The sequence below is a fragment of the Caloranaerobacter longqiensis genome (genome assembly GCF_050286925.1).
Classification (GTDB): Bacteria; Bacillota; Clostridia; order Tissierellales; family Thermohalobacteraceae; genus Caloranaerobacter.
In genome coordinates, this window is sequence record NZ_JBFWFX010000001.1 from 288185 (window position 1) to 345855 (window position 57671).

General features: G+C 30.4%; 62 protein-coding genes, 1 tRNA gene and 1 riboswitch (2 of these 64 running past the window's edge). Of the genes, 32 read left to right on the forward strand and 31 right to left on the reverse strand.

Features of this window, described 5'->3' with window-relative positions; all coding sequences use genetic code 11:
- On the forward strand, positions 1-371 hold the 3' portion of the coding sequence (locus AB4Y15_RS01485; RefSeq protein WP_427337991.1) for a hypothetical protein. The gene continues 82 nt to the left of window position 1, outside the view; the window shows 371 of its 453 coding nt (coding positions 83-453); the start codon falls outside the window, past its left edge; its stop codon occupies positions 369-371.
- Between the two features lie 274 nt (positions 372-645).
- Here AB4Y15_RS01485 and AB4Y15_RS01490 read toward each other — a convergent pair whose 3' ends face one another.
- The 3 genes from AB4Y15_RS01490 to AB4Y15_RS01500 are packed head-to-tail and all read right to left on the reverse strand — an operon-like array spanning position 646 to position 4410.
- On the reverse strand, positions 646-1971 hold the full coding sequence (locus AB4Y15_RS01490; RefSeq protein ID WP_427337992.1) for an ABC transporter permease: 1326 nt from the start codon (positions 1969-1971) through the stop codon (positions 646-648).
- 20 nt (positions 1972-1991) lie between these two features.
- A complete protein-coding gene (locus tag AB4Y15_RS01495; RefSeq protein WP_427337993.1) occupies positions 1992-3674 on the reverse strand; it encodes an efflux RND transporter periplasmic adaptor subunit in 1683 nt (560 codons plus the stop codon).
- Between the two features lie 28 nt (positions 3675-3702).
- Positions 3703-4410: an ABC transporter ATP-binding protein gene (locus AB4Y15_RS01500; RefSeq protein ID WP_427337994.1), complete on the reverse strand. Its 708-nt coding sequence runs from the start codon at positions 4408-4410 to the stop codon at positions 3703-3705.
- Positions 4411-4890: 480 nt separating this feature from the next.
- Here AB4Y15_RS01500 and fabZ point away from each other — a divergent pair, with 480 nt between their 5' ends.
- Both fabZ and AB4Y15_RS01510 read left to right on the forward strand, forming a co-directional pair.
- Entirely contained in the window at positions 4891-5322 is a 432-nt protein-coding gene (gene fabZ, locus AB4Y15_RS01505; protein WP_427337995.1) for a 3-hydroxyacyl-ACP dehydratase FabZ, read from the forward strand.
- A gap of 34 nt (positions 5323-5356) precedes the next feature.
- Positions 5357-6334 (forward strand): type I phosphomannose isomerase catalytic subunit, encoded by a 978-nt coding sequence (locus AB4Y15_RS01510; protein ID WP_427337996.1) that lies wholly within the window; start codon positions 5357-5359, stop codon positions 6332-6334.
- A gap of 61 nt (positions 6335-6395) precedes the next feature.
- Here AB4Y15_RS01510 and megL read toward each other — a convergent pair whose 3' ends face one another.
- Complete coding sequence (gene megL / locus AB4Y15_RS01515; protein WP_427337997.1) at positions 6396-7568, reverse strand: methionine gamma-lyase; 1173 nt, start codon at positions 7566-7568, stop codon at positions 6396-6398.
- 456 nt (positions 7569-8024) lie between these two features.
- On the opposite strand from megL, the gene AB4Y15_RS01520 reads away from it, so the two are divergent.
- The 4 genes from AB4Y15_RS01520 (at position 8025) to AB4Y15_RS01535 (ending at position 16998) form a co-directional block, all read left to right on the forward strand.
- A complete protein-coding gene (locus tag AB4Y15_RS01520) occupies positions 8025-8438 on the forward strand; it encodes a DUF86 domain-containing protein (RefSeq protein WP_427337998.1) in 414 nt (137 codons plus the stop codon).
- Positions 8439-8557: 119 nt separating this feature from the next.
- The gene (locus AB4Y15_RS01525) at positions 8558-14227 is read left to right on the forward strand and encodes an S-layer homology domain-containing protein (protein ID WP_427337999.1); all 5670 of its coding nucleotides are present in this window, start codon (positions 8558-8560) and stop codon (positions 14225-14227) included.
- A gap of 157 nt (positions 14228-14384) precedes the next feature.
- The gene (locus AB4Y15_RS01530; protein WP_427338000.1) at positions 14385-15236 is read left to right on the forward strand and encodes a sugar phosphate isomerase/epimerase family protein; all 852 of its coding nucleotides are present in this window, start codon (positions 14385-14387) and stop codon (positions 15234-15236) included.
- Positions 15237-15270: 34 nt separating this feature from the next.
- Positions 15271-16998, forward strand: a complete 1728-nt coding sequence (locus AB4Y15_RS01535) for a phospho-sugar mutase (RefSeq protein WP_427338001.1) — start codon at positions 15271-15273, stop codon at positions 16996-16998.
- Positions 16999-17035: 37 nt separating this feature from the next.
- Here the strand turns inward: AB4Y15_RS01535 and AB4Y15_RS01540 are convergent, their stop codons facing one another.
- Entirely contained in the window at positions 17036-17419 is a 384-nt protein-coding gene (locus AB4Y15_RS01540; protein ID WP_427338002.1) for a helix-turn-helix domain-containing protein, read from the reverse strand.
- Between the two features lie 121 nt (positions 17420-17540).
- Here AB4Y15_RS01540 and AB4Y15_RS01545 point away from each other — a divergent pair, with 121 nt between their 5' ends.
- The 3 genes from AB4Y15_RS01545 (at position 17541) to AB4Y15_RS01555 (ending at position 19878) form a co-directional block, all read left to right on the forward strand.
- Complete coding sequence (locus AB4Y15_RS01545) at positions 17541-17762, forward strand: hypothetical protein (protein ID WP_427338003.1); 222 nt, start codon at positions 17541-17543, stop codon at positions 17760-17762.
- 307 nt (positions 17763-18069) lie between these two features.
- Entirely contained in the window at positions 18070-19497 is a 1428-nt protein-coding gene (locus AB4Y15_RS01550) for an S-layer homology domain-containing protein (protein WP_427338004.1), read from the forward strand.
- 123 nt (positions 19498-19620) lie between these two features.
- On the forward strand, positions 19621-19878 hold the full coding sequence (locus tag AB4Y15_RS01555; RefSeq protein ID WP_427338005.1) for a hypothetical protein: 258 nt from the start codon (positions 19621-19623) through the stop codon (positions 19876-19878).
- Positions 19879-19897: 19 nt separating this feature from the next.
- On the opposite strand, the gene AB4Y15_RS01560 is transcribed toward AB4Y15_RS01555, so the two are convergent.
- The 3 genes from AB4Y15_RS01560 to AB4Y15_RS01570 all read right to left on the reverse strand — a co-directional run bounded on the left by AB4Y15_RS01560 (position 19898) and on the right by AB4Y15_RS01570 (position 23686).
- On the reverse strand, positions 19898-22717 hold the full coding sequence (locus AB4Y15_RS01560) for a phosphodiester glycosidase family protein (protein ID WP_427338006.1): 2820 nt from the start codon (positions 22715-22717) through the stop codon (positions 19898-19900).
- 32 nt (positions 22718-22749) lie between these two features.
- On the reverse strand, positions 22750-23460 hold the full coding sequence (locus tag AB4Y15_RS01565; protein ID WP_427338007.1) for a tRNA 2-thiocytidine biosynthesis TtcA family protein: 711 nt from the start codon (positions 23458-23460) through the stop codon (positions 22750-22752).
- 149 nt (positions 23461-23609) lie between these two features.
- Positions 23610-23686 (reverse strand) — tRNA-Pro (locus tag AB4Y15_RS01570).
- A 355-nt stretch (positions 23687-24041) separates the two neighbouring features.
- On the opposite strand from AB4Y15_RS01570, the gene AB4Y15_RS01575 reads away from it, so the two are divergent.
- The 11 genes from AB4Y15_RS01575 to AB4Y15_RS01625 all read left to right on the forward strand — a co-directional run bounded on the left by AB4Y15_RS01575 (position 24042) and on the right by AB4Y15_RS01625 (position 33387).
- Entirely contained in the window at positions 24042-24515 is a 474-nt protein-coding gene (locus AB4Y15_RS01575) for a COG2426 family protein (protein WP_427338008.1), read from the forward strand.
- Between the two features lie 89 nt (positions 24516-24604).
- Positions 24605-24711: riboswitch (SAM riboswitch) on the forward strand.
- Between the two features lie 254 nt (positions 24712-24965).
- On the forward strand, positions 24966-26153 hold the full coding sequence (metK, locus tag AB4Y15_RS01580; protein ID WP_427338009.1) for a methionine adenosyltransferase: 1188 nt from the start codon (positions 24966-24968) through the stop codon (positions 26151-26153).
- 244 nt (positions 26154-26397) lie between these two features.
- On the forward strand, positions 26398-27321 hold the full coding sequence (gene pyrB, locus AB4Y15_RS01585) for an aspartate carbamoyltransferase (protein WP_427338010.1): 924 nt from the start codon (positions 26398-26400) through the stop codon (positions 27319-27321).
- On the forward strand, positions 27314-27736 hold the full coding sequence (locus tag AB4Y15_RS01590) for an aspartate carbamoyltransferase regulatory subunit (protein WP_427338011.1): 423 nt from the start codon (positions 27314-27316) through the stop codon (positions 27734-27736). Before pyrB ends, AB4Y15_RS01590 begins: the two co-directional genes overlap by 8 nt.
- A 9-nt stretch (positions 27737-27745) precedes the next feature.
- Positions 27746-28909, forward strand: a complete 1164-nt coding sequence (locus AB4Y15_RS01595; RefSeq protein ID WP_427338012.1) for a dihydroorotase — start codon at positions 27746-27748, stop codon at positions 28907-28909.
- Complete coding sequence (gene pyrF, locus AB4Y15_RS01600; protein WP_427338013.1) at positions 28896-29753, forward strand: orotidine-5'-phosphate decarboxylase; 858 nt, start codon at positions 28896-28898, stop codon at positions 29751-29753. The genes AB4Y15_RS01595 and pyrF overlap by 14 nt, the downstream gene beginning before the upstream one ends.
- Complete coding sequence (locus AB4Y15_RS01605; RefSeq protein ID WP_427338014.1) at positions 29741-30448, forward strand: dihydroorotate dehydrogenase electron transfer subunit; 708 nt, start codon at positions 29741-29743, stop codon at positions 30446-30448. The genes pyrF and AB4Y15_RS01605 overlap by 13 nt, the downstream gene beginning before the upstream one ends.
- On the forward strand, positions 30441-31343 hold the full coding sequence (locus AB4Y15_RS01610; RefSeq protein WP_427338146.1) for a dihydroorotate dehydrogenase: 903 nt from the start codon (positions 30441-30443) through the stop codon (positions 31341-31343). The genes AB4Y15_RS01605 and AB4Y15_RS01610 overlap by 8 nt, the downstream gene beginning before the upstream one ends.
- A gap of 84 nt (positions 31344-31427) precedes the next feature.
- On the forward strand, positions 31428-32009 hold the full coding sequence (pyrE, locus tag AB4Y15_RS01615; protein WP_427338015.1) for an orotate phosphoribosyltransferase: 582 nt from the start codon (positions 31428-31430) through the stop codon (positions 32007-32009).
- A gap of 50 nt (positions 32010-32059) precedes the next feature.
- Positions 32060-32386: a hypothetical protein gene (locus AB4Y15_RS01620; protein ID WP_427338016.1), complete on the forward strand. Its 327-nt coding sequence runs from the start codon at positions 32060-32062 to the stop codon at positions 32384-32386.
- A gap of 434 nt (positions 32387-32820) precedes the next feature.
- Entirely contained in the window at positions 32821-33387 is a 567-nt protein-coding gene (locus AB4Y15_RS01625; protein WP_427338017.1) for an RNA polymerase sigma factor, read from the forward strand.
- 40 nt (positions 33388-33427) lie between these two features.
- Here AB4Y15_RS01625 and AB4Y15_RS01630 read toward each other — a convergent pair whose 3' ends face one another.
- Complete coding sequence (locus AB4Y15_RS01630) at positions 33428-33595, reverse strand: hypothetical protein (RefSeq protein ID WP_427338018.1); 168 nt, start codon at positions 33593-33595, stop codon at positions 33428-33430.
- Between the two features lie 125 nt (positions 33596-33720).
- Between AB4Y15_RS01630 and AB4Y15_RS01635 the strand changes: the two genes are divergently transcribed.
- The 4 genes from AB4Y15_RS01635 to AB4Y15_RS01650 all read left to right on the forward strand — a co-directional run bounded on the left by AB4Y15_RS01635 (position 33721) and on the right by AB4Y15_RS01650 (position 34662).
- Complete coding sequence (locus AB4Y15_RS01635) at positions 33721-33948, forward strand: DUF1659 domain-containing protein (protein WP_427338019.1); 228 nt, start codon at positions 33721-33723, stop codon at positions 33946-33948.
- A 37-nt stretch (positions 33949-33985) separates the two neighbouring features.
- Positions 33986-34207: a DUF2922 domain-containing protein gene (locus AB4Y15_RS01640; RefSeq protein ID WP_427338020.1), complete on the forward strand. Its 222-nt coding sequence runs from the start codon at positions 33986-33988 to the stop codon at positions 34205-34207.
- Positions 34208-34321: 114 nt separating this feature from the next.
- On the forward strand, positions 34322-34465 hold the full coding sequence (locus tag AB4Y15_RS01645; protein ID WP_427338021.1) for a YvrJ family protein: 144 nt from the start codon (positions 34322-34324) through the stop codon (positions 34463-34465).
- 134 nt (positions 34466-34599) lie between these two features.
- On the forward strand, positions 34600-34662 hold the full coding sequence (locus AB4Y15_RS01650; RefSeq protein WP_427338148.1) for an IS1/IS1595 family N-terminal zinc-binding domain-containing protein: 63 nt from the start codon (positions 34600-34602) through the stop codon (positions 34660-34662).
- A gap of 472 nt (positions 34663-35134) precedes the next feature.
- Here AB4Y15_RS01650 and AB4Y15_RS01655 read toward each other — a convergent pair whose 3' ends face one another.
- The 3 genes from AB4Y15_RS01655 to AB4Y15_RS01665 are packed head-to-tail and all read right to left on the reverse strand — an operon-like array spanning position 35135 to position 35904.
- Positions 35135-35539: a hypothetical protein gene (locus tag AB4Y15_RS01655; RefSeq protein ID WP_427338022.1), complete on the reverse strand. Its 405-nt coding sequence runs from the start codon at positions 35537-35539 to the stop codon at positions 35135-35137.
- Positions 35508-35780 (reverse strand): hypothetical protein, encoded by a 273-nt coding sequence (locus AB4Y15_RS01660; protein WP_427338023.1) that lies wholly within the window; start codon positions 35778-35780, stop codon positions 35508-35510. The genes AB4Y15_RS01655 and AB4Y15_RS01660 overlap by 32 nt, the downstream gene beginning before the upstream one ends.
- Entirely contained in the window at positions 35767-35904 is a 138-nt protein-coding gene (locus tag AB4Y15_RS01665; RefSeq protein ID WP_427338024.1) for a hypothetical protein, read from the reverse strand. Before AB4Y15_RS01665 ends, AB4Y15_RS01660 begins: the two co-directional genes overlap by 14 nt.
- Before the next feature lie 774 nt (positions 35905-36678).
- On the opposite strand from AB4Y15_RS01665, the gene AB4Y15_RS01670 reads away from it, so the two are divergent.
- Genes AB4Y15_RS01670 through AB4Y15_RS01685 form a run of 4 tightly spaced genes read left to right on the forward strand, consistent with a single transcriptional unit; the run spans position 36679 to position 37988 of the window.
- Entirely contained in the window at positions 36679-36846 is a 168-nt protein-coding gene (locus AB4Y15_RS01670; RefSeq protein WP_427338025.1) for a hypothetical protein, read from the forward strand.
- 41 nt (positions 36847-36887) lie between these two features.
- Positions 36888-37469 carry a transposase gene (locus tag AB4Y15_RS01675; RefSeq protein ID WP_427338150.1) on the forward strand — a complete coding sequence of 194 codons (582 nt, stop codon included), beginning with the start codon at positions 36888-36890 and terminating at the stop codon, positions 37467-37469.
- Positions 37470-37509: 40 nt separating this feature from the next.
- Positions 37510-37713 carry a hypothetical protein gene (locus AB4Y15_RS01680; RefSeq protein ID WP_427338026.1) on the forward strand — a complete coding sequence of 68 codons (204 nt, stop codon included), beginning with the start codon at positions 37510-37512 and terminating at the stop codon, positions 37711-37713.
- Positions 37713-37988, forward strand: coding sequence for a transposase (locus tag AB4Y15_RS01685; RefSeq protein WP_427338152.1), 276 nt, complete (start codon positions 37713-37715; stop codon positions 37986-37988). The genes AB4Y15_RS01680 and AB4Y15_RS01685 overlap by 1 nt, the downstream gene beginning before the upstream one ends.
- A gap of 299 nt (positions 37989-38287) precedes the next feature.
- Here AB4Y15_RS01685 and AB4Y15_RS01690 read toward each other — a convergent pair whose 3' ends face one another.
- From AB4Y15_RS01690 to AB4Y15_RS01700, 3 genes are all read right to left on the reverse strand, one after another.
- Positions 38288-38614 carry a hypothetical protein gene (locus AB4Y15_RS01690; protein WP_427338027.1) on the reverse strand — a complete coding sequence of 109 codons (327 nt, stop codon included), beginning with the start codon at positions 38612-38614 and terminating at the stop codon, positions 38288-38290.
- 43 nt (positions 38615-38657) lie between these two features.
- Entirely contained in the window at positions 38658-39230 is a 573-nt protein-coding gene (locus AB4Y15_RS01695) for a hypothetical protein (protein ID WP_427338028.1), read from the reverse strand.
- Positions 39231-39736: 506 nt separating this feature from the next.
- Complete coding sequence (locus tag AB4Y15_RS01700; protein WP_427338030.1) at positions 39737-39925, reverse strand: hypothetical protein; 189 nt, start codon at positions 39923-39925, stop codon at positions 39737-39739.
- Between the two features lie 213 nt (positions 39926-40138).
- Here AB4Y15_RS01700 and AB4Y15_RS01705 point away from each other — a divergent pair, with 213 nt between their 5' ends.
- The 3 genes from AB4Y15_RS01705 (at position 40139) to AB4Y15_RS01715 (ending at position 43906) form a co-directional block, all read left to right on the forward strand.
- Positions 40139-40756, forward strand: a complete 618-nt coding sequence (locus AB4Y15_RS01705) for a hypothetical protein (protein ID WP_427338032.1) — start codon at positions 40139-40141, stop codon at positions 40754-40756.
- 192 nt (positions 40757-40948) lie between these two features.
- Positions 40949-43177 carry an SF1B family DNA helicase RecD2 gene (gene recD2 / locus AB4Y15_RS01710; RefSeq protein ID WP_427338033.1) on the forward strand — a complete coding sequence of 743 codons (2229 nt, stop codon included), beginning with the start codon at positions 40949-40951 and terminating at the stop codon, positions 43175-43177.
- A 30-nt stretch (positions 43178-43207) separates the two neighbouring features.
- Positions 43208-43906, forward strand: a complete 699-nt coding sequence (locus AB4Y15_RS01715; protein WP_427338034.1) for a ComF family protein — start codon at positions 43208-43210, stop codon at positions 43904-43906.
- On the opposite strand, the gene groL is transcribed toward AB4Y15_RS01715, so the two are convergent.
- The 16 genes from groL to AB4Y15_RS01795 all read right to left on the reverse strand — a co-directional run.
- Entirely contained in the window at positions 43843-45414 is a 1572-nt protein-coding gene (gene groL / locus AB4Y15_RS01720; protein WP_427338035.1) for a chaperonin GroEL, read from the reverse strand. The two genes, AB4Y15_RS01715 and groL, sit on opposite strands and share 64 nt — an antisense overlap.
- Positions 45415-45507: 93 nt before the next feature.
- Positions 45508-45789: a co-chaperone GroES gene (gene groES / locus AB4Y15_RS01725; RefSeq protein ID WP_427338036.1), complete on the reverse strand. Its 282-nt coding sequence runs from the start codon at positions 45787-45789 to the stop codon at positions 45508-45510.
- 340 nt (positions 45790-46129) lie between these two features.
- Positions 46130-47008, reverse strand: a complete 879-nt coding sequence (locus AB4Y15_RS01730) for a DNA-3-methyladenine glycosylase family protein (protein WP_427338037.1) — start codon at positions 47006-47008, stop codon at positions 46130-46132.
- Between the two features lie 68 nt (positions 47009-47076).
- Complete coding sequence (locus AB4Y15_RS01735) at positions 47077-48330, reverse strand: Glu/Leu/Phe/Val family dehydrogenase (protein WP_427338038.1); 1254 nt, start codon at positions 48328-48330, stop codon at positions 47077-47079.
- Between the two features lie 176 nt (positions 48331-48506).
- Positions 48507-49319, reverse strand: coding sequence for an Asp23/Gls24 family envelope stress response protein (locus AB4Y15_RS01740; RefSeq protein ID WP_427338040.1), 813 nt, complete (start codon positions 49317-49319; stop codon positions 48507-48509).
- A 100-nt stretch (positions 49320-49419) separates the two neighbouring features.
- On the reverse strand, positions 49420-49746 hold the full coding sequence (locus AB4Y15_RS01745; protein ID WP_427338041.1) for a nucleotidyltransferase domain-containing protein: 327 nt from the start codon (positions 49744-49746) through the stop codon (positions 49420-49422).
- Entirely contained in the window at positions 49743-50138 is a 396-nt protein-coding gene (locus AB4Y15_RS01750; RefSeq protein WP_427338042.1) for a nucleotidyltransferase substrate binding protein, read from the reverse strand. The genes AB4Y15_RS01745 and AB4Y15_RS01750 overlap by 4 nt, the downstream gene beginning before the upstream one ends.
- Positions 50139-50264: 126 nt before the next feature.
- A complete protein-coding gene (locus AB4Y15_RS01755) occupies positions 50265-51356 on the reverse strand; it encodes a GerAB/ArcD/ProY family transporter (protein WP_427338043.1) in 1092 nt (363 codons plus the stop codon).
- The gene (locus tag AB4Y15_RS01760) at positions 51353-51583 is read right to left on the reverse strand and encodes a hypothetical protein (protein ID WP_427338044.1); all 231 of its coding nucleotides are present in this window, start codon (positions 51581-51583) and stop codon (positions 51353-51355) included. The genes AB4Y15_RS01755 and AB4Y15_RS01760 overlap by 4 nt, the downstream gene beginning before the upstream one ends.
- On the reverse strand, positions 51580-52752 hold the full coding sequence (locus tag AB4Y15_RS01765) for a Ger(x)C family spore germination protein (protein WP_427338046.1): 1173 nt from the start codon (positions 52750-52752) through the stop codon (positions 51580-51582). Before AB4Y15_RS01765 ends, AB4Y15_RS01760 begins: the two co-directional genes overlap by 4 nt.
- A gap of 1 nt (position 52753) precedes the next feature.
- Entirely contained in the window at positions 52754-54172 is a 1419-nt protein-coding gene (locus AB4Y15_RS01770) for a spore germination protein (RefSeq protein WP_427338047.1), read from the reverse strand.
- 9 nt (positions 54173-54181) lie between these two features.
- A complete protein-coding gene (locus tag AB4Y15_RS01775; protein WP_427338048.1) occupies positions 54182-54352 on the reverse strand; it encodes a DUF1508 domain-containing protein in 171 nt (56 codons plus the stop codon).
- Positions 54353-54471: 119 nt separating this feature from the next.
- Positions 54472-55176 (reverse strand): hypothetical protein, encoded by a 705-nt coding sequence (locus tag AB4Y15_RS01780; protein WP_427338049.1) that lies wholly within the window; start codon positions 55174-55176, stop codon positions 54472-54474.
- A complete protein-coding gene (locus AB4Y15_RS01785) occupies positions 55173-56117 on the reverse strand; it encodes an ABC transporter ATP-binding protein (RefSeq protein WP_427338050.1) in 945 nt (314 codons plus the stop codon). Before AB4Y15_RS01785 ends, AB4Y15_RS01780 begins: the two co-directional genes overlap by 4 nt.
- 152 nt (positions 56118-56269) lie before the next feature.
- Positions 56270-57328, reverse strand: a complete 1059-nt coding sequence (locus tag AB4Y15_RS01790) for a hypothetical protein (protein WP_427338051.1) — start codon at positions 57326-57328, stop codon at positions 56270-56272.
- A gap of 6 nt (positions 57329-57334) precedes the next feature.
- Positions 57335-57671, reverse strand: partial view of a SagB/ThcOx family dehydrogenase gene (locus tag AB4Y15_RS01795; protein ID WP_427338052.1) — the end only. It continues 479 nt past the right edge of the window; only the last 337 of its 816 coding nucleotides appear in the window; its start codon lies off the right edge, out of view; its stop codon occupies positions 57335-57337.

The following is a 57671-nucleotide window of genomic DNA, read 5'->3' on the forward strand; positions in this document are numbered from 1 at the left end:
AAAGTCAGATTAATGGTATGCAGAATCAAATGAATAGTATGCAGAGCCAGATTGATGGTATGCAAAGTGAAATGAAGGGTATGCAAGGCGAGATAAAAGGTATAAGAGACGAAGTAAAAGACGTAAAAGTTGAAATGGCTGGTATGAAAAGTAAAATAGATGAAACTTATGAAATTGTTAAAGCTCTAGAACATTCAGCACAGGTGAATAAAGCAGAATATGATCAAATGCAAAATGATATAGCACATATAAAAGGGGATATACAAACAATAAAAAGAGAGATTTATAGAATTGAAGAAGCTGCAGCAAATAATTGGGCAGATATTGCGAGATTAAAACAAGCAAACATAGAAAAAATGTATAGTGTATAGCTTCCATAAATACAAATGGGTAAAAAGATTTCTAATTCTGCTTCAAGCATTTCTTGGAGTGTAGCTTTAAAAAGGTCTTTAAAAGAAGAAATAAGCTAAGGAAAATTTTCCTTAGCTTTTACCTACTCTATTTTATTAATATCTGTTATTTTAGTTTTTAGTTATGATATAATTATACGATTTCGGATGTATTTTAGGCTATTATTTTTATAATGGTCTACGTCTTAAAGTTCTAATTGATATTTCGTGTTCACCTAATATTTCAATGATAGATTTATTGTCTTCTCAATGCTTCTACAGGTGGAACTGATGAAGCTGATACAGCAGGATATACTCCAAATAACAGACCAGATACTAGTGCAACTACGGTTGATACTTTTATGGCCTGTAAACTTATGGCTGTTTCAAATCCATATTTTTCGAATATGTTCATACCCCATATTCCTGCTACAATTCCAGCAATAGAACCTATTATACTTACATATAATGCTTCTAGAATAAATTGAAATAGTAAATCTCCTTGTTTTGCTCCTAATGCTCTTCTTACTCCTATTTCTTCTGTTCTTTCAGTTACTGCAACTAGCATTATATTCATTATACCAAGTCCGCCTACTAATAAAGATACGGCAGCTATTCCACCTAATAATAGTGTCATTACACGATTGGCTTTATCAGCTTCTTTTACAAGTTTGTTCAAACTAGTTATAGTTATTAAATCTTCACCTTTAGTTGGCATAAATGTATTGTTATTTCTTGGAGGTCTATCTTCGTCAAATTCTCCTCCATCTGAATCTGAATTTTTTTCGCCATTCGGATTGTTTTGAGCTCTAAGTGCGGCTGTTGGTGCTTTTTGATCTATTCCTAATTTTCTTTTAAATATTCTTCCTAGTTGCACAACTACTAAGTCTGCGTCTCTTTTTGAAGCGGCTTTTCCCCAAATTTCTTCAACAGTTCTTTTTTCGGCTATTTTTTGTGCTGCAGTATATGGAATTAAAATTTTATTATCTATATCGTCTGCATTGCCTGCACCTTTAGGTGCAAGAACTCCGATGATTCTGTAATTTTCACCATTTAGTTTTATAGTACGTCCAACAGGACTTCGCCCTCCTAGTAAACCTCTTCCTATGTTATATCCTAAAACGGCAACTGGAGCACGTTGTTTTACATGAAGTTTGGTAAAGAAATGTCCAGAAATAACTTTATGATCTCGGATTTGAGGAAATTGTTCATTTACACCTATTATATCCACATTTCCTCTGGTTCTTTTCCATCTTATTAATGTGTTGGTTTTAATAACGGGGCTGGCCATTTCTAAACCTTCTACCCTTTCGACTAATTCTTGTGCTTCTTCAGCATCAAATTCTACGAAAGGTTTATGAGCTTTAATTATAATTACATTAGAACCGAAACTTTCAAATTGTTCGATAACAGCTTTCCTAGCCCCTTCACCTATACCCATCAAACTTATAACAGAAGCGACTCCTATTGCAATTCCCAATATTGTTAAAGCAGACCTTAAAGGTTTAGACAATATCCCATGAGCAGCCATTTTTGCAGCAAACCAACATCTTATAAAGAAGGAAAGTATCTTATTAGTCATTTACTTATTCCTCCTTATTTTTATTTTTTTGTGTTTGTATTTTGCTGCTCTTTGGGATTATCGTTCTTTTTATCTGGCAGCAATGTATCATTAGATTTTATATGTTCGCTTGGAAGTATGTCTGCACTACTTCCTGTTATTACAAGGTCGCCTTCTTTTACTCCACTTTTCACTTCTGCATAGCGGTCATTCATAAGTCCTAGTTTGACAGGTACTGCTTTTACAGTTCCATCGGGTTCTAAGATTTCTACCATAAATTTCCCATCTTCTTCGAATATAGCTTCGATAGGTACTAATAGTACATTTTCAGCACTTCCAGCATCGATATATACATTTGCTTGCATACCAGGTTTTAATTGAGAATCACCTTTAACTTGAATGATTACATCATATTTTGTTATTCCATTATTATTTTCGCCTCTTGTTGAAACATCAATAACTTTACCTTCAAATACTTTACCAGGAATGGCATCTACTGTTACTTTAACAGGTGCATCTTGTTTTACATTGACTATGTCTATATCATCAACTTGTGCCCATACTTCCATTTCATTTGTATTAAATACAGAGCCAATCCATCTACCAGGTGTAACAGTTTCTCCTTCTTGAACACCAATATATGCAATTATACCATCTAGTTTTGATCTTATTTCTAAATTGTCTAAACTGCTTGTTAATTTACTTATTTCTAGTTCAAGCAATTTGATTTCTTCTAGTTTGTCTTGTATCATTTTTTGAGTGTCAGCTCCAGCCATTGATAAGATAGGTTCACCTTTTTTTATAACTTCCATGTCATGGACAAAAACTTCTGTTACTATACCCTCTGCTCTGTTGATAACTCTTTTTTCTTCTATAAAGCTATCTACTTTAGCCTTATTAACAAAGAAGTTTGTGAAAGAAGGATTGTTATCATCTGATAAACCTACATAAACATCCATATCAGGTTGAACTAATCCAGGATTTTTAGCTACTACAGTTATCCAGTATACAAAACCTTTAGGATTTCCGTTTTCATCTTTATCTGGTGCTGGGTCTTGACTAACTTCGGTTATTGTACCCTCATATAAATTATCAAAGTTAGGGAAACGTAAAACAACTTTTTGTCCTTCTTTTACTCTCTTTATTTCTACAGGTGTCAATTTTGCTCTTACTTTGAATTTTGAATCATCTACAATTCTGCATACTAAATATCCAAGTTCTAATTTGTCGCCTTCTTCTACTTTTAAATTTATAATCCTTCCGCTGATAGGAGCTTTTATGGTAATCCCCTTTGCAGGATTTATACTATCTATCTTTTCTAAAGGAGTACCTGTCATTTCAGCTAACTGTTCTTTTTTCATTTTCAAACTTTCTTTTTTGCTATCAATTTCCTTTTCGATATCAGATGATTTTAATTTTGCTATTAATTGACCTTTTTTAACTTGATCTCCTTCTTCTACTAAGATTTTCTCTATTACATAGTTTATTGAAGGCCCGTCGAAGTCCATATTTCCAGGGACTCTGATTCCGCCACCATGTGTAGCATCAAGTCTACCACTAGTTTCAACTCCTACAGAAATATTGCCTCTGATTACTTTTTTTGTCGCATAAACAGGACCTGTTACTTCTTCTACTTCTGCTGGCATTAATTGTTTGTAGGCATAAAGTCCACCGCCTAACACTATTAATAATATAAGTATTATCATCATTACACGCTGTAACATATTATCCCCCTTCTAAATTTTAATTTTTTTAGACGCTCTTTGCTGTTGATTTATCCAATATTTCAACATTTTCTATTTTTCCATCTAAAAGATGATATATTTTATGTCCATATAGAGCTATTTTTCTTTCATGAGTTACCTGTACTATAGTAATTTTCAATTCTTTATTTAATTTTTGGAAAATGTTCATTATGGTTTCGCTTGTACGTGAATCTAATGCACCTGTTGGTTCATCTGCAAGTATTACTGAGGGCTTACTCGCTATAGCTCTAGCTATTGCTACTCTCTGTTGCTCTCCACCAGAAAGCTGTGATGGTAAATGGTTCATTCTATCCCCTAAACCTACAGCTTCCAATGCTTCTTTAGCAATTTTCTTTCGTTTTTTACCTAAAATACCTTTATAAATAAGTGGCAGTTCGACATTTTCTAATGCACTCAAGTTAGGTAAAAGATGAAAACGCTGAAATACAAAGCCAATAAATTGATTTCTGATATCGGCTAACTGTCCATCTCTTAATTTTTCTACATGTTTATCTCTAATCATATATGTACCTGATGTTGGTAAATCAAGACATCCTATTATGTTCAACAGTGTTGATTTTCCTGAACCAGACGGTCCCATAATGGAAACGAAATCTCCATCTTCAATTTTCAAATCAATTCCATTTAATGCATTTACTTGAATTTGACCATTTTTATAACTTCGGGTTATACCTTTTAATTCAAGTAGAGACAAAAAATACCCCCTCCTTTAGAAAAAAATATCAGTAATACTTACAGACATTTTAATACTAGTGTTCAAAATTCAGATTATATTACCATTGATTTATTAATCTATTAATGCTGATATAATTATATTTATACATTAGCTGGTAACTTTCTGCTTATTTGGCTTAATTGTATTAAAGCAGATGTTACCAGCTGTTTTTATATCTAAATTTATCAGAATATCTATTTTTTGTCATTCATGATTTGTTAATAGTTTTTGTATTTATTTATTGAACACTAGTAATATTTTGACAAAAATCCATCATATTCTATTATATCATTAAGCTACCTTATGTCAATAAAAAAGCTATGGAACGCAAAACCCGACAAACTCAATAGTGTATATTAAATGTAACCATTATTTGATAATATATGATAGATTTTTATGATAAAATATAGAGTATAATATTATATTAACTTTTTTAAATTTTTGTTGAGGGGGAATATTATGCTTACAAACGTTGATATTCAAAAAATTATTCCACATAGATATCCTTTTCTTTTAGTTGACAAGATTATCGAAATAGAAGAAGGTAAAAAGGCAGTAGGCATAAAAAATGTAACTATAAATGAGCCTTTTTTTCAGGGACATTTTCCAGGTAATCCTATAATGCCAGGAGTACTTATTGTGGAAGCTATGGCTCAGGTTGGAGCAGTAGCAGTATTAAGTCTTGAGGAAAACAAAGGGAAACTAGCAGTATTTACAGGAATAGATAAGGTTAGGTTTAAAAAACAGGTAAAACCAGGAGATACATTGAGAATGGAAGTTGAGCTTATTTCGTTAAGAAGAGGTATAGGCAAAGCAGAAGCAATTGCCTATGTAGGTGATGAAGTAGCTTGTAAAGGAACATTGATGTTTGCTTTAGTTGATAATGAATAAAAATTGTATTAGTATAGATGGGAGGATTTAAGACATGTATCCGTTGAAGTTCGAAAATATTTATTTTGAGAAAATATGGGGAGGAAGAGATTTAAAAAATTTTAGAGACAATTTACCAGATGGCAATATAGGTGAAAGCTGGGATGTAGCTTGTCATAAAAATGGTACAAGTGTAGTTTCAAATGGTGAGTTTAAAGGTATGAAACTTGATGAATTAATAAAACTTAAAGGTTCTGAGCTCATTGGCACTAAAATATCTCAAGAATGGTTTCCATTATTAATAAAGTTTATAAATGCTAGAGACAAGCTTTCTGTTCAAGTTCATCCAGATGATGAGTATGGTATGAAAGTTGAAGGCGAAATGGGCAAGACAGAAGTATGGTATGTTGTTGAAGCTTTTGAAGGAACAAATTTAATATTAGGAACAAAGGATTGCACTAAGGAACAATTTAGAAAAGCTATTGAAACTGGTGAACTTGATAAATATTTAAATAGAGTACCTGTAAAAAAAGGTGATGTATATTTTGTAAAAAGTGGACTAATACATGCAATTGGTGAAGGTGTAATAATTGCAGAAATCCAGCAAAATAGTGATACGACTTATAGGGTGTATGACTACAACAGAGGTAGAGAACTACATATCGATAAGGCATTAGATGTAGTAGATTTAAGTTTAGAAGGTAGAAAAAGTAAAGGGATTAAAATAGAAAGAGAAGGATATACCAAAACATATTACTGTTTATGTAAAGATTTTTCACTTGAATTATATGACGTTTTTGATTCGTTTGAAGAATGTAGTGATGAAGAGAGATTTTTTATATTTACATGTGTAGAAGGAGAAGGAGAAATTATATACAAAGATGGTACAGAAAAGATTAAAAAAGGCGATAGTTTACTTATACCAGCAAGTTTAGGCGAATATAAATTTAGTGGCAGAATGAAGGTTTTAAAAAGCTATGTTCCAGATGTAAAAAAGGTAGAAAAAGAAATACTGGAAGTAGTGAATAATTAAATTTTTAGTATTAAAATAGAGAAAACCCCACTTGTAGCTAAAAAAGTGGGGTTTTATAATCTTATTTTATTTTAGCCAAAGCTTGGTCTAAATCTGCTATAATATCTTCTACATTTTCTATTCCTACTGAAAGTCTAACTAAACCGTCAGTGATGCCAGCTTTCAATCTTTCTTCTCTTGGAACAGGAGAATGAGTCATACTTGCAGGATGTTGTATTAATGAATCAACACAGCCTAAACTTACTGCTAAAGATATCATCTTAACACTATTCATTAATGTTCTTCCTGCTTCAATACCACCTTTTAACTCAAATGCTATCATTGCACCGAAATCTTTTGCTTGTTTTTTAGCTAGTTCATGTTGAGGGTGGGATTTAAGTCCAGGGTAGTGAACATTGCTTACAGCCGGATGATTTACTAGGTATTCAGCTACTTTTTTTGCATTTTTACAATGAATATCCATTCTTGGACCTAATGTTTTAAGACCACGAACTAGAAGCCAAGCGTCGAAAGGACTAATGATTCCACCTAAATCTTTAAAGTAAGGGAATTTCATGTTTGCGATAATGTCATTTGAGCTGACAATAATACCTGCAACAACATCACCATGACCACCAATATATTTTGTTGCACTATGTACAACGATGTCTGCTCCTAAGTCTAGAGGTTTTTGTAAGTATGGAGTCATAAAAGTGTTGTCAACAATTAAGTAGGCATTATGTTTGTGGGCTATTTCAGAAACAGCTTTAATATCTACTATCTGTAGGGTAGGATTAGCAGGGGTTTCTATGTAGATAATTTTTGTATTATTGCGAATAGCTTGTTCAATTTCATCTAAGTTGGATGTATCTACAAACGTTGTCTCGATATTGAAACGTGGAAGCACATGAGACATTAGACTATGAGTACATCCATAAAGTGCTTTTCCAGCAACTATATGATCACCTGCTTTTAATAAAGAGAGAAAAACAGTAGATATGGCAGCCATTCCAGAACCAGTTGCGATAGCAGCTTCGCCATTTTCTAATGCAGCCATTTTTTCTTCTAGTTCAGATATATTTGGATTTCCTAAACGAGTATAAATATAACCTTCTTCAACGCCTTCAAACCTACGTGCTCCTTGTTCAGCACTATCAAAGATGAAAGTAGATGTTTGAAAAATAGGTGTAACGTGTGCACCAGCTGACTTATCATGCTTATGTCCTGCATGAATCGCTTTTGTGTGAAATTTCATTTTCATACTCCCCCTATCAAATTATTAATTTAAAAAATTTCCATATTTTTATTATAATATTTTTGGATTAATTTTACTAAATTTATATACAAAAAAAGTAAGCAAATTAACGAATGATTATGAAGTTAGCTTTATTACAAAAATTTATGATAATAATGCTGTGATATATTTTCTCAAATATCAAAAAAATTCCGAGTAGATTTATAGATAATATGGCTTTGTTTTTGAAATTCATATTTAATAAAAAGAGTAACGAAAGGTAAAATAGAACCAATGTTAATAGAACAAAATCTTCGATTTAAATAAATTAAGGAAGATTTTGCCCTAATCCATTACGGAAATTATATTTAAAATTATCCACAAATTAATACAGTTTATAATTTCCTATGGATTATAAGAAATACTGGTAAAAGTTATTAAAAGGCGATAACATACTACTAGATGGGAGGTAGAGAAATGATTAAAATGATAAAGAAGGAATTAGATGTATTGGAGAAATATACAGAGATATTATCTGTAGCTTATACATATGATGAGGAAACATTCATACATGAGCCTTTTATATATGGAGGGACAGAAAGATTTATTATATTAGGTCTTAAAAATATTGTTGATGTGTGCAGAATGGTTATCGATTACTGTAACTTTAAAAAGACAGATGATTACAGAGAGATGATAAGGATACTAGGATATAACAAGGTGTATCCTTCATGGCTTTCAGAAAGTTTGGTGAAAAAGATAAAGTATGTATTTACTTTGAAGTATGACTATTTAAAATATATGAATAAGAAGGAGTTATATGTTTTACTAGAAGAAATTATAAGAGATTTTAGGCATTTTAAGAAATATGTATTGGAATATATAATTTAGCTATTAATAAAGATTAATTAAAATAATAATGAATAATAGAAAAATAAACCAGATTATGCTATAATCTATATGATTTTTTTTTAATAGAAAAAAATTAAATTGAGAAGGGGGAGATTTTTTTGTGTAATAAGTTTTCAAAATGGTTAAGTTTCTTGCTTATTTTTGCACTAATTTTAGCAAATTTAATTAATTTTACTACTCCAAATTTAGCTAAGGCTGAAGGTGGAATTATTACAATAGCAGAAGCAAGAGTACTGCCTAAAGACACTTATGCTACCATTGAAGGTATTGTTACAGCAGATTTAGGGGATAACATTTATATTCAAGATGATACAGCAGGAATCATAGTAAGATTAAAAGATTTAGATTTAAATCCTGGGGACAAAGTTAGAGTTTATGGTAAGATTGGACAATATTATGATATGGCACAAATATATCCTGATACTGCAGAGGATATAACAATAGTAGGAGTGGGAGTAGGAGTACCAGAACCGCAATTGATAACTTCATCAGATTTAAATTCAGAAAATGGAGAAAGTTTTGAAGGTGAATTAGTTAAAATACAAAATGTAACAGTTATAGAAGTAGATAATTACAAAAATTTCAAAGTATCAGACAAAGAAGGAATTGCTATTGTAAAACCAGATGATACTAGCTGGTTAGAAGTAGGAAAGACTTATTCAAGTGTAACAGGAGTTGTTACATATAATTATGGTGAGTACAAGATATATCCAAGGACAATAGAAGATATAGGAGAAGAAGAGTTAAGTAAGGTAGCTCCAGTAGTTGCTACGCCACCTTCAGGAGAAGTAGAAGCAGGTACAAAAGTTATATTAACTACGGCTACAGAAGGTGCGACTATATATTATGCCGTATATGATGAAGTATATAATTTTGTTGAATACACAATGCCAATTATCATAAATGAACCAATGACCATATTGGCTAAAGCCTCTAAGGATGGCATGGAGGATAGTGAAATTTCAAAATTTTCTTATACCATCAAAGAAGAACAGGACGTTATTACAATAGCTGAAGCAAGAAGTGAAGATGAAGGAACAGAGGTAACAGTACAGGGTATTGTAACTTATGCAGAAAAAAATACGCTTATATATATTCAAGATGAAACAGCAGGTATAAAAATTGATACTTATGGGACAGGCGTTGATTTAAGTAATTTTAAAGAAGGAGATATAGTATTAGTAACAGGATTAATCGACAGTTATAAAGGCGAGCTGGAAATAAGTGTAGAGTCAGAAGAAAATATTGTATTAGTGAGTAGCGGGAATGATTTGCCTGAGCCAAAGGTTATAACTTTAGATCAAGTTGTTGACTACCAGGGACAACTTATAAAGGTAAAGATGGCTAAGCTTACAGATGTAACAAGTGATTCATACAGTTTTTATATAATTGACAGTACAGGAACAGAATTAAAGCTATATTATAGTAAAGCAAAAAACTTTAATAATGAAAACTATAAGGTTGGAGAGTATTACGACATAATAGGTATTGCAGCAATGTATTCCAATCCTCAGATAAAATTGCGTGATGGCAGCGATATGATAAAACAAGAACCACCGGAAGATCCAAATGCTAAGTTGCCACTTGTATATAACCTAAAACCGGCAAATATGGTATCAACATTTGAGAGAACTCCAGAAATATCTGCTAAATTGGAAAAAGTCGAAGCAGATATAGATTTTGACAGTATCAAGATGTATTTAGATGGTGTAGAAGTTACACCAATGGTTGATGGAATGACTGTAATTTATGTTCCAGAAGAAGAGTTGGGATATGGAGAACATGATGTAAGATTGGAAGTGTCAGATGTAGCTGGCAGAACAAAAAATGTGGAATGGTATTTTGTAGTAGACAATGAAGATGCAGAGTATAATTTCTACTATGGTGTGCCACATTCTCATACATCATATTCAGATGGTAAGGGGACGCCTACTGATGCTTATGAACATGCAAGGCAAAATGGTTTAGACTTTCTTATAATCTCAGACCACTCTAACTGGTTGGACGGCGTTACTGATGATAACTATGAATACAATCCTGATACAAATCAATATGAAGAGGTTGAAGGGTCAGAGTGGTACAAGACAGGAATAGAAGCAAAAGCAATCAATGAAAAGTATGATGATTTTCTAGCATTAAGAGGATTTGAAATGACCTCAGGAGACTGGGGACATATAAATGTAACTAACAGTGTTTATTATGTTGAAGCAAAAAAACAGATGACAGGACTTCTTGAATTTTATGAGTGGTTGGCTAAACAAGAAAATACAGTAGCAGCTTTTAACCATCCAAACTGGCCAGATGATTCATTTAATGATTTAGCTTATATACCTGAATTGGATAGAATGATTAACCTTATTGAGGTAGGAAATGGTGCGCCTCCATATAGCTATACAAGGGCAGAGGAACACTATTTCAAGGCATTAGACAATGGTTGGCATGCGGGTGCAATAAACGGACAGGATAACCACAGTTGGAACTGGGGAGATCCAGATAATTTAACAGTTGTAGTTGCAGAAAGTTTAGATAAAGATGCATTTTTAAATGCAATGAGAAATAGAAGAACATATTCAACTGAAACAAGAACTCTTAAATTAACAGTAAAAGCTAATGGACACTGGATGGGAAGTGTATTAGATGTTGAAGAGGGAGACCAAATTAATTTCGAAATAATAGCAGAAGATAAAGAAGTTCCTATAACAGAAGTTCAGCTTATTACAAACGGAGGAAATATTATTGACAGAAAAAAAGTTGGCTCAAGTAACAGAGTTGAATGGTATCCTTCAGTAACTGCAGGTGGTGGAGCAGAATGGTATGTTGTTAAGGTTATCCATGAAGATGGAAGTTGGGGAACTGCGTCTGCTATATATACTCCAGCATCAGAAAATGACGTTAAGTTAAGTAAGTTAGAGGTTAATCCGGATACTACTATGCCAGGTTATGAAACTACTATAGAAGCAACAGTTTCAAATATGGGTATAAGAGATGCAGTAAATATTGAAGTTAAGTTTTATGAAGAAAGTATAAGTGAAGAAAATCTAATAGGGACAGATAATGTAGAACTTTTAAAGGCAGGAGAAAGTGCTGTATTATCTACAACATGGATTCCAAGCAAATCTGGTCCTGTTAAGATAATAGCTAAATTAACTGAAATAGAAGGAGTAACTACAGTTACAGAGATGACTACTACTATTAAGGTAGTTGCTTCAAATGGAAAGACAGTATTAATCGATTGTGCCCATGATAATGTTGATGTAACAGGAGCTATGTTAAATTTAATGGAATTACTTAGAAGATATGGGTACACAGTTAAGTTAAATACTGAGCCTATTACAGTTGAAACCCTTGAAGATGTAGATGTACTTATTATAAATACACCTAAAACTACTGAAGCTGATTTCACACCAGAAGAAGAGGCTGTAATAGGAGAGTGGATAAGAAATGGCGGTGCAGCAATGATTGCATCTAAGTCAAATTACAATTACGATAGTACTATGATGAATAGTTTGATGGAAGCTATTGGAACAAACATAAGATTTAATGATGACAATATATATGAACCAGAGGATTCTGATAAATACAGCGGTGGTATGGTATGGTCTGTATATGCATATAACTTGCCTAAAACTGAAAGTGGACTAAATGAAAATATGGAAGCTATTAGGATATTTAGTGGATGTTCACTTGTTAATGCAGAAAATAGTGCATTAGTTAACAATCCTAAAACAGGACTTGAAATATTACTTGGAGGTAATGCGACATCATATAATGCTAATCCTGGGGAAAATGCTTATGTTTATAATGTAGAAGGAGAATTGAACGGAGAATCTATACCAATAATAGCTAAGGAATATGTAGGAGAAGGTAAGATAGTTGCAGCAGGTAGACATTTCTATTCAGATTATGAAATAGTTAACGATGTAAGTAATACTGCATTAACATTAAGACTTATAGATTGGTTAGCTGGATATGATAGGATCAAAACTATTAAAGAGGTAAGAGAAAATGCTAAAGAAGGAGATATTGTAACAGTTAAAGGAATAGTTACAGTTCCTACAGGTAATTTCTTTGATGTAGTATATATCCAAGATGGAACATCAGGAATATGTTTATATGGTAGTCAAGGTAAGGATTTACCAATAGGAACTGAAGTTATTGCAACAGGTGTAGTTCATTACTTTGAAGGAGAGCTTGAATTAGCATTCGATAACTTTAATTATGAAGTTCTTTATGTAGGACCTGCTGAAAAAATAGAACCGATTGTGCTTTCTACTAAAGAAGCTATGTTGCCACAATATACTGGTATGTTAGTTAGGACAAAAGGTAGAGTAACTGAACATAGTGAAGAAGATAGTTACTTTAAAATAAATGACGGCAGTGGTGATGCCTACATTCATGTAGATGGATATATAGGTGCAGATATGGGAAGATTTAAAGTAGGAGACTGGGTAGAAGTTACAGGTATTGCTTCTATAGGTGCTTCAGGGCCTAGAATAAGGGTTAGATTCTATGATGACATGATAGAAACGAATGCAGTAATAATAAACAATGATAATGATGATGAAGATGATGATAAAGATGAAGAACAGGGAGACGTACAGAAAACAGAGTATGGTAAAGTGACAATAACTAAAGATAAAGAAGGCAATGTAATAGCTACAGTAGAAATAGATAATAATAAAGTTAAAGAACAATTAGAAAAAGAAAATAGTGATAAAGTAGAGATAGATGCAGCAGTAGATGGAGATGTAGGAGAGGTAGTAGTAAATATGGATGCAGAATTAGTTTCTAAAGCTTCAGAAAAAGGTAAAAAATTGGCGATAAATACTGGTGATGTGATAATTGAAATAGGAGTAGGCTCTATAAAAGTAGAGGAAGGAGCGAAGATAGTCTTTAAGACAAAGAAAATAAAGGGAGAAGAAGCAGAAAAGATACTTTCTTCGAATTTATCAGGCGAATTTAATCCAGCTTCACTGGTATATGACTTTGATTTAAGTTTACAGAAGGAAGCTGAAGTGTCAAAAGTTCAATTTAATAAACCAATTAATGTGGTTATTAAGTATGATTCTGATAAAGTATCAAATCCGAAGAAAGTTGGAGTTTATTATTACAATGAAGAAACTAATAAGTTGGAGTTTGTTGGCGGCAAAGTTATAGGAGATGGAACAATAGTATTTACAGCAGAACACTTCAGTAAATATGTAGTTATGGAATACAATAAAGTATTTGAAGATGTAGATATGCCGTGGGCTAAGGAAGCAATAGAGATATTAGCAGCAAGACATGTTATAGATGGAGTAGACGATAAAAATTTTGCACCAAATGATAATGTAACAAGGGCTCAATTTGCTAAACTATTAGTAAATGCACTAAACTTAAAATATGGTGAAAATAAGGTAAACTTTAAAGATGTATTAGACGGAACATGGTATGAGAAACCTGTAAAAATAGCTGCAAGTTTGGGAATAGTAGAAGGATATAATGGAATATTTGATCCTAATGGAGAAATAACAAGAGAAGCAATGGCTGTAATGATAGGAAGGGCATTGAAACTCATTGACCCTGAAGGAGATTATACTGTAAACGGTGTAGTATTTAAAGATGAAAATGATATCTCAGATTGGGCAAAAGAAGCGGTAAGAATAGCAGCAAGCAAGGGGCTAGTAAATGGAGTAGGTGAAAATAGGTTTGCTCCGAAAGAAACGGCAACGAGGGTTCAGGCAGCTGTAATAATTTATAGATTACTTGATGTATTAGGAAGAATATAAAGGGCAGGGGCAAACCCCTGTCCTGTTCTTAAATTTAACAAGGCATATAATTTTTTGTGAATTATAAAAAATTATTTAATATAATGAACTTTTTGTCCCTTAATCAACTATAAATGTAGTACAATAGAATATGTAGAAATTTGTGAGGAGGAAATCCATGAATCCGCAAATAGGAATTTCTATTCATAATGTAGGTGTAGATTATATTGCTAAACATAACTTTAAGAGGGTCCAATTGTGTCATAAATTTTCAGGAGCTAAAGAGATAACTGCACTTTTGAAGTTTTCTAGAAAGTTTCCTTTAAAGGTAACTTATCATGCTCCTGTATTTCATCAGTCAGACCCTACTACCACTTACTATGTAAGTGATAATAAAAGATTAAGGGACGCTACCTTTGAGATACTAAAGACAAATTTATCTATGGCAAAAAGTCTTCCAACGAGCGAAATTGTAATCCATTTTGTAACTAGTAATGTTGGAAGTCCAGATAGTATAAAAAGATTAGCACAGGAAAGTGCTTTAAGACTTAGTGAATTAAGCAGAGAATATGATTTTCCAATCTTTTTAGAATATGTAGGTTATAATGATTTATTTTATAAGATAGAAGATTGGGTAGATATTATAAAAGACTATGATAACTTAGGAATATGTTTAGATGTCGGTCATTTATATCTATCTTGTCAAATAAATAATATGGACTATTTTAAAGAGTTAGAAAAAATGCTGCCTTATATTAGACTTGTACATCTGTGGAATACTAGAGGATTTAGTGATGTTTCTAAATATGGTCATATACCAGTTCATCCTAGTCAAAATCCAAACGATGGCTGGATAGATATAGAAAAAACTATAGAACTCATTCATGCTTGGGATGGTGATATTCCTATAATTTTTGAACCTGACTTTAAATATTTAGATTTAAAATATGCTCAGGAAGGAATTGACTGGGTGAATGAGTTAGTCTATAATAATACGGAAAAGGATAGGGAAACCGTAGATACAGTTTAAGTTTTTTTAATATAAAAAACATGGGGTGATGAAGATGGATTTTATGGGGAAGTATGAGTTTTGGTTAAATAGTGAACACTTTGATAAAGAAACAAAAGATGAATTACTATCAATTAAGGATAATGTAGAAGAAATAGAAGACAGATTTTATAAAGATTTAGAATTTGGTACTGGAGGACTTAGAGGGAAAATTGGTGCAGGTACTAATAGAATAAATAAGTACACTGTATCTAAGGCTACTCAAGGACTAGCTAATTTTATTATTGAAAATGGAAGTGATTATGTAAAAAGAGGAGTAGTAATAGCTCATGACTCAAGACATAAGTCAAGAGAATTTGCTCAAACGGCTGCACTAGTATTAGCCGCAAATGGCATTAAAGCATATTTATTTGAAGATTTAAGACCGACACCTGAATTATCTTTTGCAGTTAGATATCTAAAAGCTTCTGCTGGAATTGTTATTACAGCTAGTCACAACCCACCAGAGTATAATGGATATAAGGTTTATTGGGAAGATGGAGGACAGGTGGTACCGAGTTTAGCCGATAAGATAATAGAGAAAGTTAATGAAGTTACTGAATTTTCAATGATAAAGATTATAAGTAAAGAAGAGGCATTGAATAATGGACTACTAAATATTATTGGAGAAGAAATTGATAAAGAGTACATAAATAAAGTTAAAGATTTAAGTGTTAGAGATGATATCGATAAAAATATAAGAATAGTTTATACTCCATTACATGGTACTGGGAATATGCCAGTAAGAAGAGTGCTAAAAGAATTAGGATACATAAATGTATTTGTTGTTGAAAGTCAAGAGCATCCAGACCCTAATTTTTCGACTGTAGAGTATCCGAATCCAGAGGATCCAAATGCATTTAAGTTGGCTATTGAATTAGGGGAAAAGGTAGACTCTGATATTATATTAGGAACAGATCCAGATTGCGATAGAGTTGGAGTTGTTGTTAAAAATAAAGAAGGAGAATATAAGGTATTAAGTGGAAATCAAACTGGTGCATTGCTTTTAGATTATATTCTAAATTCAATGACAGAAAAGGGAATTTTACCTAAAAATAGTGTAATGGTCAAGACTATAGTAACAAGTGAATTAGGCAGGGTGATAGCTAAACATTATGGCGTAGAAACTATAGATACTTTGACAGGATTTAAATTTATAGGTGAAAAGATTAAGGAATTTGAAGAAAGTGGAGATAAGAATTTCATATTTGGTTATGAAGAGAGTTTTGGATATTTGACTGGCTCTTTTGTAAGAGATAAAGATGCAGTTATAGCTTCTATGCTTATTTGTGAGATGGCAGCATACTATAAGAGTAAAGGGATGACACTTTACGAAGCTTTAATTAATTTATATGAAAGATATGGATACTATATAGAAGATTTACATTCTATTAAATTAGAAGGTATTGAAGGAAAGAAGAAGATAGATGAGGTAATGGAGAGCTTTAGAAATAGTTATCCAACAAAAATAGGCAATCTTAACTTAAAAATATTTAATGATTATAAAGTATCTAAAAGTTTTAATTATAGTAAAGATAGCAGTGAAGATATATTACTGCCAAAATCAAATGTTTTGAAGTTTATTTTTGATGATGAATCATGGTATGCATTAAGACCTTCTGGTACAGAGCCAAAGTTAAAAATATATTTTTCAGCTAATGGAAAAGATAGAATAGAAGCAGAAAATAAACTTAAGGCTATTAAAGAAGAAATATTAAATAGGATAAACAATTCTATCCAATAAAGCCGAGTTAACACTCGGCTTATTTTTTTAGAATTATTTATTTAATCAATGTCTTTATTGTTTTTACGATTGTTGTAATTTTTTCTATCATATCACATGGGAGGTCATCTACTTCATAAAATAGATTATTTAAGGCAGTTTTTTTGTCAATTTGATAGTCAGAACCATTTTCTTTCGCTTCGATATTATCTATGTGATTTTCATAATAGTAATTTCTGATATTAGTAACTCCAAGTAAGTAATCAATAGATACATCAAAAAATTCAGCTATACGTCGAAGAAGTAATTCATCATTAGGAAATCTAACACCATTTTCATAGTTACTTACAGATTGTCTACTTATATTAAGTATCTTTGCTAGATCGGCTTGTCGTAAATTTTTCTCTTCTCTTAACAATTTTAATCTATCTGCAAATTTCATTTTATCACCTCTAGATTAATCCTAGCACAGTTAGCATATTAAAAAATATAGAGATGCAAAAAGGGGAATATAATGATATAATATATACATATATTATTATAATGGGATGGAGGTTAATATTATGGAGAGGTTGAAGATGTTAGTAGAAAAAAGTTTAGAACAAAAATGGGGGGAAAGTGTTAAAATAACAGATCAAGATTTTAAAGAAGCAGTAGAAGAAATAGGAAAGGACATACTTTATAATTATTTGATTTTCGGTAAGGATGTTACATTTGAACTTTTTTTACGAAATTTGCAAATATATATTTTGGGAGTTAAAAAATTAAATTATAATCAAAGATAAAGATATTTAAATGAATCGAGCAGGAGGTAGGTGAAATTTCAATCTACCTCTTTTGATTTTGTTTGGAAACATAATAAGATTTTCTAATCATTCTAAAAAATTAATAACGAATAGCGAATGACTATTAATTAAAATGTTTAAAGTGAAAAATATTGGTCAAATATAATCATGTATATCTTTTTTGGGACTTTTGTCATATATAGTTTTTGGATAAAATATATACTAGGTACTCCAATAGAGAAATGTAAAAGGATTTAGCATTTAACATTTAGAATTTAAAATTCATTTAGTATGGGAGGAAAATTAGATGCATAAGAAGATTTTTGGATTAGTCCTGAGCATCTTATTTTTATTCACGTTCCTTGTTGATTATGGGTATGCTCAAGATGTTAGAATAAATCCACCAAGAGAAGTATTAGAAAAAAAGATAGAAGAAGTAGCTAAAAAAAGAGGGATTCCAACTGTTATACTAAAATCAATAGCGAGAGTAGAAAGTGTCTTTCAGCAGTATAATCCTAACGGAACAGTTTATACAGGCCGAAGCGGCAGTATTGGACTTATGCAAGTTTATAATAAATATGGATGGTTTGACACAAACAGACTTAAGTATGATATTGATTATAATATAGAAGCTGGTGCAGAAGTTCTGTTAATGAAGTGGGACATGGCATTAAAAAAATTGCCGAGAATAGGAGATATGAACCCCAATATATTAGAAAATTGGTATTTTGTTCTATGGGCATATAATGGTTGGAGTAAAAGTAACAATCCTAATATGGTTCCTTATAAATATCCAACATGGACTAAAAAATATACGTATCAACAATTGATATATTCGGTAGCAGAAAAGGAATACGGTCAGAAAATAACACCTATAGACCCTAAGTTGCTTCCTAAGAATGGGCTTCCAGATAAAAATAAGCATTATGATACTCCACAGCCGTTTCATTACGGTGATATTGAGATGTATAAAAAAGGAGATATAGTAAAAGCTGATGTTAAAACTTATTTAAGAATTAGAAAAGAACCTAATGGAGTAGAGATTGGAAGAATAAAAAATGGTACAATTTTAGATGTATTAGAAGGACCAGTTTTAAAAGAGGGATATTTTTGGTATAAAGTCAAGCAAAAAGATGGAAATCTACAAGGTTGGGTTGTTGGTAATTGGATAGTAAAAGTTGGTGAAAAAGAAGAATATCCAATCAGAGATATATCGAATAGTTGGGCAAAAGATTATATTCTTAAGCTCTATGAAATGGGTATAGTAAATGGAGATAGTAATAAGAGATATTATCCAGATAGGAGTATTACTAGACAGGAAATGGCTATTTTAATATCAAGAGCACTCAAACTTAAAGGTGAAGATTATCAGCTTAACTATGAGGATAAAGACAAGATTAAGGACTGGGCAGTAGATTATGTAAAAGCCGTATCTAAAGCTGGCTATCTAAATGGTTTTGAAGATAATACTTTTAAGCCTGATAGGTATGTTACTAGAGAAGAAGCAGCTTGGATGATAGCAAAGATATTAGGAGAAGATGATGCAGCTATAGAATTGGAATATAGTGATTTATCTGAAGCTAATCCGCAGTTTATATCAGCAATAAAGATAGCAGGAAAATATGGTATTATATCAGGTAAAGAAGATGGAACATTTAAACCAAAAGAACCACTGACTAGAAGTGGTGCAGCAAAAATAATAGTTAAACTTTTAGAAGTCTTAAAGCAGAAATAGAATAACTAGCAGACTAATATCACCCCTTTTATTCAAAGAAATATACCAAACAAAAATAGATTTATGTCAATAAATGTATAAAGTCAGTTCAGGTGTATATAATATTACAAAGGAAGAAAAGGGGTGATTCATCTGAATAAAAAGAAATTTTATTATTCTATATTTGTAATTATATTGACGATATTTGTTGTTGTGATTATGTTGAATTTAAGAGTTGATGTCGAAAATCCTGATGTTTATGACAGAGTTGATGGAAAAGAAGATTATGCAATGAAAGTCTATCAGGCAGATGAGAAACAAAATCAGACAAAAAAAGCACTTGATAAAGAAGAATCAAATTGGATAAAGCGAACAATTATAAATATACGTTCTAAAAAATAAAAGGGACTATAAAGTCCCTCTAATTTTTTTGAAATAATGGCAATATTTCATAAGCTATTTTATCTCCATTTATCACAAATCTAACATATTTAATATTAAAAAAGTTGTTTATATCTTCTTCTAGATTAATATCTTCTACTTCAATATAGCGTATTCCATCTTTCAGGATTACATCTGTTTTATTACTTCCTTGGATTACAAAAATATTTTTACCTAAACTCCTATACTCAGTTAATATTTCATGAAATAATTCTGCTTCTAATTTGTCAATAAATCCAGACTCTCCAAATACAGGTTTTGGTAAAGAAATAATTATATTCTTTTCATTAGATTTATTTAGTATTTCTTTTAACCAAATCCATTGGTTTACATCTGATGTTCTTAGACCGTTTTTAGTATCATCAAGTTGTATAAATAATGTATTATTATTTACAAAGCATGAATATCCATTAGATGCTTCAGCAAAAGGTACTTTTATTTTGTCTATGAAGATATTATTCATTTTACCTAGTATTATTCCCAATTGATTTTCATTTATCTTTTCATCTATTTTGCCAGCTATAAGACGTTTAATTAAAGTATCTGCTTTATCAATACCCCTTGTAACTACGAAACTAAAGCCATTTTCACTTACTTCTTCACTTTTTTGAAGTTTATCTTTTATATGTGTTTCAGCAGGTAGAGTCATAGTCTTATATGGGGTAGAATATAGAGCTTTTAGTCCATCTATTAGGATGTATCCTTCATCTTTATTAAAAGGACTAGTTTCAACAATATAAATCCTATCTAAAGTTATAGGATAAGTAACGTTATTTGGAATATCTGCTGTAATCCACTTCCAGCCTTTCCAATCAATATTTTTTGCAAAATCAATATAATAAGATTTTCCACTATTGTCTATTATCTTACCTCTAAACCAATGATTACTTTCATTACCGTATAACCATAATCCAAGTTTAGTAGGTTTATTTTCCAATTTAATGCCATTTTCTCCCAGAATTATATATGCTGCTGTAGTTTTTTCAGAATTTGTGAAGTCATAATTTAACTTAAGAGAAAATTTGCTCAATACATCTTCATTGTCTAATTCAATACTTCCTTTAACTTCTTGAGGATAGCTTATGAAATTTAAGTTATCCAAATTTTCAAAGTCCTCTAATAAAATTTCATTGTAACCTACTGAAACTTCGATATTTTGGGTAGCATTCATGATTTTAGCAGTAATAGCGCCAGAAGCTGGTTTTTTAGAGCTATAAAATATTCCATCTACGACTTTGCCAATATTACCATATATTGTCCAAGTAATGTCTTTTGGGTTTATTTTTGCTGTATAACCTTCATCGTTTTTTCCGTATATTTCGGTTAAATCTTTTTGACTATTTACATCTATATGGAACTTGTCAAAATTGAATTGCAATTCCTTTACTTCATCTAAAACATTAATTTCAATTTCAGCTTTTTTATTTTTATATTTAGCTATTACTTTGCCTTTTCCTGACTCTTTAGGAATTAAGGTGTTTTTATTAAATTTACCTTTTATACCTGAAATATTAAATTTTACTCTATTAATATCTATATCAACAGGATTGTGGTATTTATCAAATCCTCTTACATAGAATTTTCTAGATGTATTAACAAATATGTTTGTATCGTCAGTATATATTTTTATATAGCTTAAACTTCTCTTTGGAGCATTATTAAATATACCTATTCCATTTGATATCTTTCTTTCTTTGCCATCTGATGGACGATTTACAACGATAGGATTTTCTTCGTATTGTGGTTTTAATACCATTGTAGTAGAGCCACCGCCGTCTAGGTTAACTGCTTCATATGCTCCTAAATCTATCATGATCTCAGCTAAAGTATTTAAGTCTACACCTTTATATGAAGTATCTCTACCATCAATCGTTACAAGAATGAGTTCATCTTTGTCTTTATTAATTCCTAATGCTGTTCTTGGATGTTTACCTTTTATGTTTAATGTGAAATCTGCAATATTTCCATCTTTAACAATAAAGGTTCCACTTCCTATAGCTGTTTTTATGTTTTCGTAGTTTGGGATAGTATTTATTTCAAGTTTTACTTTTTTACCTACTTTAAAATTATTAAGGAGTATGTCTCTAACTCTTCCACGTCCAGTTAGTATGTATCCATTTTCTGGCATGTCTATAGGAGGTTGATTAATTCTTACTTCTTTAACTGTATTTTCTTCAACAACTATTTCTATCATATCGTCGAAATAAGTATTTCCTATACTTTTTAAACTCCAGTTTTTATCGTATAAAATGACTTCTTCATATTTGTCACTCGATTTGTTTATTGCGGAGAGAATAACAGGTTGTCCATCTTCTGGAACTGCTTTAATTTGCCATTTCCAGAAGGATATAAAAGGATAATTATTTTTATCTATCGCAAATACAGGTAGTCTATTCCAATGATATGGTGGAGATGAAACCATTTCTCCATTTGATATGACAACCCCTAGAGGGAAAGAGTCTTTAGCTGTTGAGAAAAAATCGCCATTGATACCAGCAATAGCTTGGGAATTTTTTATCATGTTAGATAGAGTTTCTCTTTTAGAAATTCCTTCTTTATTAAAAAGAACATCTAAGCTAGTGTATTTATCTTTTAAATTTACTCTTAAAACATTTATATTCCACCAGCCGTCAGAGGTAAATTTTTGAATGTGTTCATGTATGACGCCACTTGAAATATTTTCTACAGTTTTTCTTTCATGGAGCAATATTGGCTTGTCTGCAAAACTCATAGATAAGCTTGAAAATATGATTACTCCACTAGCTATATATGAAACTACTTTTTTGAAAAGTCTATTCATAGTTATCACCCTTTGGATTTAGTAATTGGTTATTAAAACCATAAATTTAACTGTTCTTTATTTTTGATAGCTGTAATAAGCCTATCTCTTGCTTTAGGAATATCTTTATATACATTTTTCATAAGCTGTTTTATATATTCTCTTTTAGTATTTCTATTTGCAGGGCAAGGACTTTCTACAGTAGGTAGGTTATGTCTTTTGACAGCTCCTTTTATTTGATGCTCTGTAACATAAATAAGAGGCCTAATTACTGTAATATCTTTTCTGGACATATATGTTTTAGGTGAAAAAGTATTTATTCTTCCTTCATAAAACATGCTTAAGAATAATGTTTCGATGGCATCGTCTGCATGATGTCCTAGAGCAAGTTTATTTAAACCTTTTTCTTTCATAAGATCGTGCAGAGCTCCTCTTCTCATTCTTGCGCAAAGCGAACAAGGATTTTTTTCTTTTCTAATATCGAAAATAATTTTACCTATTTGAGTTTCTTTTATAGTATATGGAACGTTAATTTCTTCTACGAATTTTTTTACTTCGGATAAATCAAAACCTTCAAAACCTAAAGTTAAAGTGATTGCTTCTAATTCATATTTTACTGGGCTAAATCTCTGGAATATTTTTAATCCATATAATAGAGTTAAACTGTCTTTTCCACCTGAAACTCCAACGGCAATTCTATCGCCATCTTCTATAAGGTTAAATTCTTCTACTGCTTTTCTTATTGCTCCTACTATTCTTCTCATGTGATCAGCCTTCCTTTTTCTTGTGTATAATGTTTGTATTAAATACATTTGTTTGCAATATTTATTATATACTATTTAGTTGAAGTTTAGATTACAAAAGGATTACAAAAAATAAAAAACAGCTGAGAATATTCTCAGCTGTTTTTTTCTGGTCGGGGTGGAGGGACTCGAACCCCCGGCCCCATGGTCCCAAACCACGTGCGCTACCAAACTGCGCCACACCCCGTTGACTTATCACGAATGTTATTTTAAAGCATATTGAGTTAACTTGCAATACTGTTAACAACCGATTAATTGAAATTATATCGTAAATTCTAATTAATTCTTGTTATTACTTCAAATTTCTTATCATTACTAAAAACAAATAACTAATATAGAGTTGCAGAAAAATATTTTTCTTTTATTTTTTATATTATATAATATAACTTATATAGTTCAAATTGCAGACCAAACAGGAGATTAAGCCAGCATCTTACAAGACAGGACGTCTTGATTAGGTGCTAGGTATTAGATAAGATGTAGAATTAGTTTATAGTTGATATGCTAAAAAAGAATAACGGACATAGAATGGAGTGATTTGTATGTTAATGCAAACTTTAAAAGTTTTAAAAGATGAACTTATTGTAATGCTTGTTGCTGCTTCACCTATTTTTGAATTAAGAGGAGCTATACCACTTGGAATAGCAATGGGATTTACACCTTTATATAGTACAATATTAAGTATTATAGGCAATTTAATACCTGTACCTTTTTTACTTAAGTTGTTAAAACCTTTATTTGATTATTTTGGAAAGACAAAGATGTTCGGCAAAATTGTAGAATGGATTAAGCAAAGAACTTTAAAAAGAAGTAAAAAAGTTGAAAAATATAGTGCTCTAGGGTTATTTCTTTTAGTAGCAATACCATTACCGTCTACTGGTGCTTGGACTGGATGTTTAGCAGCGACTTTATTTAATATAGATTTCAAATATTCTTTTCCAGCAATCGTGGTAGGTGTATTTACAGCTGGATTAATAGTTTTTATTTTAAGCAATCAAGTTGTTGGGTTGATGTAGATAAAATCAAGTTTTGAATAAAAAAACTGTTGACTTGGTTTATAAGCTGTGATATTATATTTCGAGAACAATTTAATAAAAATCTTGATACCTTATCAAGAGTGGTGGAGGGAATGGGCCCTGTGAAACCCGGCAACCGGTAACTAAAGTTACACGGTGCTAAGTCCCACAGAATGTAGATTCTGAAAGATGAGGTTATCTCAGAAAATTACCTCTTCCTTTTGGAAGGGGATTTTTTTTAGAAAAAAAGGGAATAGTAAAGGAAAATTTAAAATTAGTCAGAAGCCTAATAACTATTGCAATTGTTAGTTAATAAATCAACATAAAAAATCAATAATTGCTAATAATAACCATGTGAATTCTGTTTATACTTATATGTTGAATTTAATATTTAAAATTTAGAATTTAAAATTTAAAATTTAAAATTCATTTAGCATGGGAGGTATGAAGATGAGAAAATGGTTATTTACTTCAGAATCAGTTACTGAAGGACATCCTGATAAAATCTGCGACCAAATTTCAGATGCAGTACTTGACGCTATATTAGAATGCGACCCAGAAGCTAGGGTAGCATGTGAAACGTCAGTTACTACTGGATTAGTTTTAGTATCAGGAGAGATTACAACTAAATGCTATGTAGACATACCAAAAATCGTAAGAAAAACTATAGAAGATATTGGTTACACTAGAGCTAAATACGGTTTTGACTGCGATACTTGTGCAGTTTTAACTTCTATTGATGAACAATCTCCTGATATTGCTATGGGAGTAAATGAAGCATTAGAACACAGAGAAGAAGCAAAAGATGAACTTGACTTAATTGGTGCTGGAGACCAAGGTATAATGTTTGGTTTTGCTTGTAATGAAACACCAGAACTTATGCCACTTCCAATATCATTAGCACACAAATTAGCAAGAAGATTAGCAGAAGTTAGAAAGAATGGTACTTTAGACTACTTAAGACCAGATGGTAAAACTCAAGTTACAGTTGAATATCATGACGATAAACCTGTAAGAATAGATACAATAGTTATATCTACTCAACATAGTCCAGATGTAGATTTAAAGACTATCGAGAGAGATTTGATAGAGCATGTAATAACAAAAGTTATACCAAGTGAATACTTAGATAGTGAAACTAAATATTACATCAACCCAACTGGCAGATTTGTAATAGGTGGACCTCAAGGGGATGCTGGTTTAACAGGAAGAAAGATTATTGTTGATACTTATGGTGGATATGCTCGTCATGGTGGTGGAGCATTTTCAGGAAAAGATCCTACTAAAGTTGACAGATCAGCTGCATATGCTGCAAGATATGTTGCGAAAAATATAGTTGCTGCTGGATTAGCAGATAAATGTGAAGTTCAACTTGCATACGCTATAGGAGTTGCTCATCCAGTTTCAATATTTGTAGATACATTTGGAACAGGAAAGATAGAAGAGAGCAAAATTGAAGAATTAGTTAAGAAACACTTTGACTTAAGACCTGCAGCTATCATAAGAGATTTAGACTTAAGAAGACCAATTTACAGACAGGTAGCTGCATACGGACATTTTGGAAGAACAGATATAGACCTTCCATGGGAGAAAACAGATAAGGCTTTAATTTTAAGAAAAGAAGGTTTAGGTGAATAATATATTAAAATATTCTTGACATATATCATTGTTCATAGTAAAATATCTAAAAGACAAAATATCTTTAACCTAGTCCAGAGAGGCTAGGAAGGTATGAAATATTGGAGTTTGTGTATATATAGCATGACTTAGCTAGTCATGTCTATCTGATTATAAATGTGCTTATAGCCTTCCTCGTCTCGATGGGGAAGGTTTTTATTTTGCCTTTAATATAGTCCTGTGAGGCTAAAAAGGAGGAGATAAAATGCTTAAAGGAAGACACTTAATTGAACCAAATGATTTTACTATTGAAGAGCTAGATGAAATATTTACTCTAGCAGAAGACATAATTAAAAAGCCAGAGGCTTATTCAGACGTTTGTAGAGGAAAATTATTGGCAACACTTTTCTATGAACCTTCTACAAGAACTAAATTCAGTTTTGAAGCAGCGATGTTGAGATTAGGTGGAAGTGTTATCGGCTTTTCAGAAGCAAAATCAACTTCAGTAGCAAAGGGAGAAAGTATTGCAGATACTATTAGAACTATTGGTTGTTATGCAGATATAGCCGTAATGAGGCATCCTAAAGAAGGTGCTCCAAAACTTGCTTCAAAATATTCAAACATTCCAGTTATAAATGCAGGTGATGGAGGACATCAGCATCCAACTCAAACTCTTACTGATCTTCTCACTATTAAACATCTTAAAAAAAGCATTTCTAATCACACAATAGGACTTTGTGGCGACTTAAAATTCGGTAGGACAGTTCATTCTCTTGTAAAAGCATTATCTAGATATGAAAATATAAAGTTTATATTCATATCCCCACCTGAATTACAAATTCCCCAATATATTAAGGACGAATTAAAAGGACATGAGTATTATGAAACTTCTAATCTAGAAGAAGTGATAGACAAATTAGACATACTGTATATGACTAGAGTTCAGCGTGAGAGATTTATTAGTGAAGAAGAATATTTAAGACTAAAGGATAGCTACATTCTTACAATAGAAAAATTAAAGAATGCTAAAGAAGACATGATAATAATGCATCCACTTCCAAGAGTGAACGAAATAGCTATGGAAGTAGATAATGATAAGAGAGCCGTATATTTTAAACAGGCTAAGTTTGGAATGTTTGTGAGAATGGCGCTACTTATAAAATTATTGGGGGTTGAGATTAATGCTTAATATAGATGCGATAAAAAAAGGTATAGTGATAGATCATATAAAGGCCGGATGTGGATATAAGATATTTAAAGAATTAGGACTTCACAAAGCAGATTATACAGTAGCTTTAATTAAAAACGTACACTCTAATAAACTTGGGAAGAAGGATTTAATAAAGATAGAAAATGAAATAGATTTAGATTTAACAGTTTTAGGATTAATAGATCCAAATATAACAATAAACATAATAGAAAATGAGAAGATAAAAGAGAAAATAAAATTGAGTTTACCGAAGACAGTAAAGGGAATACTGAAATGTAAAAATCCTAGATGTGTAACAACTATTGAAAAAATTGAAGATGTTGAGTTTACTTTGGTAGACGAAAATACAAAGGAATACAAGTGTGAGTATTGTGATGCGAAAACTTCTCTGTAGGTGATAAAAATGAATATCCTTATCAACAATGTAAAGATAGTTGATGCGAAAAAAGTTTTACATGGTTCGGTATTAATAGAGGATGGGTTTATTAAAAGAGTATTTAAGGCAGATGAAGATATAAGTTTACAGAAAGATACTGAAATAATAGAGGGTAAAGGTTTTGTACTTTTACCCTCGTTTGTAGATATGCACTGTCATTTAAGAGATCCAGGTTATCTATATAAAGAAGATTTAGAAAGCGGACAGAAAGCAGCATTAAAGGGTGGATATACTACACTTTGTACTATGGCAAATACAAAGCCTGTTTGTGATAGTACTTTAGTCTTGCAGTATATACTCGATAAGAGCAGAAAATTAAATTTATGTGATATTATCCAGATTTCTGCATTAACTAAAAATTTAGAAAGAAAAGAATTAGTTGACTTTGAAGAGATGCTAAAATATACAAAACTGTTTTCGGATGATGGAAAAACCATTTTTAGTGAAGAAATAATGAAAAAGGCTTTAATACTTTCAAGTAAGTTAAAATTTAGAGTACTAACTCATTGTCAGCCAGAATTTGAGATTGTAAAAAGAGATTTAAATCTTTTAAAAGAAGTAGGCGGAAATCTTCATATATGTCATATAAGTCTTAAAAAGACATTAGATTTAATTAAAGAATTCAAAGATGCAAATATTAAATTCACCTGTGAAGTAACCCCACATCATATATTTGGATACGAATTAGATTATAGGGTAAATCCTAGCTTTAGGAAAAAAGAAGATGTAGAGAGCTTAATAGAAGGCATAAAACAGGGGTATATTGATGTCATTGCTACAGACCATGCACCTCATAGCCTGGAAGATAAACGAAATGGAGCTCCTGGAATTTCTTTAATAGAAGTGGCATTTTCTATGGTATATAAGGTGTTTTATGAAAATGGTATTTCATTAAACAAATTATCCGAGCTTATGTCTTATAATCCTGCTAGAATATTAAACTTGAATTGTGGACTTATAGAGGAAGGTTATGAGGCAAATTTAGTATTAGTAGATTTAGACGAAGAATATCAAATAGATACTAATGACTTTATATCTAAGGGTAAGAATAATCCATTTAATGGGGAAAAAGTTTTAGGAAAGGTGAAGATGACTTTTAAGAAAGGGAGCGTTAAGTATGATAATAGATAAGTTATATGAAGAGGTTTTGAAAAATGGGCCGGTTTGTGTTGGATTAGATACTAGGTTTGAATATTTACCTGAATATTTAATAAACAGTACTAAAACGCTTGAAGAAAAAATTTTTGAATTTAATAGAAAGATAATAGATGCTACCTATGATTTAGTGGCATGTTATAAGGTACAGATTGCATGCTATGAGGCTTTTGGGATAGAAGGGCTAAAGGCATATAGTAGAACACTTAAATATATAAGGGAAAAGGGGAAAGTAGTAATAGCGGATATTAAGAGGGGAGATATATTATCTACTGCTGAAATGTATGCAAAAGCACATTTTGAAGGTGATTTTGAAGCTGATTTCATTACAGTAAATCCATATATGGGACTAGATGCGATAAGTCCGTACTTTAAGTACCTTAATACAGGCGAAAAAGGGATTTTTGTGCTGATAAGGACTTCTAATAAAAGTTCGAAGGACTTTCAGGAGTTAGAGGTAGATAATAAGCCTCTCTACTTGAAGGTAGCTGAAAATGTGCAGAAATGGGGAGAAAGTTTTATTGGAAAGAGCGGTTTTAGTTTGATAGGTGGAGTTGTAGGACTTACTTTTCCTAAAGAATTTCTAGAGATAAAAAATATGTGCGGTAATATGTTTTTCCTAATACCTGGTTATGGTGCACAGGGCGGTACAGGAGAAGACTTAAAGGAGATTTTTAAAGAAAAGATGTGTGGAGTAGTAAATTCATCAAGAGGAATAATTAAAGCGCATAAAGGTGTTGATGAAGGACTAAAGTTTAATGAACTTGCAAGAAAGCAGGTTATAAAAATGAAGGAGGATATTTTAAGGTGGCAAGAGTAATTTCGAATAAGCGTATACTCAAGGACATATTCGTTTTAAGAGTGGAAGGAAGATTTGAAGGAGAAATGGGCCAATTCTACATGGTAAGAGCGTGGGATAAATTTCCTTTGCTTTCAAGACCTTTAAGTATTCATGATATAGGTAAGGATTATATCGAGTTTCTATATAGAGTACAGGGACAAGGGACTAGTATTTTGAGTTCGCTTAAGCCATCAGATGAAATAAGATTAGAAGGGCCTTATGGCAATGGATTTCCTTTGGTTAAAGGCAAAATAGCGCTAGTAGGTGGCGGAATAGGTATAGCTCCATTATATTTAGCGGCAAAAAAGTTAAGTCAAAATGAAGGTGTGGACTTACTTGATATATACATGGGCTTTAGAAATGAGGCTATATTAGAGGATAAGTACAAAAAGTTTGCAGACAATATCTACATTAATGTGGATGGCTTTATAACTGATGAAATAGATTTTAAAAAATATGACTATATATTTACCTGTGGACCCGAGATTATGATGAAAAAGATTGTTGATATGGCGAAAGTGTATAATACTAAAGTATATGTTTCAATCGAAAAGAGGATGGCATGTGGAGTTGGGGCATGTTTAGTGTGTACTTGTAAGACTAAATCAGGGAATAAGAGAACTTGCAAGGACGGACCTGTTTTCTTCGGAGAGGACGTGATATTTGATGTGTAATCTTAAAGTTAAATTTAAAGATGTTGAGTTCAAAAATCCCATAATAATGGCTTCAGGGACTTTTGGTTTTGGCAGGGAATATAGCGAAATTTATGATATAGAAAAGTTAGGCGGAATATGTACTAAAGGATTGACTTTAAATAAAAGGGAAGGAAATGACGGAATAAGAATTTGGGAAACTCCTTCAGGAATATTAAATAGCGTTGGGCTTCAAAACCCTGGAGTGAGGGAATTTATCGAAAGTGAACTCGATTTTTTGAGAAAATTAGATTTAATTACTATAGTTAATATTGGAGGAGCAACGTTAGATGAATATATTGAGGCTGTTTCAATAGTTTCTAATGAAGATGTAGATATGATTGAATTAAACATATCATGTCCGAACGTTAAAGAAGGCGGAATGGCTTTTGGAATAAAAGAAGAGAGTGCAAGAAAGATTGTAAGAGAGATTAGAAAAGTTACTAAACTTCCTTTAGTAGTAAAACTTTCTCCAAATGCAGAGGATATTGTAAGAATAGCTAAAGTATGTGAAGAAGAAGGAGCAGATGGGATATCGCTTGTTAATACATTTAAGGCAATGGCTATAGATATAAGAAAGAAAAGAGCGGTGTTTAAAAACATTTATGCTGGACTTTCTGGACCTGCAATAAAACCTATAGCATTAAGGATGGTACATGAGGTTTGTAAGAATGTATCAATACCTGTTATGGGAATGGGCGGTATTACAGATTGGAAAGATGCAATAGAATTTATCATGGCTGGTGCTACATGTATACAAATTGGAACGGCAAATTTCATAAATCCAAGAGCGGGACTAGAAATACTTGAGGGAATTAAGCGATTTATGGAAGAAGAAAAAATTGAGTCTATAGAGGAGATTAGGGGGATAATTTAGGAAATTTAAAATTGAAAATGGAAAATGTAAAATTAGTTTTTTAATTTTCAATTTTACATTTTCAATAGATTGGGAGGGTTATATATGGAGGAGAAAAAAATACTTAAGATTTTGAAAGAGTGTGATGCATTATTAGAAGGACATTTCTTGTTATCATCAGGTAAACATAGCGATAAATATGTTCAATGTGCTAAAGTTTTAAGATATCCGGACTTTGCCGAAAAGGTTTTGAAGGTAGTAGTAGATAAGGTGAAAGATCTTAAGATAGATAAAGTTGTAGGACCTGCAATGGGTGGAGTAATAGTTTCATATGAAATGGGCAGACAGTTAGGTAAAGAAGCGATTTTTACAGAAAGAAAAGATGGTGTAATGCAGCTTAGAAGAGGTTTTAAGATAAATAAAGGGGATAAAATATTGATAACAGAAGACGTTGTAACTACTGGTAAATCTAGTTTAGAGGTAAAAGATATAATTGAGAAATTTGGTGGAGAGGTTATTGGGATAGCTTGTGTAGTAGACAGGAGAGGGGATAATGTGGATTTAGGATTACCTGTATTTAGTGCAATAAAGTTAGACATAAAAACTTATGATAAAGAAGACTGCCCTCTTTGCAAAAAAGGATTGCCTATTGAAAAACCAGGAAGCAGAGAAAATGTAACATTATAAGTTTAAATTCATATCATAATAATATACCCTATAAAAAGAGGGTGATTATTATGATAATGCTTATAACCACTATAATAGTATATGTATTTTTCGTTTATGGAGTAGTTATGTTTATAAAGAATTTATATGTTGATTATGTTTGTAAATATGTGGATAAAAGAGATACAACTATTAAGGTACTTGTGGAAAATGAAGATGAAGTAGGATACTTATTAGATACTTTAAAGGATGAATTTGAAAATATTATATTTGTACTAAAAGAAGAAAACGATAAAATAATAAAAGCAATAGAAGTAATTTCAAAAGATTATAAAGACCATAATTTAGATTATGAAATACTGGTTAATATTGAGGATAAAAAAGAAGTTATAAATTGATTTATGAAGGGAAATATCTATGAAAATAACGCTCATGCGGAAGAATTTAGAAAAAACTAGAGGTTCAAATTTTTAGAAAATCCTAACGCTTCCAATGAGTCGTCCTGACTCTGGAAGCTGGATTAGCATCCATGCTAATCCCACGAATTTTCTAAAAAATTTTCACCTAGTTTTTTTAACTAAATTCTTCAAGCATTTGCTTTTATTTTCATAGATTTTCAAAAAAACTAAATTTATTAGAAATTTGAGAAAGTCTTTAGCGACTTTCTCTTTTTCTTTTTTATCGGGCTATGAAAGACAAATAGTGAATGAGGGACTTATTCAATTCACTTAATGAAAATGAATTAGTTATAAATTTTAAAATAAGCAGTATCAAGATACTATATACTTGCCGGTAATAAAGAAGGGGCGCCCCTCTAATTTGGAGGGAGCTTATGTATAGTGAAATAAATAAATTGCTTGATGCTGCTAAAAATGGGAATATGACAGCGAAAGAAAAACTGCTATTTAAACTAAAGCCGATAATATTATCTTCTATTAAAAGGTATTTCAACAAGACAGACTTGTATAAGGATTTAATTCAAGAGGGCTACGAAATAATCTTAAGAGCTTTAAGAGATTACGATAAGGATAAAGGGGTTCATTTTTTAGGGTATGTAAAGGCAATGCTGAAGTTCCATTATTTAAATAATAGTAGGAAGAATAGAGAACATATTTCATTAAATCAGACGATAAACTTAAAAGATGACAGATTAGAGCTTATGGACTGCATTGCTGATGAAAACTTATTACAAGACGAAATAGTTATAAAAAATGAAGAAGTGTTAGACTTGGTAAGGGCTTTAGATGAGCTTACCGAAAGACAAAAAGAGATAGTTTTTATGTATTATATTCAAAATATTTCCTTAAAGGAGATAAGTAAGAGACTAAATATAAGCTATAGAACTGCTGTAAATATCAAAACCTCTGCGATAAAAAGATTAATGGCGTATTTGTTGTAGATTTCAAAAAATATTGGCTAACAGTTATTGGCTTTGGCTGTTAGCCTATTTCTTTTACGAATACATAAATACCGATTGCTAGGAATGGTAAAAGTTTTAAAAGAGGATTAACATCAGCTTGAAATAGTCCAAAAGCAGAATAAATTAAAACTAAAGCTGAAAAAGAAATTAACAGAATAAACCTTTCTATATTACCTATTTTATTCATTATTTATACCTCCTTTCTCTATTTTTATCATTTAATTCCTGTATTTGTCAACTAAAAATTATTAAAAAATGTATAGTAAATCTTTAGCCTTTTTTCTATATAAGGGGTAGAAGGGAGGTGAAAAGATGGCAGTAAATGCAGTAACTAAAGATTCAAAAATTAAACTTAATTTAGATGGTGGAGTAGATCAAAAAGGAAAGCAGATAGTAAAATCTAAAACTTATTCTAAAGTTAAGACTGTAGCAACAAATGAAGATGTCTATTCAGTAGCAAAAACTTTGGCTAATTTACAGAAGATGCCGGTAGTATCAATAAGGAGAATTGACGAAATCGAATTAGTAGAAAATATCTAGGCTATTTAATTTATTCTAACAAGAAGGAGGTGGGATGATGGCAAGGAGCAAATTAGAGATGATTTTTAAAAATCAGTTAGACAAAAAGACAACTATTTCTATCGATAATCCAAGAGACGATTTAACAGAGGAGCAAGTATCTGCTGCAATGAATGAGATAATACTTAAAAATGTATTTAGTTCTTCAGGTGGAGACCTTGTTGCTATAGCTGGTGCTAGAATAGTTACTACAGATGTTCAAGAGTTAAATGTAGTTTAGATAATGAAAAGCTGACACAGGGGGACAGTCCCTCTGTGTTTTTCTTTAATTTTACATTTTCAATTTTAAATTTTACATTAAAAGCGACGAAGTCGCATTTCAAGGGGGTGTAATATGGAAGACTTGTATGCTCAAATTGCTAATCTTGGTTTTCCTATAGCAGTTTCCATATATCTATTGGTTAGAATAGAGGGGAAATTAGATAGATTAACCGAGAGTATAAATGAGCTTGCAAAAGCCATAATCTTAATCAAATGATACAAAAGGACGGTTCTTTTGTTTCTTTTGGATACATTAGAACCGTTCTTTGTGTCACAGGTTTTTTATATAATTTAAGTATAGACTCTTAAAATTTCATAATTTAATAAACAGGGTTTAATGTATTAAAAAAAATAAAAGGTAACCAAAAATATCAATGTAAAGATTGTAAAAGACAATTTGTTCCAAATAAATGATATTACTATCACTCATAAATATATTTATCCTACTAATCAAAATTAGTATAAGTATGTTTATATGAGTGTTTGTAAATAAACATTGATATTATAAAATGAATAATTCCTATAATAGATGGGATAAAAAATATTATTAAGTTTAGTTTTTGAAAATGTTTATAAAATAAAGTATATATACTTAATACTGAAACCAGATATATCACACAACCAAACATCCATGCAATTTTTATTTTGTTTATTTTATTTAAGATAATATATATTATTTGAAATAAGATACTAAAAAACAATATAAAATATGAAGGCAAAAAAAGTAAAAATGTAGTTACATCTGTAAATAAGGGAAACATATTATCTTGGTAAATAGGATAGAATTGTATAATACCTACTAAAGCTAAAATTATTGATATACTTAAAAAAATTAAATACATAATACTCCTCCCTTATCATTATTAAAAACACTGTTTTTGTATAATTATAAGGGAATGATTATAATCATTCCCTTTTTATTTTTCGAAGAATAGTACGCTTCCTTATAATCTAAAGATGGATAGTCCCCAGGATAAGCTCCACCATAACAATTATTATGTAGATCCATTATATTTGCAGCTGTAAAAATAGCTTTAAAGAAATCATAATTATCTTCACAAGCTTGAACAGTCATATATTTTAATTTAGGAATATATGCTGCTGTGTCAGCAAAAGCTTCTTGAGCAGCTGAAGAATCAGAATATCCCTTATCTTTATAATCATTGTAAGTATTTGTATAATAGTTTTCTAACGGTTGTAAAAGTACTATACCACATTCATGGTTAATAGTAGCAGTTCTAGTTTTAATCTTATCTAATTTAGAATCTGATGTGCACATGATTCCAAACAAAGTGACGAAAAGAGTCACATAACATTTCATCATCAGGGAACTCTGCCATTGCAGCCTCCCTTGCAGCATTGGCATGAGTTACACCTATTCTATAAATTTCTGTTTCTGTTAATCCTTCATCAATATCAAGTATAGACTCTACAAAATTACCTTTTCGTAAATCATTTAAGTATTTTTCATAATAATCTGTGCTTTGTGCAGTAAAAGATGAATTACTTAAAGTATTATTATAATTTACCATTTATTATAGAACTAATATCTAATGCTTTTTGAATATCTTGTGGCTTTATGGAAGAAAAATTTGATTTTCTTCTGTATTCTTTTTCCATATCAGAAAATATTTTTTCTACTTCATCTTTACTCATAGGTTTAGTGTTTTTTACAGTCTCGTATGAAATATTTTTAACTTTTTCAAATTCATTAATTCTATGGGATATTTTTTTTGGATTCTGTAAATGATGGTAATATACTAGTAAAAATTAAAGTGAAAGTTAAAAATAAACAGAATATTTTTTTTATTTTTATTCCTCTTCGTATAATCGTATTATTATTAGATTGATAGTATATAATACTAACTAAACTTCAAAATTTACCTCCTTAAACAAGATTTGTAGTGTCAAAAGTTTAGAACAAAATTGACATTCAAATCTTGAAATTTACACCGATTTAATATAAGACTTAAATAAGTAGCCTATTAACTCTACTGAACATGCTTGCCTGTATTTATTTGAGTTAGTAGGCTTTTTTTATCTGGCGCTCTTGGATATACCATACTCTCACCTCCTGTATCTAAATAAATATAATTAACTAAACTTTTACCCTCTCAATCCCCCATGATCTTCATCAGCTAATTCTCCTATAGTTAGTATTTCCATATTCTTCTCTTCGTTCATTTTTTGTTTATATTATTTGTTTTTTATTTAATTCCATCATAAATCATCTTCTATTATTTATCAATAATGTTTTTATAACCCTTACAAACTATTATTTACTATTTTAACCTTTAGGAATTAAATTTGAAATATTTTTCTATTTGAAAGGGGATATAAAGGGACGGCAGAGTGTGTGAAAAACCACTAACAAAGAAGATATAATTAATCAAAATTAAATGGTATAATAGAGTAAAAAAAGATGATGTTATGAGGTATATAACAGGGAAAGATAGAAATCAATTTAATTTGATACCAATCTGCTTTGATGAAATAATAGCAGAAGATAATCCAGTAAGAGTCATAGATGCCTATGTAGATAAATTTAGATATGAAAGAGCTAGGTTTTATAAGAGCTATACCAGCCAAAACGGGTAGACCAGGATATAACCCAAAGGATTTGCTTAAATTGTATATATATATATGGATATATGAATAGAATTAGATCATCTAGAAGACTTGAAAGTGAAGCTTCAAGGAACTTAGAAGTAATATGGTTAATAAATAATCTAAAACCAGATTTTAAGACAATAGCTGATTTTAGGAAAGATAATAAAGAAGCAATAAAAAAGGTTTTTAAGCATTTTACAATGCTTTGTAGAGAATGGGATTTATTTGGGAAAGAACTAGTTGCGATAGACGGCTCAAAATTCAAAGCTCAAAACTCAAAGCGAAAGAATTACAATAAAAAGAAAATAGATAGAAATTTAAAATATATAGAAGAAAAAATAAATGAATATATAAAAGCATTAGAAGAGAATGATGAAAGAGAAACTTGTGACAGAAAACCTACTAAAGAAGAAATACAAAAAAGAATAGAAGAATTAAAGACTAGAAAATCAATATATGAAGAATATAAAGAAAGACTGGGAAATGAAGATATAAGTGAAATTTCACCAACTGACCCTGATGCTAGATTAATGTCAAATAATAATAAAATTGAAGTTTGTTATAACGTTCAAACAGCAGTAGATTCAAAACATAAAATAATCATAGATTAATGTTATAAACAATCCTACAGATCAGGGGCAGTTATATAATATGTCTAATAAAGCAAAGAAAATACTAGAAGTAGAGGAACTTGAAGTATTAGCGGATAAAGGTTACTATAAAGGTACAGATTTGAAAAAGTGTAAGAAAAATGGTATTACTCCTTATGTTGCGAAGCAAGTCATATCAAATGGTACAGGTGAACGTGATTATTACCAGATAAATTTATTTATGATAAAGAAAAAGACATTATAATTTGCCCTCAAGGACAAATTCTAGAATGTAAAAGATATAGGAAAATCCAAGGAGAAAAATATAAAGTATATAGTAATTTTGAAGCATGTAAAAAATGTGTTTTTAAAGACAAATGTACGAAAGCTAAAAAGGGTAGAGAAGTAATAAGGTGGGTACATCAAGATTTACTTGATGAGATAGATAAACAAACTAAAGAAAACAAAGAAAAATATAAACAGAGACAGATGATAGTAGAGCACCCCTTTGGGACTATTAAAAGGGGTTTAGATTCTTAGTATCTTTTAACAAGAGGAATAAAATCTGTAAGTACAGAAATATCTCTGTCCTTTTTTACTTATAATTTCAAAAGAGTAATAAATATACTGGGAGTAAATAAGATAATAGCCAAACTAGCAGCCATATAGTACAAAAATATAGCTGCTAGTTCAAATAATATATGCTTATTAAATTTAATAACTGAATTTTTGTAAATTTAATTTTATTATAAAGAATTATACGCTTGTTTTCACACAGTCTGACGGTTCTGGTGTTTTCTTTTGGACACACTAGAACTGTCCCTCTGTATCAATTATATTTAGGATTTTTGGTTTTTGAAAAGTTTCGAAATTTCTCCTAAAGCAAAATATAATGCAATTGCTATTAAAGTAATAAGCCCCATTTGATAGACTGCTCTTGAAATACATAATTCATATCTAACTACATTAAGTCCCATTGGTTTTTTATCTACAAGTTCCCATATAGGTACATATCTTAAGTCAAAAATATTATTTTGTCCCCAAACTGTACGAACCGGAACATGATAAACTCCTACTTTGTATATTACTATTACATAAATTATTAACAATATTCTTTTAAGAATATTTACAATTTTATTTAACATATTCATAATTTTATCAAACATAATCATACCCCTTTTATAAAAACATAAAGAAATAGTTTAAATTTTAAGGTGCTTCAGTTTTATTATTCTTTTTTAGCATAGTATCACCAGTAGGTGTTTTACTCTTCAACTCATAGTGATAATCATAATCAAAAGCTGTTCCTTGTTCATTTACTAAAGCTCCAATATAATAAGTGTATTTATATTTTTTATACAAGTCATAATATTGAATATATTTTTCTGTTATTTCTAATTTAACTTTCCATTCAGTTACATATTCACCACTTTTAGATTTATACCATTCTCCGTCTCCTGATATTGAAACATTTACTATTTTATAATCTATTTCTGTATCTATTCCTGCAGCTACTTTTCGCTTTGCTTCAGCAGCATTTTTAGCTATAACCCTTTTAGTCATATGATAGGTTTCTGTTATCAACTTACTCGAATAGTTTCTTTTTGCAAGTTCCCATTTTGTTTCTGTATGTGTTCTATATGTATTTATCCAATATATATGTGACATAGGTTTTACTTTTTCGTAACTTTGAGCAGAAGCAGAATTATTGATTGATACAAAAGTTAATACTAATATTAATAACATTAATAAAATCCGAAATTTATTAAATAATTTATTCATTAAGCTTCCTCCTTTAATATTTTAGATATCTTTAATTAATTGAAAAAATTTTTAAATTATTGAATATGATATTTGAATATTGAAATTCACGTATATTGCATCAAGTAGCCTATTAACTCTACCCAATATGCTTGGCAGCATTTATTTGAGTTAATAGGCTTTTTGGATTTGGTGCTCTTGGGTATACCATAATCTCACCTCCTGTATCTAAATAAATATAATTATTACTAAACTTTTTACCCTCTCAATCCTCCATTGTCTTCATCAGCTAATTTTCTTATAGTTAGTATTTCCATATTCTTCTCTTCGTTCTTAACTTCATTACAAACCATATTCTATTATTTGTCGATAATGTCTTTATAGTCCTTATATACCACTATTTACTATTTAAACCTTTAAAAATTCAACTTGAAATATTTTTCTATTTGAAATGAGATACAGATTGATGGTTTTGTTGTATCCTTTTGTCTATTCTTTAATACGATAAGCTTTTTTCCTTTATTGATTTAAGTATCTATCTTAAAGATAAATAACCTTTTATTATCAATATCTAGCAAAGCATAAATGAAATTTGTAGGTGTATCCCAAGGAGATTTCATTTTAATACAATAGTAGTAGTAACCTTTATTGACGTTTGCAGGAATTGGGTTTTCGATTTTATCAATTAATAATCCTCTCCTACAAACTCCGTTCACTTTTTGTTTATATTATTTGTTTTTTATTTAATTCCATCATAAATCATCTTCTATTATTTGTCAATAATGTTTTCATAGTCCTTACAAACTATCATTTACTATTTCAACCTTTAGAAATTAAATTTGAAATATTTTTCTATTTGAAAGAAAATATTTTGTCTTGACACGAACATATGTTCGGTATATAATTTTGATATGAAAGGGGTGGGAAAAATGGATAACATTGAAAAATTGTTAAAAGATGAAATTATGGCTATAATGCCTATATATATTGATATGCACGGGAATTGTACTAAGATAATAACCTTGAAAGCACAAGAAAATTATATCTTTAAGAGTATAAAGACTGTGCTTAAAAATATAGCTAAATTCTATACCCTTGATTTGATGGCTTCAAGAGAATACTATGGTAAAATTATAGGAATTTCTAATACAGTTCCTATTCCATTCGACAGCGAAAATATTTTTATACCATTAAAAGTTAGAAAACCTATATTTAAAAATGACGGCTCATTTGGATATTTTAACTTAAAATTTATAGACGATATAAAAGAAGAAAAAACTGGAGTATATATAATACTTGAAGGAAATATTAAAGTGAGAATTAATCAAACTTTAAAGACTGCATATAAACATATAAGGCATGGCGAAATAGTAAAAAGAGTATATGATAGAAAAACATATGGTTTAGTTAAGGAAAGTAATCACGATTTTTATATCGAATACAATAAACCAGCGACTAAAGGAGATATAGTTTTTCTGATGAATCAATTGATGGATATTTTAAGAAAGTTAGCAGATTATAAGAGACAAGGAACGAAAGAAATTTAAAATTTAAAATGGAAAATGTAAAATTAACTTAGCTATTCGTCATTCGTTTTTTGCTTTTCGTATGATGGAAAACAAAATATGAATGACGAATATCGAAAATCGAATAGCGAGACACTATACACCAATAATATACAAATGATATAATAAAAACAAAATCTTCAATTAAATAAATTAATTTCGGAGGGCAAAGTTTTGATTACTCTACAGGGAACTATTGAAGAGATAATTTATAAAAATGAATCAAATGGATATACTGTTGCCATATTAGAAACTGAAGATGATGTAGTAACTATAGTAGGCTATATGCCTGTAATAAATCTTGGTGAAACTATCAGGGTTCAAGGAAACTGGGTGTATCATTCTAATTATGGACAGCAGTTTAAAGTGGATACTTATCAAGCAGTAGTTCCTGCTTCATTAAACGGAATAGAAAAGTATCTTTCATCTGGTCTAATACCTGGAATTGGACCTAAAATTGCGAAAAAAATTGTTGAAAAATTCGGATTTAATTCTATAGATATACTTCAATATAATCCAGATAGATTGCTAGAAATTGAGGGAATTGGTAAGAAAAAGGCTCAAAAAATTGCAGAGGCTTTTGCAGAGCAAAGAGAGATTAGAGACATTATGATTTTTCTACAGGAATATGGGATAAGTCCTACATATGGAGTTAGAATATATAAAAAGTATGGAAACGAAACAATATCAAAAATAAAAGAAAACCCATACAGATTATCAGAGGATATTTTTGGTATAGGATTTAAAATGGCAGATAAGATTGCAAGGAGTATGGGTGTAGATTTAAGGTCTAATTATAGAGTGTTTGCAGGTATAAAATTTACTTTGATGGAGTTCTCTTCTGAAGGGCATACATATGTACCAAAAGAGGAACTTGTAGATAAAACGCAGAGTTTGTTAGAGGTTGAAAGGGAACTTGTAGAGGATGGAATTACTGCTCTTGCACTTAAGCAGGAGATTCAGCTTGAAAATGTTGATAATGAAATTAGAGTTTACTATATGCCTTTTTATTATGCTGAGGCTAATGTAAGCAAGAAAATTATAGAACTAGCTTTGACAGAATTAAAGGAGCTTAATATAGATGTAGAAGAAGAAATTAATAAATTAGAACAGGAAAGTTCTATAAAATTTGCTAAGAATCAGAAAGAAGCCATAAGACAAGCAATTTTTAATGGCGTTTTAGTTATAACGGGAGGTCCTGGTACTGGGAAAACGACTACAATAAATAGCATAATAAAATTGTTTGAGAATCAAGGATTGTCTGTAGTATTAGCAGCTCCAACTGGCAGAGCTGCGAAGAGAATGAGTGAAGCTACTTTAAGGGAAGCAAAAACTATACATAGACTATTAGAGTACAGTTTTGTAGATGATGAAATAGGAATGGCATTTGCACGAGATGAGGGTACTCCAATAGATTCAGATGTAGTAATTATAGATGAAGTTTCTATGGTAGACATACTTTTAATGAATAATTTACTTAAGGCAATAATGCCAGGTACTAGATTGATATTGGTAGGGGATGTTGACCAATTACCATCAGTTGGACCTGGCAATGTATTAAGAGATATAATAGATAGTAAGGTTGTAAAAGTGGTTAAATTAAATGAGATATTTAGACAGGCCCAAGAAAGTATGATTATAGTAAATGCCCACAGAATAAATAAAGGAGAAATGCCTTTTTTAAACGTAAAGGATAAAGATTTCTTTTTTATTAATAAGGATTCTAACAAAGAAGTAGTTGATACTATAATAGAGCTTTGCAAAGAGAGGTTGCCTAAGTTCTATGGTTATGATCCTGTAAAAGATATTCAAGTTTTAACACCTATGAAAAAAGGAGATACTGGGGTAAATGCTTTAAATGAAAGACTTCAAGAAATTTTGAACCCTAGGCATAAACTTAAGAATGAAAAAAAAGTAGGAGAAAGTGTTTTTAGAGTTGGGGACAAGGTCATGCAAATAAAAAATAACTATAGAATGAAGTGGGAAATTATAAAAGATGATGGTACAAATGAAGAAGGTGAAGGAGTATTCAATGGTGATTTTGGGTATGTATATGATATAGATGAAGAAGAAAGCGAAATGACTGTTTTATTTGATGATAATAAAAAGGTAGTTTATAGTTTTAGTCAGTTAGATGAATTAAAATTAGCATATGCGATAACAATTCATAAAAGTCAGGGAAGTGAGTTTCCAGTAGTTGTAATGCCTATATGTTGGGGGCCGCCAATGCTTCTGACAAGAAATCTATTATATACTGCAATTACTAGGGCAAAAGAGTTAGTTGTACTTGTAGGTAATAAGAGGTTTCTATATATGATGATAAATAATAATAGGATTACAAAAAGATATTCAGGGCTTAATAAAAGATTGCATAAAGTTTTAGAATTTATACAAAAAGGGTAAATCCAACTCATTTATGAGGAGAAAATTCTAATGAGTAAATTTGAAAGCCTTTTTAATGCATTTTTAGAGCTTATCTATCCTGAAAAAGGCATATGTTTTATTTGTGAAAAACATGATGAAACTGTTGATGAAGGACATATATGTAAAAAATGTTTTGATGAACTTATTTTTGTAAAAGGCAATATATGCGCTATTTGTGATAAGCCATTAGAACTTGGATATTTGCCAGATAGATGCCCTGACTGTATTAAGTTTAAACGTTATTTTGAGAAGGTAATATCACCATTAGAATATACAGGACTTGTAAAGGAAGTTATATACAAATATAAATATGGCAGGAAAGCATATATGTATAAAGCTTTAGGACCAATTTTAGTACAAGCCTTTAAAGAAAGTGATATAAAAGATATAGATATTATTGTACCAGTTCCACTTCACAAATCTAAAATAGCGTATAGAGGATTTAATCAATCTGAACTTTTATGTCGATATATATCTAAAACATTGAAGATACCGTTAGATACAAAAAATTTCAAGAGAATAAAAAAGACAGAAATACAAAATAAACTTGATAAAATAGAGAGAATTAGAAATGTAAAGGGTGCATTTAAGGTTGTAAATAATCATGCTTTTAAAAGCAAAAATATACTTTTAGTTGATGACATTTATACTACAGGTGCTACAGCTTCAGTAGTTAATACCATTGCTGCTACTGATGCAGCATTTTGAAGAGCTGATCTTGTAACTTTAGTTGGGTCTACTATACCAGCTTCGATCATATTTACATATCTTTCATTTAATGCGTCAAATCCTATACCTTTTTCGCTTGATTTAACTTTTTCAACTATAACTGAACCTTCTAAACCAGCGTTTGCTGCGATTTGTCTTACTGGTTCTTCTAAAGCTCTTCTTATTATATTTATACCTGTCTTAACATCTCCTGTTTCAGTTTCAAGTACTTTTTCAACTGCAGGAATTACATTGATTAATGCAGTTCCACCACCAGGAACTATACCTTCTTCAACTGCTGCTCTTGTTGCAGCTAAAGCATCTTCTATTCTTAATTTCTTCTCTTTTAATTCAGTTTCAGTAGCTGCACCAACTTGGATAACAGCAACTCCACCTGATAATTTAGCTAATCTTTCTTGTAATTTTTCTCTATCAAAATCTGAAGTTGTTTCTTCAATTTGAAGCTTAATTTGCTTAATTCTATCTTTAATAGCCTCTTCTGAACCTGCTCCACCTACAATTGTAGTATTTTCTTTATCAACTTTTACTCTGCTAGCTCTACCTAACATTTCAATTGTAACTTCTTTTAAGTTATATCCTAATTCTTCTGAAATAACTTCTCCACCTGTTAAGATAGCAATATCTCTTAACATTTCTTTTCTTCTATCACCAAATCCTGGAGCTTTAACAGCTACACAAGTGAATGTACCTCTTAATTTGTTAACAACTAATGTAGCTAAAGCTTCTCCTTCTACATCTTCTGCTATTATTAATAACTGTTTTCCTTGTTGTACTATTTGCTCTAAAATTGGTAATAAATCTTGTACATTTGATATCTTTTTATCTGTAATTAAGATATATGGATCATCTAATACAGCTTCCATTTTTTCTGCATCAGTTACCATGTATGGTGATAAATATCCTCTATCAAATTGCATACCTTCAACTACTTCTAATGTAGTTCCCATTGATTTTGATTCTTCAACTGTAATAACACCGTCTTTACCTACTTTTTCCATAGCTTCAGCGATTAAGTTTCCGATTTCTTCGTCAGCTGCTGAAATTGAAGCAACTTGAGCTATAGCTTCTTTGCTTTCAACAGGTTTTGATAAAGCTTTAAGTTCTTCTACTGCAGCATCTACTGCTTTTTGGATACCTTTCTTAATTAACATTGGGTTAGCACCAGCAGCTACATTTTTTAATCCTTCTCTTATAATTGCTTGAGCTAATAATGTAGCTGTTGTAGTACCGTCTCCAGCAACATCGTTAGTTTTTGTAGCAACTTCTTTTACTAATTGAGCTCCCATGTTTTCATATGGGTCTTTTAACTCAATTTCACGAGCTATTGTAACACCATCATTTGTGATAAGTGGTGAACCAAATTTTTTATCTAAAACAACGTTTCTTCCTTTTGGTCCTAAAGTCACTTTAACAGTATCAGCTAATTTGTTTATACCTCTTTCCATTGCACGACGAGCTTCTTCGCCAAATTTTATTTCCTTAGCCATCTTAAATTACCTCCTTTTTATATATTTAAACTAAACATCATATCTCTAAAATACAGTACATAGTACCCAGTACCTAATACCTAATATAAGTACCTATTCAACTACTGCTAAAATATCAGTTAATTTTAAGATAGTGTACTCTTCTCCATCTACTTTTACTTCTGTACCAGCATATTTTGAGAATATTACTTTGTCTCCTACTTTTAATTCTTCTTTTTTCTTCTCATCGTTAGTAATTCCAGGACCTACAGCTATTACTTCTGCCATTTGAGGCTGCTCTTTAGCTGAACTTGGCAATACAATACCGCTTTTAGTCTTTTCTTCAACCTCGATTTTCTTAATAACTACTCTGTCGCCTAATGGTTTAATTTTCATCTTATAACCCTCCTTATCATAATTTATATTAAATGATATTGCTTTCCCGATTGTTAGCACTCGCCAACATTGAGTGCTAATGCTTACAAGTATATGTTATAAAATAGCTTTTATGTAGGCAAACACTTTCAATATCTATTTTTCCGGATTACATACGATTATATTGATTTATTTTAATATTTATTCTATTTTCTTTATTTTACGTTTATTTACTACATAAATCGCCAGTTACCAGAGAAAAGGAACAAATCACCATATTCGTCGTTTGTCATTCGAAAAGCAAATAGTCAAAATAATTTTACATTTTCCATTTTAAATTTTACTTTTTTTAATCCAATCCCTAATCCCTTGTACCAATCCCATTCTCTCTTGCATAATAAAATAGATACTGCTGTGCAAAACCCGCATATTTACCAAATTTATCTTGTGCGTATTTTTGTATATCTTTAAGTTTAGTATCTTTTTTAAGATAAAAATACTCCATTACCCTCTTTACCCAAACATCTATCGGAAAAGCATCATACTTCTCCATAGAGAATAACATTATACAATCAGCAACCTTAGGTCCTACACCTGCAAATAACATCAATTCTTTTTTTGCCTCTTCTGTAGTCAAATTTTTCAACCTGTAAATGTCCATTTGTTTACTTGAAACAATCGCGGCAGCATTAAATATATATTTAGCTCTGAATCCTGTTTTACAATCTTTTATATCATCTACTGTCAGTTTGCTAAGAGTATCTGCTTTAGGAAAACTATAATATTTCTTTCCATTATATTCGCCAACAAACTCTCCATATTTTTGGCTTAAATTTTCTATAGCTCTTTTTATCATCGGTATTCTATTATTAGCCGAAATAATAAATGATATTAAAATTTCCCAAACATCCTGTTTTAATATCCTTATACCATAGCCATATTCTACAGCTTTTTTTAAAATTATATCCTTTGAAAGCTCTCTTTTTATTTTGCTATAATCCCTACCTAAATCAAAATATTCAAACCAAATATCATTAAATTCTTTTAGATTAGTATTAGAAAAAACTATCATCCCGTTTTCTTTTTTTACGTTTATGACTTTTCCATATGCTACACCTGTATAACTACCATCATCTTCTTTATTCCATCTAAAACACTGTCCACATTCGAATATATGCTCAGGTTCAAAATCTTCTAGCTCTTCAATAATAACTTTATCTCCATCTTCGACTACTTTCAAAATAATACACCCTTTCTATTCATAAAAGTTGTCCAAAGAAAAAAGCCGGCATCAAGCCAGCTTTTTTATTAATACCAACCTCTTAACTTCATAGCTTCAGCTATTCTCTTAATTGACATCATGTATGCTGCAGTTCTCATATCAACTTTATTTTCTTCCATTAATTCATATATTTCATTGAATGCCTTAACCATTAATCTTTCTTGTTTTTGTTGTACTTCTTCGAAACTCCAGTAGTAATTCATTAAGTTTTGTACCCATTCGAAATATGAAACAGTAACTCCACCTGAGTTAGCTAAGATATCAGGAATTACTAATACTCCTTTATTGTATAATATTTCGTCTGCTTCAGGAGTTGTTGGACCGTTAGCACCCTCACTTATAATCTTAGCTTTTATATCATTAGCATTTTTACTAGTTATTTGGTTTTCTAATGCACATGGTAATAATACATCAACATCTAGTGTAAGTACTTCATCTCTGTGAACCTCTTTTTCAGCTCCAGGGAAACCTTTTACATGTCTGTTTTCTTTTACGTATTCCATTAATTCTTTTACATTTAATCCATTTTCGTTGATTATACAAGCTGATGAATCAGATACACCTATAACTTTAGCTCCCATTTCTTCCATATACATAGCTGCATAGCTTCCAACATTACCAAAACCTTGAACAGCTACTTTTAAGTCAGCTAAGTTTAATCCTAATCTCTTAGCTGCTTCTCTAACCATTATAGCAACACCATATCCAGTAGCTTCAGTTCTTGCTAATGAACCTCCGAAACTAACAGGTTTTCCAGTGAATACTCCTGGCACATTGTGTCCTTGTAATTTTGAATACTCATCAACCATCCAAGCCATTATTTGTCCGTTTGTATTAACGTCTGGTGCTGGTATATCTTTTTTATCTCCAATGATTGGAGCTATTGCTCTAACATAAGCTCTTGATAATCTTTCTAATTCACCTTCTGATAATTCACGTGGGTCAACTATAATTCCGCCTTTTCCTCCACCATATGGAAGTCCGATTACTCCACATTTGAAAGTCATCCAAGTTGATAGAGCTTTAACTTCGTCTCTAGTTACGTCAGGATGGAATCTTATACCACCTTTTGTTGGTCCAGGTGCGTCATTGTGCTGTGATCTGAATCCTTTAAATACTTTGATACTTCCGTCATCCATTCTTACAGGAATTGATACTTCCAAAACTCTCATTGGCTCTTTTAATAATTCATATACTTCTGGTTCTGCTCCAAGCTTATCACACGCTGTCTTAATTTGTTGTTGAGCAATCTCAAATGGATTTAAAGTTTTTTCAGCCATTATATGACCTCCTTATAACATATAATAATAATTTAATATTTGTTAAAATATTAACATTGATATATTTTAGGAAAAGGTTTTCACACCGAAAACCTAAACCTTCATAATAATATATATGTAATACCTTTATCTTACATTGGAATTATAACATATATATTTTTTTTTGTAAATAAATATTACATTTTTATCATTTTTTTGACATTAACATCAATAGAAAGTATGTTTAAAGAGGTCATATATTCAACTTCATCCACTATCTGCTCCTGCATTCTTCTTACAAGAGGTTTTATCGGGTTTCCATATACTATTTCCACATCTAAAGAAATTATTATTCCTTGTTCTTTAGTTTTTATATCTATATTCGCAACCTCAGAAATACCTATAACCTTATAAGCAGCATACTTAACTAAATCTCTTACTACATTACGTGATATAGTGTATTTACCTAAATAACTAAATGTAGGCCTTACTACTGTTTTTTCAAAGTACTGCTTATCATTATTTGTTTTTTTAAAAAATACTTTTAAAGTATCTATAAAATATCCTGAAAAATCCTTTTTTATCTCAAAAGTAGGTACAGGAATAACATGTTTACCTTCTAATCGCCTCTGTTTTTTTGCTAATTTTATTTCATATTCATTAGATATATCTTCAATATATATTCTTTTAGTTATCTCTGGAAGTTCTAATATTTCAACAATTTTATCTACCATTCTATCGGATGTACCTAATATTAATAGAGCGTCGGGCTTAATATTCTTTATAACTTCCTTCATTTCTCTTCTATGGTTCTTGTCCATAAATAAAGCTCTTTTTATCGCACTCACAATAGTATTTTCCCTCTTAGCAGACTTTCCTGCCAAAACTTTTGTCCCTTTTATCAATAATCCATCATCAATTATATATTCAATTCCCAATTCTTTTGCCAACATAATCGCTTTATAACTCTTACCCGTACCACTTTCACCAATAAGGGCTACTATTTTCATAAATATTCCTCCATAAAAATTCAACTATTTAATCAATAGAGCATATTGGATAATTTAAGATACAGAATAACTGTTCCATTGTTTCTAACATTTGATAAACTTATTCCATAGTTTCAGACGTTTTTCTTTCAAAAATAGTTTTTCCTACCCTATCAATATGTTCTTTAAGCTCTTTATTTTGCAGATGTAAATAATCTACTACATCAAAAAAATATGGTAATGGGCTATATTCTTCTAGCATTGCATGAAGTTTTGATATAGTATCAAACGTTATATTCTCACCAAAGATAGCTATATCAACATCTGAACCAAGCTTATAATCCCCTTTAGCTCTAGAACCAAATATCACAGCTTTTTCAATTTCAGAAAACTTCTCTATAGTCTTTTTTATATAGTCTATGTCTGATTCGGTTAAACCAAAGCTCATACTAATTCCTCCAATTTAGAACAGAGTTCACAGATAATCCTATAATATTTGTTTCTTATCAGTTCCTCTGCTTCTTTTGCTCTGGCTTCATCATATGTATGTGCTAGTAAATTTCTTTTTTCTAATGCATCTATCCAAGTATGACCGTCTGTAATGAGTTCAACTTGAAAAGCTGTTTGTATTGTTCTTCTAGGACTTTTTACATCAAATCCTTCTTGCTCTAAATAATCTTTCATTGTTTTCCAGGCTAATTCAAAGGTATACTCAAAGCATTGAATTAATCCTTGAACTTCAAATTTATTTAGCTCTCCTTTTTCAATAAATTCCGTTAGCTGTAAAGTAGCTTTTTTAAAATTTAAAAACCTTTGTTTCCATCTGACATCAAGGTTCATACCTCTCACCTACTTTATCACTTTTTCTTTTAATGATTATAAATATTATATCATACACAAATTAAAACCAAAATTCTCTAATCTATAGTTTCATCTTTATATTTAGGAAATACTTTTGATATGTTTTTAGGATACAGTAGAACCATCCCCTTGTTTCATTTTTGAAATGATTAGTACTAATGCTGGTATTATAATTTGAAACGGAATAACATAATACGGATAAACTTCTCCTGCCCATCTTACCATATCTGACAAACTATCATACACCCATATAGAAATTACAACTGCAATTGCAACCACAGGACTAATAAATGGTTTATAATCGTCTAAGTCAAGTAATTGAGTAATTCCAACAAGCGAAGCATAAAGACACATTGCAATTTTTATACTTGCAGCTATAAGCAAATTTACTGCAATAAATGGTTCAACAGCTATTCCAGGAATCAAACTTATTGTAACATGCGATGGAAATATATTTCTATTTAACATATCTGCTCCTAAAACCATCAAATTACTCATTACTACACTCAATAGAATTGATCCAATAATTGTAAGTGAAATATAAGATACTTTCAGTAAATCTTTTCGCTTGTTCAGATAAGGAAATATCATTAAAAACACTACAGTCTCTCCAAATGGAAAAGTTAATACAGAAAAACTCACTTTTAATACTTTTAAGAAACCATGTTCTAAAAATGGTAACAGATTTTTGACTTCGTAATGTCCCATTACCAATAAAAATATTGAAATAACTAAAATTAACATTACTGGAACAATTATTTGTCCTACTCTACCGATAACTTCTAATCCTTTCTTTAAACTATAAACTAATACTAATGCTATAGAAATTATAATGAAAATAAGAGGAGTTTCTGTATAGATAGATGTTACCATAAACTCTCCTAAATTCCTAAAAACAAGTCCTGCTAAATGAAGAAAATACCAAATATAAAATATCCCTATAACACTACCAATATATTTACCAAAAGTATCTTTTAATATTTCTATAAATGTTTTTGATGGATTTAATATCGATATATATACATACATTCCAATTAGTATATAACCTCCAACCCAACCAATAATATAGGCTAACCATGAATCTTGATAAGCAGCTACTGCTGGAGTTATTATAGCAGAGCTTCCAAAGATAAATCCCATTATAACAAATGATAATTGAACTGGTGAAATTTTTTCATTATTAATCAATTTCTTCACCTCGTAAAAATAGATTTCACCAAACGCTCGATAACAATAGAAGGAGTTGTTGGCATTTTTTCAAACATCAAAAGTATGCTTACAATAAAACTTAATCCTAGCAATATTGAGTATACAATAATAGTTTTTTTCTTTTTATTTGTTTTCGATATTACAGGTATATCAAAAATTACAATCAAAATATATATAGCAATCAAACCTATTACCATACCGACTCCTGCTTTCATTTAATTTTAGATGGCTTTCCTATAATTCCAGTACCCTTAACTTTTACTTCTACATTTACTTCAACTGGAGCATTACTAAAAATATCTAACCAATCGTCTTTAACTTGTTTCCAATAGTTTAAATGCTTCCTATAAACCACTTCTCCAAAGCCAAAAATATCACTTTTATATTTCCTTTGTACAATATTTAAAGCATCTTGAATATCCATTTTTATAGCTTTTTCTACCTCTTTGCTTAACTTTTTCTCTTTTGTAGTTAAATCGCCATTTCCTTGCTGATCTGCTATATTCCCCGTTGCTTTAACTTCTATTAATAAAACTAATTTTCCATCAACTATTTTGGCATCTATTTTCCCATTTGAATTTACTATTTCTATTGCTACTTTTTTACTTTCATCTAAAGGATTTTCTACATTATAAACTGCATTTTTAACTTCATCTTGTATAAATAAAAGCCCTCGAGTTTGAGCAGCATTAAGCCATCCTACCAATTTATCTTCTTTAAAAACAGCAGTGCTATCTATTTTCATATTTTCAATTTTTTGTACTTTTTCTTTTTTAACAACCTCTATAGCTCCTATAGCCGGACTTATCCCAGGCTGAATAAGGCATCTTAAAACATCAATAATAGTAACTTTTTTTATTTTAGCAAGTTCTTTATTATTTTTTAATATACTTTTTATATGTATAGAAGGTATTTCTTCTAAATCACTCTTAGCTTTTAATATTTCCTCTGCAGTTGTGCCTTTAGCAATAATAATATCAGAACCTAATCTTGGCTCATGATTTCTCTCCCAAAAATCTAATGCTTCCATAATACCATTTCGTGCAAATTCCTCTCCTATAACCATTAAATCTGCATGATTATAAAAAGGTTTTCTATTTATTGTAATCATCTGATTTTTAACTGCTTCAAAAATAGTATCTCCAGTAGTTGTAAATGCCCAAAAAGCTTCTTCTTCAGGTGCTCCTTGTTCTCCTGCTTTCATTACAGTAGGCTTCACTATCTGCAAAGTTAGCTGCACTTTACCTTCACTAGTTCTATCAATGCCTACAGCCGTAACGAATGCTTTTTCTGTCAAATCCTTATTATCCCAACAAGCATCAAATATTACAATATTAAAAATAATCATCAATAATAGAACTGAAATTTTCTTTAGTTTAATCATATCAATCCTCTTTCTTTATATGATTAACTTTCATTCTATACTCAATCCTTCTATTTTTATTGCCAGTAATAGCTTTAGGTCTTGTAACCATACTCCATATTGGAAATCTTACAATAGAATCTTTTAATCCCATACCATCAAGTGGAGCAATTGGAGATGTATAAGGTACTCCAAATGACCTTAATGAACACAAATGAATGATAACTACGAATATAGATAAAAACAATCCCATAAAGCCTAATATATTTGCAGAAATAAGAAACAATACTCTTAATATAGGAATAGTTCCACCCATTGGAGGTACTACGAAACTGCTAATAGCAGTCAATGCAGTAACCATAATCATCAAATTACTAACAAGACCTGCTTTGACAGCAGCTTCGCCAAGTACTAAAGCACCTACTATACTTACGGCTTGACCGATTGGTCTCGGCATTCTGACACCTGCTTCTCTTAACAATTCAAAAGAAAGTACCATCAATAGAGATTCAGTAAAAGCAGATGTAGGTAATCCCTCTCTCGATGCCGATACTGATAATAACAACTTAAATGGAATTACATCAGCATGAAATGAAATTAATGCTACATAAAAACTAGGCAGTATAACTGAAGCAAAGAAAGCTAACATACGTGCAAATCTTGCTATCGAAGCAAAATACGGTCTTGAATAGTAATCTTCACTTGCTTGTATAGTTTCTATTAATAGATATGGAACTATTAATGCAAAAGGAGTTCCATCACATAATATAGCAATCCTACCTTCTAATAACTTAGCTGCTACAACATCTGGTTTTTCACTATTACCTACTGTAGGAAATAGAGAAAACGGTTCATCCTCAATAAATTCTTCTATATACCCAGACTCAAGTATTGCATCTATCTTTACCTTTTCTAGTCTTCTTCTAACAGTTTCTATAATATCCGGATTAGCTATACCCTTTATATAACAAATACATACATCTGTATTAGTCTGCTCTCCTAACTTAATTATTTCAAACTTCAACTTAGGATTCTTAATTTTTCTACGTAAAAGCGATGTATTAGTTCTCAACGTTTCTGTAAAACCTTCTCTAGGACCTCTTACAACAGCTTCTGTATCAGGTTCCTCAACGCCTCTTGTCTCCCAACCTTTAGTATCTGCCTTAAGTGCTACATTTTTACCGTCTATATATATAACAGTATCTCCCGAAAGAATATCATATACCGTTTGTTTAAAATTACTAACAATTTCAAGGTCTCCAATACTTAATAAATTCTCCTTAAGTATATCTATAATAGTTTCTTTGTTTACTACTTTATTTAAATTTGACATTCTAGATTCTATCATCAATGCTTTTAAAATATTTGTATTTACAGTTTGCTTATTAGTTAAACCATCAATAAATGCAACTAGTATTTTAACTTCTGAATTTTCACCCAATGCTATCTCTCATAAAACAAAATCGCTCGAATCAGAAAATATCTCTTTAAGTTTCTCTTTAACACTCTCAATAGAATTCGGTATTTTTTCAGTCTTTGAATAATATTGAGAATCTTGCACACTATCATTTTTAGCTTTTAATACAAAATAATTCAATAATCTGGTGAAATATCTTAACACCTTAATCACCTCATAAATAATACATTTGACTCAATTATTAGTATTTCATGGAATAAAAAAATATATTCAAATAGAAAAAGCCAACTCCATCTAAATTTTTTGGAGTGGCTTTTAATTAACTAAATACTTCTCATAATTGTATCTCTGGTAAAAAACCTTTTGACTAATAAGATTAAAATAAAATCTAAAACTATAAGCACAATTTCGTATTTAAATATAAACTTCCACGTTATATTAGTTGTATATAATCTCATAGCCATAGGTGCTATTAAAGGAGCTCCAATAAAGAAATTAATCATACCAGCTCCACGAGCACTTTTTAATTTAATCGAAAATAATGTTCCGAGTAACGTTTCAAAACTGCTGATTATAAGAGTGTTTATTAGCATTGTATATAATGAAATGGCAGAATATATCTTGAAATGTATTATCCCGTAAGCCTTATAATACATGATAAAAACTGTAAGATAATTTACAATAAAACATAAGAGTGTTACTAATAGAGCAATTAACATGATAAAAATTACTTTTCCTATATAAAGTATTGTAATCGATACTGGAGTAAACAAAAGAGTTTCTAAAGTTTTCCGTTCTTTTTCTCCTGCAAATGTGTCAGCTGTAAGATTTGCCGGTATAGTTATCGCTATTATTTGAAAAGTCAATCCTACTACATACCAATTGTTATGTAAAATACTATCCTTTGATGATATTGGTATAAGAATTCCTAATACTAAAATAAACATACAATAATAGACAATAAATTCTTTATTTCTTCTTAACTCAATTAATTCTTTATTGACTATATTGAATATATCCCTAATCATATCTGATTCTCCTTATCAATCTCACTATACAACTTCTCTAAATCAAAGGCCTGATAAGAAACACCATAAACAGCCATTCCAGAGTGTATTACCACATGGATAATTTCATTAGCATCTTCTAGCTTGTCGATTCTGACTTTTATTAAACCTTTTTTAAACTCATAATCTTTTATATGCATTTTCTCGAAATTGCGTTTAAGCATAGCTCTCGATTTTTCATTGTCCTGAAATACAGATATTTCTATGTCTATTTTCTCTTTATCGCTAATAATAGATTTTAAATCCCCCGAAAAAACGTTTTTACCTTTTTTTATTATAGTAATAAAATCACAAATCTTTTTTACTTCTTCTAAATCATGTGAACATAATACTACACCGATATTCTGTTTTCTCACTAATATATCTAACATTTCATGAAATTCATTTCTGCTTATTGGATCTAGTCCATTAGATGCTTCATCTAAAAGAAGTAACTCTGGTCTATGAAGTACAGCTCTTATTATACCTAATTTCTTTTTCATACCTGTTGAAAATTCTTTAACTAATCTATTTTTTACATCATTCAATCCAAATTGAGTTAAGTATTCATCTATTCTTATCTTTAGTTCATCATTAGAAATACCGTACATTTTCCCATAATACTTCAAATTTTCATAGGCCGTTAAATTACCATATAGTCCTGTATTTTCTGATAAAACACCTATTTTTCTTCTTACTTTTTTACCAAATCTTATAGGATCAAGTCCAAAAACTGATATTTCACCTAAATCGGCTCTTAAAACGCCTCCTATCAATCTGATAATTGTAGTTTTTCCAGCTCCATTATGCCCTAAAAGCCCGTAAATATTACCTCTTTTAATACTTAAATCAATTCCTCTAAGTGCTTTAATATCTCCAAAGTTTTTATGAACATTTTTTAATTCTACCAGTACTTCCCCCATAACACCTTATCTCCTTTTCTTACGATAAAACATAACTTTTGTTACTATTGCGATAATCAGAAAAAAACCTAAATACAGCCATTGATTATCCATCAAATCCCCCCATATATATTTTATTTTCTAATAATAACATTTTTGATTTATATTGTAATTTATTTAAAGGAGTTTTGCAAGTTAAAACACAAACAATTAACATCTTTGTAAAAATATTCAACTTCACCTAATAAATCACTCTTATTTATACTAAAAATTCTATTTATAGGTATTTGAGCATCTTCTAATAAGTATTTCAACCTATCTCCACTTATATAAAATAGCGTTCTTAAAATTAACCCTAATAGAAAAAATATATATACTTTTGATACTACCGAATAATTTTCTTCTCTAAAATAATCTATGCTACTTGATTGATTAATTAGACATCTAATACAAGCACTTTCTCCAGGAATAACAAGCGGCCCAAATAACACTTTATATCTATTAATGTCAGAGAATATGCATATATGTCCCTTATTTAATACAAAATCATTTATGTATAAAATTCTCTCTTTAGAAAATCTGCCTTTAACAACAATATGAATATATTTTTGACTATTAATAAAACTGTATTTTTCCAACATGTCATCTGACAATATTTCTAGTTTTGAATTATTAAAATATCTTTTTACTATCTCTTGTTTTTTCTCTCTTAACTGTTCAATATTAAATATTTTTGAATTTACCACATCAATAGGTTCTACATATGAATCTTGGGAAAATATTAATATTTTCTTTGGGTTATATCCCAAAAGGGCTTCTATAATAGTAATAGACACTTTTGATAAATCATGAAAAACGAAAGTAACATCTGAAAAATCAAAAATATCAAACTTTGCCGATTCAATAAACTTATTAAAAAATATACTATCTTCTAAATTATAAAATTCTAATATTTTTTTGCTTTTCTCGATACCAATTTCTTCAAAAACATAATCATAGTCCTTCAACAGTTTATATATTATTTTGTTATAATCTTGTTCTAACAAATATCCAATTGTGTTTATCCTCTGTAAATCATTCTTCATTTTTTCAAAATCAAAGTCAAAATTATGTTTTATTCTCAATATAAATTTTTTCTCTTCTTTATCGTAAATCGAAAATATTTTATCGTCTTCTGAAAATAATAAATACTTTTCTTTTAGTTTAATTATAGTCTTTAATTCCATTCTCATCACCTTTCACCCTACTATAAAAGTATACATATTTGATTGATAAGTTTTGTCTAACTCTAGAAATTTATTAATCCTATCTTCAAAAAATCCTCCCAATGGAACAGTAGACATTCCCAACATTGTGGCCACGAGCATAATATTCTGTCCAATATGTCCTAATTCTTTATAAATCAATCTATAAGTAAGCGAATTATATTTCTTCTCCATATATCTCGTATTGCCAACTAAAAACACTAAAAAAAGGGCATCATCAAAACTCATATCACCTATATCTGTACTCGAAGTTAAAGAATTTAATTCTTCTAAATCGACACTATGAAGTGCCAACAGTTCTCTATTATTC

Coding starts and splice junctions, on each gene's coding strand:
- AB4Y15_RS01785 (WP_427338050.1), bottom strand. CDS start 56,117: ATGGGGGAAGTACTGGTAGAATTAAAAAATGTTCATAAAAACTTTGGA.
- megL (WP_427337997.1), bottom strand. CDS start 7,568: ATGAAATTTCACACAAAAGCGATTCATGCAGGACATAAGCATGATAAG.
- AB4Y15_RS01780 (WP_427338049.1), bottom strand. CDS start 55,176: ATGATTAGGGATATATTCAATATAGTCAATAAAGAATTAATTGAGTTA.
- AB4Y15_RS01745 (WP_427338041.1), bottom strand. CDS start 49,746: ATGAGCTTTGGTTTAACCGAATCAGACATAGACTATATAAAAAAGACT.
- pyrF (WP_427338013.1), top strand. CDS start 28,896: ATGATAATAGATAAGTTATATGAAGAGGTTTTGAAAAATGGGCCGGTT.
- AB4Y15_RS01575 (WP_427338008.1), top strand. CDS start 24,042: ATGTTAATGCAAACTTTAAAAGTTTTAAAAGATGAACTTATTGTAATG.
- AB4Y15_RS01630 (WP_427338018.1), bottom strand. CDS start 33,595: ATGAATAAAATAGGTAATATAGAAAGGTTTATTCTGTTAATTTCTTTT.
- AB4Y15_RS01490 (WP_427337992.1), bottom strand. CDS start 1,971: ATGACTAATAAGATACTTTCCTTCTTTATAAGATGTTGGTTTGCTGCA.
- AB4Y15_RS01550 (WP_427338004.1), top strand. CDS start 18,070: ATGCATAAGAAGATTTTTGGATTAGTCCTGAGCATCTTATTTTTATTC.
- AB4Y15_RS01635 (WP_427338019.1), top strand. CDS start 33,721: ATGGCAGTAAATGCAGTAACTAAAGATTCAAAAATTAAACTTAATTTA.
- AB4Y15_RS01735 (WP_427338038.1), bottom strand. CDS start 48,330: ATGGCTGAAAAAACTTTAAATCCATTTGAGATTGCTCAACAACAAATT.
- AB4Y15_RS01790 (WP_427338051.1), bottom strand. CDS start 57,328: ATGAGAATGGAATTAAAGACTATAATTAAACTAAAAGAAAAGTATTTA.
- AB4Y15_RS01565 (WP_427338007.1), bottom strand. CDS start 23,460: ATGAGAAGAATAGTAGGAGCAATAAGAAAAGCAGTAGAAGAATTTAAC.
- AB4Y15_RS01625 (WP_427338017.1), top strand. CDS start 32,821: ATGTATAGTGAAATAAATAAATTGCTTGATGCTGCTAAAAATGGGAAT.
- AB4Y15_RS01670 (WP_427338025.1), top strand. CDS start 36,679: ATGAGGTATATAACAGGGAAAGATAGAAATCAATTTAATTTGATACCA.
- pyrB (WP_427338010.1), top strand. CDS start 26,398: ATGCTTAAAGGAAGACACTTAATTGAACCAAATGATTTTACTATTGAA.
- metK (WP_427338009.1), top strand. CDS start 24,966: ATGAGAAAATGGTTATTTACTTCAGAATCAGTTACTGAAGGACATCCT.
- AB4Y15_RS01660 (WP_427338023.1), bottom strand. CDS start 35,780: ATGGTAAATTATAATAATACTTTAAGTAATTCATCTTTTACTGCACAA.
- groES (WP_427338036.1), bottom strand. CDS start 45,789: ATGAAAATTAAACCATTAGGCGACAGAGTAGTTATTAAGAAAATCGAG.
- AB4Y15_RS01715 (WP_427338034.1), top strand. CDS start 43,208: ATGAGTAAATTTGAAAGCCTTTTTAATGCATTTTTAGAGCTTATCTAT.
- AB4Y15_RS01595 (WP_427338012.1), top strand. CDS start 27,746: ATGAATATCCTTATCAACAATGTAAAGATAGTTGATGCGAAAAAAGTT.
- AB4Y15_RS01695 (WP_427338028.1), bottom strand. CDS start 39,230: ATGAATAAATTATTTAATAAATTTCGGATTTTATTAATGTTATTAATA.
- AB4Y15_RS01535 (WP_427338001.1), top strand. CDS start 15,271: ATGGATTTTATGGGGAAGTATGAGTTTTGGTTAAATAGTGAACACTTT.
- AB4Y15_RS01640 (WP_427338020.1), top strand. CDS start 33,986: ATGGCAAGGAGCAAATTAGAGATGATTTTTAAAAATCAGTTAGACAAA.
- AB4Y15_RS01665 (WP_427338024.1), bottom strand. CDS start 35,904: ATGAGTAAAGATGAAGTAGAAAAAATATTTTCTGATATGGAAAAAGAA.
- AB4Y15_RS01620 (WP_427338016.1), top strand. CDS start 32,060: ATGATAATGCTTATAACCACTATAATAGTATATGTATTTTTCGTTTAT.
- AB4Y15_RS01750 (WP_427338042.1), bottom strand. CDS start 50,138: ATGAACCTTGATGTCAGATGGAAACAAAGGTTTTTAAATTTTAAAAAA.
- AB4Y15_RS01690 (WP_427338027.1), bottom strand. CDS start 38,614: ATGTTTGATAAAATTATGAATATGTTAAATAAAATTGTAAATATTCTT.
- AB4Y15_RS01645 (WP_427338021.1), top strand. CDS start 34,322: ATGGAAGACTTGTATGCTCAAATTGCTAATCTTGGTTTTCCTATAGCA.
- AB4Y15_RS01590 (WP_427338011.1), top strand. CDS start 27,314: ATGCTTAATATAGATGCGATAAAAAAAGGTATAGTGATAGATCATATA.
- AB4Y15_RS01510 (WP_427337996.1), top strand. CDS start 5,357: ATGTATCCGTTGAAGTTCGAAAATATTTATTTTGAGAAAATATGGGGA.
- AB4Y15_RS01610 (WP_427338146.1), top strand. CDS start 30,441: ATGTGTAATCTTAAAGTTAAATTTAAAGATGTTGAGTTCAAAAATCCC.
- AB4Y15_RS01495 (WP_427337993.1), bottom strand. CDS start 3,674: ATGTTACAGCGTGTAATGATGATAATACTTATATTATTAATAGTGTTA.
- AB4Y15_RS01760 (WP_427338044.1), bottom strand. CDS start 51,583: ATGAAAGCAGGAGTCGGTATGGTAATAGGTTTGATTGCTATATATATT.
- AB4Y15_RS01520 (WP_427337998.1), top strand. CDS start 8,025: ATGATTAAAATGATAAAGAAGGAATTAGATGTATTGGAGAAATATACA.
- AB4Y15_RS01705 (WP_427338032.1), top strand. CDS start 40,139: ATGGATAACATTGAAAAATTGTTAAAAGATGAAATTATGGCTATAATG.
- AB4Y15_RS01560 (WP_427338006.1), bottom strand. CDS start 22,717: ATGAATAGACTTTTCAAAAAAGTAGTTTCATATATAGCTAGTGGAGTA.
- AB4Y15_RS01765 (WP_427338046.1), bottom strand. CDS start 52,752: ATGATTAAACTAAAGAAAATTTCAGTTCTATTATTGATGATTATTTTT.
- AB4Y15_RS01740 (WP_427338040.1), bottom strand. CDS start 49,319: ATGAAAATAGTAGCCCTTATTGGTGAAAGTGGTACGGGTAAGAGTTAT.
- AB4Y15_RS01540 (WP_427338002.1), bottom strand. CDS start 17,419: ATGAAATTTGCAGATAGATTAAAATTGTTAAGAGAAGAGAAAAATTTA.
- AB4Y15_RS01530 (WP_427338000.1), top strand. CDS start 14,385: ATGAATCCGCAAATAGGAATTTCTATTCATAATGTAGGTGTAGATTAT.
- AB4Y15_RS01680 (WP_427338026.1), top strand. CDS start 37,510: ATGTCTAATAAAGCAAAGAAAATACTAGAAGTAGAGGAACTTGAAGTA.
- fabZ (WP_427337995.1), top strand. CDS start 4,891: ATGCTTACAAACGTTGATATTCAAAAAATTATTCCACATAGATATCCT.
- groL (WP_427338035.1), bottom strand. CDS start 45,414: ATGGCTAAGGAAATAAAATTTGGCGAAGAAGCTCGTCGTGCAATGGAA.
- AB4Y15_RS01545 (WP_427338003.1), top strand. CDS start 17,541: ATGGAGAGGTTGAAGATGTTAGTAGAAAAAAGTTTAGAACAAAAATGG.
- pyrE (WP_427338015.1), top strand. CDS start 31,428: ATGGAGGAGAAAAAAATACTTAAGATTTTGAAAGAGTGTGATGCATTA.